This window comes from Pontibacter populi (assembly GCF_040278685.1).
GTDB lineage: Bacteria > Bacteroidota > Bacteroidia > Cytophagales > Hymenobacteraceae > Pontibacter > Pontibacter populi.
Map to the genome: position 1 here is coordinate 57672 of NZ_JBEOKT010000016.1, position 42658 is coordinate 100329.

A 42658-nucleotide genomic window follows, 5' to 3' on the forward strand; every position below is an offset into this window, starting at 1 on the left:
ATATAGATTTGTTAAGTATGAACTTAATAAGCCCAAAAAGGGACGTGGCAATTACTTTACCTATTTAAAGCGGGCAAGCGAATTAATGCAGGAGCCTTCTATAAAAAGACAAGCCCATAAGCATTATCGAGTTTTACATCAAGCCATTGATAAACATATTACCCAAAAGCTTTCTGATTGACTTTAACTACAAAACAATCTTATTTAGAACTTTACTACTTTTTATAAAATGACCCAAGAGCAAATCCGTCAATTAGAGAAAGAATTGTGGGATGCCGCCGATGCGCTCCGTGCAAATAGCAAACTAACAGCTTCAGAAACAGGATGCGGTTCATCCAGGTAATACACAGCTCCAGGGCTACGTTAAACAGTTGCTCTTCGCGGGTGTTGCCAAAACTATACGTGTTATCCAGCCCACCGATCAGGTCTTCGGATTTCAGGTTCTGGTAAGCGCTTTCAAGCAGCGAGCCGTGGTTAGGTTTTGCTTTACGTTGGATGAGCTTGCGGCCTCCCTCCTTCACTTCCTCCAGTCCTATCAGGTGCAGCAATTCCTGGTAAAACCCTTTGTCCAGTGAGTTGGCATCGTTGGCAAAAGGCTCTTTTAATAAATGCGCCGGCGAAAGCAGCTTATACAGCGCCACCAGTTTCACATCGTCTTTCAGGTCTGTGTTGCGCAGCGGCTTTTCGTAGTCTAAAAGGTTAAAGTAAGTAAAGGCTATAGTTTCGGGTAGTTGGGCAAGTAAAGGTGCGGCAATCTCTTTGTAAAAAAGTCGGTTCCGGTACTCGCCTTTCGGCCTTCGCTCCAGTCGGTAAAGTCTTTTTTAAGTTGCGTGTTACGGTAGAACAGGCGGTCAAACTCCAGGGCATCAAATACAAACCACTCGTGCACGCTTGTAATTACCAGGTGTTTTATGTCATGGTTTTTATGCTGCACCCGCTCGCGCAGGTAATACAGCAACAGCTCGTGCATGGCCTTATAGTTCAGGTTCTGCTCGGTGGGCATGTCAGCTTTGTTGGTTGGCCGCTTTACTTCCAGCAGTACGCCGGCGTTGCTTTTGGTGCTGTTGCCGGTATGTATCACCAGGTCGGTTTTGCCTTTGGTGTTCAGGCCATAGTTGCTATAGAATGCCTGCATCAGAAAATCGCGCAGGTGGTTCTTGGCGTGTTCTTCGGTTTCGGTCAGGTCTATACTTTGCAGCAGGTTCTTCAGCGCTGTTTTAAATCGCTCAATATCGGTTCGGATTGTTTTCAGACGCAGGTAGGCTTTGTTCAGGGCCGGTTTCGGCTTCAGAATGTGGTGCTGCATGTAGGTCGGTTTATTTATACAGCAAGACAGATATAGTAATTATAATATGCGAATTCGGTAAGATCAGGTTAGCTTTTACCATAAACTATAGCACATTCCTCTACTCAAAAACTCTTAAGCTAAGTACTAATAACCAAAAAATATTTACTTGCTCTGTTTGAATAAACTGTATATTTAAACTGGTAAAATGACCTATAGAAAGAAATGAACAGCGTATTTAACCCGGCAACGACTGATGAACTCATCACTCGTATTCACAAACGACAAAAATACTCCAGACCACTTTGGGGTAAAATGAACGTAGCCCAGATGCTGGCCCATTGCAACGTAACCTACGAACTGGTGTACGAAGACTTGCACCCGAAACCAAACCCAATTATGAAGTTTCTGGTAAAACTGTTTGTAAAAGATTTCGTGGTAAACGAGAAGCCTTTTAAGCAGAATGTACACACAGCCCCGCATTTTAAAATTGTGGATACAAAAGACTTTGAACTAGAAAAGAGCCGCCTGATCACTTATCTGCAAAAAACACAGCAATTAGGCCAATCTTATTTTGAGGGGAAAGAGTCGCACTCATTTGGTCCGCTGAACAGCAGCCAGTGGAATAATATGTTTTACAAACACCTAAATCACCACCTGAACCAGTTTGGCGTGTAACGTATGAAATCAAAAAGTCTATCTACATGAAAAAGGCTAAGTGTTTACAAGAATACGTGCACAATTACCTGCCACTTTTCAAGAATCACATTCAGTTTAAATGGCAATTGGGGCTCGTGCTTATTTTGCTCTTCGGAATACTGGTTGTTAGATGCTAGTTTTACAGACAAACAAAAAGGGTAAGTAAATTTTACATCCATCATTTTTCTGATCATACAGATAATGCCTGTCGTACTCCTAGGTAAAGTGGGCAGAACCTAAATAGGTCTAAACAGGCTAGCGGCAACAAGAGATTAATGCACATAGATCCAACTCGCTTTACGGAGTAATGCTTGCACATGTTGGATTCAACCTAATGATTTGGTAGTATAGCTGGTATTTTCAGGGTCGTTAGTATTAAATAAACTGATGATATTTATTATTAACATACAACGCATGACTATTATTCCATCCTAATTTTGATATTCTTAAAATTTAAACAACTTCAATTGTTCTATAGAATAATTTGATTTAAAGCTGTTATAAGATTAATAAAAGGACTGAAACTAATATCCCCTAACTCTGTAATTACACCGTTAAAGTTAGGGGATATTAGTTTCAGTCCTTTTATTAATGAAACGTACTTTCTAAAAGAATCTGTTTCATTTACTCATTTGAATCATGTTTCTGTTTCAGTATTTAGTAAAGCTTTGATACTGAAACTAAAATATGAGGATTTTTACAGTGTAACAGTTAAAGTTGCTTTTAATTCACTACCTGCCACTCCTTTACCATTAGCATCAGAATAAGGTGTTGCAATTAAATTGTAGGTTCCAGTAGGCACTTTCCAGTTATGATAATTACCGTTCGCTTCCCAGAATAAGGAGTACGGAGCTGTATTATCTGTAACTGTTCTTCCCCAATCACCCCACATTTTCAAATTAACACTTCCTGTCTTTGCAGTATTAGTATTTGCTCTAATGTTAATGTTCTTTAAACCAAGTTTAGACAAACTAATAGTTGTACTGTTTGAAAAAGTAAGTACATCACGATCTGTATCTGCATTTATTATAGTATAACTAACAACTGCTGGGTTTGTATCTACAATTGGAGTAGAAGGTTCTGTTGGCGTTGGCTCGGGTGTAGTTTCAGTAGAACCAGTATTACTCATCGGAGATAAGTATTTACCTGGAATTGGTCTCTCCTGTGCGCCATTTGGAAGGGTCCAACCTACAGCAAGGTTATCAAGACCTTTACTTTCTAGATGCAGTGCTTCAATATAATAGCGTTTACCAGCTTCTAAATAAATTGCTGCTGATTTTTGCGAACTGAATTTAGTCCATTCACGAACATTAGTCCAACTTGATACAGACGCAATTTTCACCTTTTTAGCAGGATCATCGGATGAGCTCAAATACAGGTCAGCCATATCATCAGATGCGATCCAGAATGTATAGTTACCGCTCACTGGCGCTGTAACATAACCACGAACACGCTGACCATAATTATTAGCCACATCAGAAGGTGTCTCGAAAAGGCTTAATTCTGTCTTTTCAGATGGTGCTGAATTAACTGGTATTACACTAACATTACTGCCATATATACCTGACCAAAATTCACGAGTAATCTTGCCAGTACCTGTGGCTGGTAGACCAGTTTCAGGCTGTGTTGAAGTTGGTTCTTCTACCACTGGAGTTGGTGCAGCAACTGAGTTACCACGCATTTCTTCCAAAGTAGCTTTTTCATTTCCAACTTTGATGTTGTCATAATAAAGTACTCTTTTGTTTGTGTCTGTTGTCTGCTCATCATTCCATGCCCATTTATAAATACCAATCTTCCAATACGGAAGTTGAGCATCGTTATAGCTGTTCCCCCCCCTATGTTCTAAAACTTTGGTACCGTTATGCCATACTTCAACTAATCCGTCTTCGCCATATGAATGGATGATATGGAATACAAATTCATGCCATTTATCCTTAGTTACTGTACCCAGGTCGTAGCTTTTCTTAGACTGTACACCTGTACTCACTTTATTAACATTATAACCAATATCTAAGACAAACTTATCATTGATGTTCTGAAATCCTAGAGCTGGACTACGCCAATTCTCACCTAAATCAAAATCAGGCCATGCATGCCATTGTGTTAAACTCTCCGCTTTAGTATCCCTAGCATAATCGCTTGAAGGAAAATAAGCAGCAAAAGAATACCATCTGTCATTCCCTGTAGCAGGATCAAAAACAATTTCTGATCTTGTACCACCCGCTACTTTATTATCAGTATCTCTTAATTCGAAGCGAAGTGACTTATCACCACTATAAGAATACAAATCTGAAACCTGCATAGAATAGCTCGCTGCAGTTTCTTTACTTAAAGAAGAAAGAGGATCTGCTCCATCAAAGAACTCTTCATATAATAAGTTTAAAGATGAAATATTATTTATAGAAGTAGCATTTAATGTATCGCTACCTGCTGATGGCGTTGGAAGTTCCTGTTCATTTGGATCGCAGGAAAAAGTAAGAAATGCTAACAGCAACGATGCTACCACTGAATTTGATTTGGTTTTCATTGAGTTTGGCTAAAAGTAAAAAAAATAATAAATTAACCTTATATATTATTTGAAATTAGTAGTAACAAGAAGGCTTATGAGTTTTTAAAAATCTTAAATAAAATCAAACCTTATCTTGTTAATAAGTTAATATATAAGATGTTACAAATTTATGAATGTTTTTTTTAAAAATCCTACTTCCATGAAAACGATATCTGATAAAAATTATAACTGATTAAAAAAGCAACATTTCTTACTGTGCAAAAAAACCTGTTATTTAGAGTTAATTAATGATTTTAAAATCGGACTTAGAGCAAAAAAAATAGGTTAACATGAAAAAATCATATCAACCTAATGAGACATATATATTTAAAATTATAATTTTACCAATCAATAAATCAGGTTTTTCTATATCGATTATTAAACATCAAAAAATAAAATCAATAATATAAATATTTAATTTTCAACAATTTACACATACTTTCTGACTCTAATTTTTGATAAAGATTATAATATATTACGTTACAGGAATAACCAATTTTATACCTTATTTATAGAAAAACTGAAATGTTTGTTATTTTTTAATTAAGATTCTATCATAAGCTAGAAGAATATAATGCTCAACATATAATTAAACTCAATTAGAGTTCTTTTAACATGTTTACAATTGAGCCACCTGATATTTTCCAGTTGAGCCTTTTCTGATACTCTAGATAAGATGAAAACGCTAGTTCTTCGTACTTGCTATAGTCTTTAAAATAAGATTCGATATAAGCAGCATATTCATCAGCCGGAGATTCTAAATCAAAAGTTTTCCCATTTACGTTGTTCTTTATTATAGTTGCTACTCCTCCAACATCTCTTGCTAAGGAGGGTAACCCATAGGCGCTTGCTTCACAAAATACTAACCCGTATGCTTCTGCAACTGATGGAACAATCAGAAAATTACAAATGGTTAGTAATTTTTCTATTTCATATCTCCCCTCTTCTGTAGATTTACTTATGAAACCATGGTTGATCACATAGTGTGGTATATACCTGATTGGAATCGTTTTCAATCCTACCACATGCAGTTCAGTTTTAATCCCTTTCTTATTTAGTTGATCAGCCACTTTTAATGCCATATCCCCACCCTTTCTTATCCAATTCACTCCCATAAAAAGCAGTCTGCAGGTTGTTTTAGATCTTGCTTTTATAATATCCCTTATATCGTCAGCATTCTTACTATGGCTTATATTAGCACCGAATGGTACTACTCTCACTTTCCCTGGATCTACTTTATAGTTACTGATTGCTGATTTCGCTGCCCAATCAGAAGCATAAAGTGCTAAAGTACATTTGTCCAATGCACTTTGCTCAAGGTAATGTCCTTCTTTTATAGTTGCTTTACATAAGTTTGAAAAGTCCGCATAAAAATCGAGCATCCCTGCGAAAGTAGCATCGGTGTAGAATATAATTGGCTTCTCAGAATTTATCAATGCAAGAGGGAGTGATCCGGGAGAAAAAATAAATTGGCTGTCGTCACTAATTTGCTTTACAGCTTGCATAGCATAACTTTTTGCAACAGTTGGGTTACGTTTTTTAATATATTTTTCACCCCTTATAATTCTGTAATAAAGAGATTTTAAAGCTGCCTCTGCAGTGTTTCTGGTTTTAAGATTATTAATGTATTCAATAGTTGCCCCCTGATCGCATAAAGCTTGAGAAATGAAATATGATAAACCAGACCAATTATGAATATCCTGTGCATCATGAGTAGTTATGTAAGATACTTTCATAGCTATTATATTTTTTCTAGAGGCGATGAAGTAGTTCAAGAGTGTATAGCTTCACGGATAGCAATAATGAGATTGTCAGAGGCATAATTTCCTAACTTATACAAAGGTTTTAGTTCATTATAAAAAGCTGACATGATCATTGACTTTAGTTCCTCCTCTTCAAATGCTACATGCACATAGTTTAATTCTTTCAACTTAATAGCTGTCGCCATCTGATGATCACTCCTATGTTCTTTATACTTGATCAGCCTTGGAAATATGATTATAGGTTTTTCTTTTTCAAGGGCAGATATTACAGTGCCCATACCAGCATGACTCACTATAAGGTCAGCTTCAGTAAAATAGAAATCGAATTCGGATGGATCTAAAAAATCAAAAACCTGAATGTTTTTAGGTTGATAATAACTTTTAGGAGTTTGCGCTATTATAGTAATATCCTCTAAGTACAAAGTGATAGAATCAATAGCTTTTATTAATCGGTCGAATGGTTCTTGTGTACCTGTAGTTAAAAAAACTTTCATAATACACTACCGCTAAACTTAATTTTTGACGTAGCTAGATGAGGCCATTGTGTATAAACATTATCCGCAAAAAAGATTGCTATCTTCCCACTCAAAGATACTCTCTCAACATTCGCAATACTATCTACCCATAAAGTTTTCAAACCTAAAATTTTCCCGATCATAATACCTAATAAGCCAGGTGCAGCTCCGGTTGTAATAACTATATCAGGCTTTAGTGATAAGATCAGTTTTGCTACGCAAAATGCCATATAGATTAGTCTTAATTTACTTTGTCTACTAGCATTAGGTATACTATAAAAATCATGCTCTTTAACTGTTTCTGAAAAGCTTTGCTTGGTAGATACAAATATGACTTCTTGCTCTGCAAAGGCAGGCTTTAGCCGCAACAACTGAATCCAATGCCCACCTGCTGATGCTATGGCTAAAATTCTCATCTTTTCAGAATCAATGTGTTGTAAATATCTTCAAGCTTTAAAATGACCGCTTCAGGAAAATAGGGCTTTATAATACTTCTTGATGCTTCTCCCATGTGAGTCGCAAGTTCAGGGTTATTTATAAAACGCTTAAGTCTATCGTAAATTGCTGCTTTATCTCCAGGCTCAACTATAAAACCGTTGAAGTTATCATAAACAACTTCAGTAATCCCTCCTACTGAAGTGGTAATTACGGGCAGTTGATAGCTTATGGCTTCGAGTATCGAAATTGGCAACCCTTCATTATAGGAAGGCAGAATATAAACATCGCTTTCAGCCAGAAGAGCTTGTTTTCTGCTACCATCAATCCATCCTTCAAACCTTACAATAGAATGTAGTCCATTAATATTAATATACTCCTGCAATCTTCTTACATCTCCATTTCCACCAATAATTAATTGTAATGTACCATCCAGTTCTTGTTTATGATCACGTAATACATCTAGTAAATCAAATATTCCTTTTCTATCACCAATCTTACCTAAGAACAGAAATTTAAGAACTCCTTTATTTGATTTCCTGGCTCCGGCATTGATAGGTTGTTCTACAATATTTTCTAAAATTCTTATGTTTTTATTATTGAAATTCTGACTAAAGAACAATTCCCATTGCCGGGATAAGCATATTATCAAATCCACATTGTTCATGAAGTGCTGTATAATTTTTTTACATAGCAGTCCACTATTATCATAAAACAACTTAAACTCAGAACCATGACAATGGTAGATTACTTTACGTCTATAAACGTAATGCGTTATAAGAAAAACCATATATTTTCTAAATATACTTCCCTTTGCAGCTCCATGTATATGTACTACCTGTATTCGTTTATCATGAGTCAGTTTTATAGTTATCAGGAAAAGTCCGAAGATAAAATAAGGTATACCGTAAAGTTTAAAAGTTACAGGTTTATAAGTTGGTATAAATTTGAAGTGCGGAAAATATTTTGAATATGTATTTATAACTGCAGCAATACCACCTTTGTGATTCTTGTACTTCTCCCCTATAGTTAAAATACATTGCGATATACTATCAGTAATCATCATACAAGTCATTTAAAGGGCAGACTTAAAATTCAATTTTGTGTATTCCTGCAAGTACTTTTCGGCTGTTTGCTTAACTGCAAAAGTCTCATTAACATATCTTAAGGCAGAATCCAAGTTTACTTGAAATTCTTTATGTGTACACCTGTGGATTATGCCCTCTATTGCATAAGCACATGCTACTACATCTCCTTTTTCAAAGTAATAACCATATTTACCTTCTGCTATAATTTCTAAGGGACCTTCTATATTCGACACTAAAACCGGAATTCTAGCTGCCATAGCTTCCACAACCGTAAGCCCAAAACCTTCATATAGAGAAGGTTGAAGAAGTAAACTATAGTTTTTCAAATTAGAATAGATATAGCTCCTATCCAGATTTCCTCGAAACCTGACATATCTGTCTACATTTAGTTCTGCTGCCAGGTCTTTAAGGAAATGTAATGACTGCCCGCTTCCTATAAAATCTACGGTTATATCTTTATGGCCATTTGTATGTACGAGTATGTTAAGCGCTTTTAGTACTATATGCTGTCCCTTTTTCTCATGATCAAGCCTACTGATTTGAACTAACCTGAAAGGACTTTTATTAATTCTTGCTTTCCGTGAAAGTATATCAGAAACATTAATACCATTGTAAACTAACTTAGGTACTATATTAGCTCTTACAATAAGGTCAGTTTGTACAGCATTAGATATCGCAAAAACGCGTTTATATTTACGCATGTTAGCAACTGGATAATTCACATCATGCACTGTCAAACAACTTATACTTTGCCAGAAAGGTAACATCTGAATTAAATTATGATTGTGACAATGAATAGCAATAATCTTGTTCAGAAACATGAGGTACCACAATTTCAACAGGAAAATTAAATTGATCCTTTCCCCAGGCTTTCTATTAAGGAAATAGGTTTTAACCTTTTTGCTGATTTTACCTTTTATAACAGGATCTACAACGTTATTGATTACTATTAATATTACCGGCCTTGATATTGCCTGGTGATTAATAATATCTATTAACATGTGCTCTGCGCCCCCAACTGTTAAAGAAAAGACAATATGGACTATTTTCATGTTGGTGAATTATTGATATTTATAGCACACCTGCCACTTGTAGTGTTCGCAATATTAAATTATCTGGCCTCAGGTATTTTTCGTAATAGGCTTTATTGGCAAACATCATTTCTTTCATTTTATCTGGCTGGTTCAGTAATTTTTCTGCAGCGTTAAGCATTTCATTGTTTGTACAGCTTATATAATTCTTACCCTCCAAGAATCCATCTCCGACTACAAACTCTAAGGGTTCTGAAAGTACAACTTTTGAGCAGGCTACGTATTCACCTAACTTCCATCCAATCGAGCCATGTAACCCAGTTGTAGCAATACAGATTGACGCACTTTTCATCAGATTCAGATAATTACTTTTCGAGGTAAACTTCTTAGGGATAACTAGATCCGGAAAGTGCATTCTGGAATATTGGTCATCAAAAAACCCTCCTATAAAACTTTTCCCAAATCGTTTCTTAAATTTCCTTATAACATCTGCTCTGCTTTCATTAAGCAATTTTCTCTCTTCTATTAAATCTCTTGGTAGTGATAATTCATATGGATCCCAGACTCTTGTCAGAAAAAGCATTGATCCTTCATAACTATAGTTTGATCTAATAAGTGGAAGCATACTTAAGTTCTCGTGACAGATATCTTTATAAAACTCAATATTAAAAACTTTAGCCAAGTGCCTGTTATAAGAAATCAAAGCTTTTATCGAGCTCTTAGACCCAAATCTGTATTCTAAAATATCTTTATACAGTGTGTTATACACTTTATAGTTGAGCCCAAGCGGGTATACATTCTTATTCTTAAGTTTTAAACTATATTCATGTGAGTAAGACCTTTTAAAATAAAAGTCACATTGATCAAGGACGCTATCTAATAATGCCAAATTATCATTTATGTCAAGATCATGGTCAAAACGGTATCCATCAAGAGTGTCATAAATTATTTTTTTTCCAGCAACATCAACAGCCAGAACTGGTAAGTCCTTTCTCTTATACACCGATTCTGAGGTTCTTTTTGTAGTAATTTTAACATGTTTAAGATCCTCCAACAGTTTAAAGCCAGTATGAATCTGAAAAACATGTGGCTCATAGTTTGAATGATTGATAGATACATTAATCATAATAGTGGATCAAATTCTTAAGCTTATACTTAAAAATATTGTAGTATAAATGAGCTACATTTCTCGAAATCGCTTTCCCGCCATACTGCTGAATTGTTTTCAGTATCTCAAAGTGAAATTTGTCTCTGCCAGTAGTAGTTTTAGATGACTCCCAGTTCCTGAATCCGGAAAGTGCTTTATCTGTTTTCACATGATAAATAGGTCCATGGTTTAAAAGTTTTAGCCACAGGTCCAGGTCCATACAGTAGTGTAAGCTTTCATCTACATAATTCACTTTTTTTAAAACGCTATGCTTATAAAATGAGGATGCCTGGATGATACTATAGTTGTTGTTTAGGAGGTAATTTTTACCCGGAATAATTCTTTTAGCTGTATTATGTACTTTACCTTCTGCATTTATTCCATCCTGAAAAGGCACGTAGTATATGGCACCATCTGGCTTATCATCATATAGTTTCACAATTTCTTCTATACAAGTGGGGTATAGAATATCATCAGAATTTAGCCACCCTACCAGATCACCTGTGGCAAGTTTAAATCCTTTGTTTATAGCATCTGATTGCCCCTTATCTTTTTCGTGTACTACAATATCAATGCTGTTCCTGTATTTCTTCACAACCTCCATGGTGTTATCAGTCGAACCACCGTCAATAATTATGTACTGTATGTTTTGATATGATTGGTTTAAAACACTAAGTATAGTTTCCTCTATAAATTGGCCTTGGTTGAAAGAAGGAGTAACAATAGTAACTAATGGCTTCATATAGAATATAATTATAAGTTCATGCCTCAAATTCAGATCTGTAGTCAAATAAAAGGAACAGTTTTGTTAACCAGTAGAAATTCCCTTAAGCTTCTTGAGATCATATTCCTCTAGTGGCTCAGGTGGGATAGTAATAAACTCTTTAGTTATTACCAGTGACCTATACTCCCTTTTTACTATAAAACCGATGAAAATAAAAGCATGGAAAAGCGGAAGACTAAAAAAGACCTCGCTAAAAGAAAGCATTAATATAATAGAGGTAAATACAATAGACATTACCCTATTAACTTGGAACAACTTAGTCAGTTGATAGAAAGAATAGAATAATAAGGATAAGTAGAGGATAAAGAAAGGTAGTCCCCATTCTGCCAGTAAACTCGTTATGCCACAGTTCCTTAGTACATTCTTATTCGTTGTACCAATTCTAGAGTACTTGCTGCTTCCTTTTCCGAGCAGTAAATAAATGTTTTTAGCAGTAACTTCTTTTAAATCAAGCGTTGCACTGGCTACTCTCGAGTTCCCTCCTTTTTCTTCAATCTCAGTATCTACACTTGCCAGTTCGTTGTTAATCTTTTCTTTAAGAAACGGGACATTATTGAAAAGATAGAACCCTGTGTACAGAAGTAAAACACCTGCTGCCAGCTTAAAGAAAATATTGATCTTATTTGTGAGTAAGAAGTAACTTAATACCAGTATAAAATAAACGAAATAACCAGTAGTAGAAAGTGTTGTAAGTATAGTAATACTATAAACTATACCTTTTTTGTTAAAAAGTTTTTTAGTTAACAGGAAGTTAAAGATTTGAGCTATTATTAGTAATGAGGCAAATACTGTTGGCTCCCAAAAAGGACCATTGTTTCGACCTTTAAAAAAGTTAAAATCAAAGTTGTAAAAAACCGGGTTTACTATCTTATAGTTGGTCTCATATATTTCTTTATACTTCGTAAAGAAGGAAGGTATAGCATTAACGAAAGAAATCACAATACCCGGATAAATTATGTATAGTGAATATACAATCAGGCTAATGATAGCTGCTACATATAGTATCCTATTATAGATCTCCAGAAATGAGAGCTTAACATAGTAGATAGTAAAAATGGCAACAAAAAAATAGAAGAGAACCTGACGAATAACCCAGGGTTCATAATTACTAAAATAGAAGTAATGATATTGTTCTAGCATGAAAACTAAAAGCAAAAAAACAATTGCTTCAAGTCTGATCACAGGCTTGAAAAAGATAATCACACTAATGAGCGCAAGATAAAAACCAATAGATTGTTTAAAGAACGGACTAGTAGATAAAGCCAGGAGTAGAAATACCAGAATGAAATTTATATAACCTTGCTTCATAACTATAGATCATCAAGTAAACCTTTATCCAATTAAATAGGCATTGTATTTAGCCATTGCTCTTCGTTGCAACATTTGAAGCATTTTATAGAAGTAAGAAGGCTTAAAATAGCTGCCATTAAATATTTCAATTCCTCTACTTTTCAGAATAGCATAGAGTGAAACAAAATTTAAAACTTCTATAAAAACCAAAGTATAAGCCGGCCCCATATACCCATAACTTCTTACGAGGTAATAATTCAAGGGTATTCCTACAACAGCACTCAGGCAGATTATTCGGAAGAACTGTTTATCCATTTTTAAATTCATCATAAGATGAATACCCAGAACAGTATTAAGCGCCACTAGCATTGGTATAAATGAAAGCACCCTGCATACTTCAATAGCTGGTGTGAAAGCTTCTCCGTATAAGAAACCTATAAACAGAGGACTACTAATTAAAATACCAAAACCTATAAATAAGGTCAGTGATAGAATTACTGGTATTAATTTTTGCGCTATAGTTATTCCTTTCTGAAAACTTTCTCCAAATGCCTTTCCCATGTAAGGGAAAACAGCTTGTGCTAAGGGTAAAAAAACAAGTGCTTTTACAATCAAAATCAATTTTAAGCCAGCTGTATAGTAACCTACTTCTTCTGGTTTCTGCACCATACCTAGTACAATAATATTTGTATTGGAATATAAACTTATGACACACAGAGAGAAAAAATAGATCTTCTCTTCCCACAACAACTCTAGGCAAAACCTTAATTTTGATACATAAAGTTTGAGCTTGTATTTATATATGGCCCATATAAAAGAAGCAGTTGCTATAGTAAGGTCAATAGAACTGATAATAAGTGGAATCCAGATATAGTCAGACTTTTCTCTTATAGTTAATACTATCACGGTTGTAAATAGTACTTTAGATATCATATTCAGTATGGCGATTTTAGGCAAATCCTGCATTGCCTGGAATAACCAGTTCTGAGTCATTAACGTAGCGAAACAGGTAATAAAAGTGAAGGCAGCAACAAGTCTCTCTTCTCTGAACTGGGGTACAAAAAGCATTACAATCACAAAGAATACTATTGAGACCAGCATTAAGAGGCACTGGGTCGAAAAAACCTCGCTAAACACTTTGCTTCTCTTATCAACATTATCCGGGTCAGCAGCTATTCGTCTTGTGGCTGTCAAGTCAAAACCATAGCCTATAAGCAATACAAAATAAGCTACAAAAGCCGTTGTGAAGTTTAACACACCAAACTTATCAGGACCAATGATCCGGGTAACTATAGGAATTGTGATTAAGGGAAACAGATAATTAACAACCTGTATAATTCCTACTGAAAAAATATTTTTTACAAGTACACTTTTGCTCATAAGGGTAACCAACAGTACTGCTTAACAATCAAGTTTAACTGTTATGCTTATAGGCATGGAGCAGCTGCAACTTTATACTAACTGTTACAGGTTTAAAAGCATTTGCCTTACTACCTGATTTCTGGCCTTTTTAACAGCATCATTAACTCAGATTAATTACTATAACCATAGCCGTAACCGTAGCCATATTTATTACCAACTTTAACATCATTCAGTACTATCTTCATGTTGTTAAACTTTTTGTTTTCGTAAACATCGTTAGCTAATTTCAATTGCTCTTTATAGGTATAGTTAACTCTAGCTAAATAAATTGCAAGATCAATATATGGCGCCAGGTTAAATGCATCAGCAACCTGGCCAACCGGTGCCGTATCAATAATTACATAGTCAAAAAAGCTTCTTAAATCGATTATCAAATCTCTTATTTTTTCACTCATCATCATTTTGGTCGGGTTAGATGGAATTGCCCCGGCCCCAATTACAAATAGATTTTCATCTATACCAGTCGGATGAATATATTCATGAATGGACACCTGATCAGATGTATTTATATAATCTGAGATTCCTTCCTGAAAAGAAAGACCGAGCGCCTGCAACAGCTTAGGGTTACGCAGATCAAACTCCATCAATAATACCTTCTTCCCAGTCATAACCAAGCTTGCTGCTAAATTCAAACTAAAGAAGGTTTTTCCTTCGCCGCTCATACTGGATGTTACTACAATCACCTCAGAACCAGTATTCTTTATAGCTTTTAGATTAGACAGGATATATCTGAAATGCTCTGAAATAGCTGTCCTGCTATGCTCTCTAACAACAAGTGAATCTTTTCCTGCATTATGAGCTATTTCGCCTAATATTGGTGTAGCTGTAATCTCTTCTATGTCTCCTACTTGCTGCACTTTATTATTAAGCAGACTGGATAAATAGATAAATGAAAAAGGCAATCCTAACCCAAGAAAGGCTGCCAATAAAAATATCATATTGCTTTTAGGCTCTACTGGCTCTAGTTCCACCAAGGCTGGGTCAATTATGCGGGCATTAGAAACATTAGCTGCTAATGTTAGAGCAGCCTCTTCACGCTGTTTTAATAAATAAAGGTAAAGTTCTTGCTTTGTCTCCTGCTGTCTGCTTATATCTACAAGTTCACGTTCAAGTAATGGAACCTGCTGTATCTTAGAATTGAAATTACCTGATCTGGAAGCTAAATTATCTCTGGTAATAACCAGGCTTCTCTTAATATTACTTAGGTTTTCTAAAATATCTGATCTTAGCCCGGATAGTCTTTCATCCAATGTAAGAACAATAAAATTTGACTGCGAAGCTGTTCTTAAAACCTGATTCCGTTCTAATTGGAGTTCATTGAATTTGGAGATAAGTTCAAGTAAGGTTGGATCTTCAATACTAAGCGTACTTGGTACTAACTTGTTCTGATTTCCAGGCTTAGCTAAATAACGTTCAATAGATTCCAACACATCTATCTGTACTCCCCATTCGGCTAATTTTTTATTGTTTTCGCTAGCACTTTCGAGGTATAACCGAGTCTGAGAATTAATATCTGATATTTTATTCTGTCGCTTATAGTTCTCTACATTCTTTTCAATATTCGACAGTTCAAGGGTAAGGTCTTTTAATCTTTCATCAACAAATTGCATGGAGTTAGCAGCAACAAGATTCTTATCCTCCAGTGCTTCTTTATTATACACCTCAATAAGCTTATTGATTATGTCTTTGCCCTTTTGGGGTACAGCTTCAATCAGCGTAATTCTTATTACATTGGCCTTATTATTTACTGGCTCAACTATAAGATCCTGATTATACTTATCTGCAGTTAACTCAATACTATTAAAGTTAAAGTATAATTTTCGTGGGAATGTGCCACCCGATATTTGAGGATTTCTTACAATTTTGAATTTACCGTAGCTAGTATTTAGTGTATCACCAAAGTTATATGTACTTACACCGTAACTATCTCCTAAGGTAAATTGCTTATTATTAAGTTTACTAAATGTCAGCTCTTCTTCATAAGCTGCGGAGTCGAGGCTAAAAATATAGACTTTTATATGTATGGCTTTCCCATAAATTTCTTCTTTTTTAAAGTAACCATCCTTAAAAAAACTTGTCTGTAGAGAAAGTTCTGTGAGTACTCTCTTCATTAAAGTTTTAGATTTTAAAACCTCAATTTCATCATCTATATTTTTGCCTGCACTTATTATATCCAGATCGATGTAATCACTCACATTTGAGCTAATTCCGTTGCCCTTTTCATCGCTTTTTAATAAAATGGTACTACCTATTCTATACTTAGGAGTAGCATACATAATATAGAAGTAAGCTAATCCAAAGCATAAAATAAGTCCTAACACAAACAAATACCATTTAGAAAGGCATTTAGAAAGTAAGGCCTTAAAATCATTGCTTTCAGGCTTCTCACTTGGTGAATGAATAATATACCTCGCTTCCATACCTAAACAATTAATAGAATCTGGATAAAATCAGTACAATCACTGAACTAACTGACACAATAAGAGGCAAATATGAATTTCTAGCGCTTGTTTGCAGTGCTTTGGCTTTGTCTGGCTCTACATAAATGATGTCGTTCTGCTGCAGGTAGAAGTTAGGATTGCGTAACACATCTTTCTTATTAAGATTAATCCTCGTTATTACACTCTCACCATCTTTTTCCCTGATGAGTAATACATTCTCCCGTTTACCGTATGGTGTCATATCACCTGCCAGGCCTAATGCTTCAAAAATATTTATCTTTTCGTTAGCTATAGTAAAAGATGATGGCCTGTTAACTTCACCAATTACCGTGATCTTAAAGTTGAGATACTTTATATCTACAATTGCGCTCTGTGTATGCTTCTTAATTTCAAGAGTCATCTTCTGAATCGCTTCATCCTTGGTCAGGCCACCTAACTTCACCTGGCCTAGAACCGGGAAAAGTATGTCACCACTCTTATTTACATAATACCCTTCAATAATCTTGTTAGAGTTAACATTAGGATTTGAGTAAGTATAATCACTTGTAGTCTGGACTACTCCTGTATTAAAAAGCACATTTGTTTGCTGATTTAAGCTATGGACGGTAATTCCCAATAAATCTCCCGGCTGAATTTCAGGCTCATTAATATTGCTATGAGACACCCTGTATTCAGCATCATTTTGCAGGTCGCTTAAATAGACCAAGTTTCTGTTTACGCATGAGCTAAAGAGGCATATGATGATAAAGAATATAATTGGCTGTTTCACTTGATTGATCATTTTGGTGAGGGATTTTATAGTCTGATCGTAGTCCAATTGCCTGATTGAAGAGGTTACTCTCTTTTAACTATTTTTATAGTTTTTCTGAATTTTAACTTCTGGTTTTCAACAACTAAGAAGTAAATAGCATTTGAGGAAGCTCTATTATTAGCAATGGTTATAGAACTTAGTCCTTCATACATTTTATCACCTTTTGATTTAGGATCAACAACAGAACTATGGATTAACTTACCCATGATGTCAAATACTTTCACTTCAAATTCAGCGGAGGTGTCAGATGTTAGCAAAAGATTGATAACATCTTTGAAAGGGTTTGGATAAACTATTACAGAAACAGGCTCATGCATCTTGACCCTAGCTATAGTTTGAATCGAACTAGTTGGATCTGTTGCAGCAGAAGAAGGAATAATTTCGATAGCAGAAATTTTAGGTCTGTTTACCCCGCCATCACTTTTCAAAGCGCTAAAGTTTATACCCAGTGTGGCATCAGTTACGTTTACAGTAAAAGTTTCTTTTATAGCAGTAGCACTCGCGCCAGCTTTCTGAATAATATCATAGTTATCCAGAACCTTTATACCTTCAATGGCTACATCAAATACCCGCTGCCCTATACTACTCCAATATAATTCAGCAAAGTGTAAGACTACAGTATACTGTCCGTTAGTGACAGGAAAAGTATAAGCAAATGTGCCGTTTTCAGTAGTAGAAGATCGTTCTGTTTGGTAGAGCGCATCATTGGTAGTTCCTGATATCTCAGTAACCTTAGAGTATTTATAGCCAGGAGTAGGTGAGAAGAAATTATCTGCAGAGAACGTTCCTAACGAAGTAACGACTTCTCCTCCCCCTGAATTAATCTGATATGCGGTACCAGCAGTGCCACCTTCAAGAACTGTAACCGTTGCTTCATCAAATGCTGTTGCTCCCGTATTATCAGTAACTGTTAACCGGAAAGTATATGTACCTTCGAGCAGGTTACTAGCAGTCAGGGTAGCACTGGCTACTCCGCTAAGAGTAGCAGTATTGGGACCAGCCTGCTGAGTCCAGGCATAAAAACTCACCGTACCATCTCCATCTGTTCCTGAACCATTAAGTGTAACTTCAGAAGTTGGAAGTGCCACGGTTTTATCTTGTCCAGCATTAGCAGTAGGTGCTTGATTCCCGGTTGGCTGATCTACTATTGAAAAACTTATAGTTAGCGCTTTGCCGGCAGTTCCGGTTTTATCAGCACCTGAATATGGTGTAGCTCTTACAGAATAGTTGCCAACAGCTGCGTTCCAAGCAGAGTAGTCTCCATTTACTTCCCAGAACAAGGCATAAGGAGCAATATTATCTATCCTCGATCTGGAGGCACTACCCCACAATTTAAATTCAACACTTCCAGTAGAAGCTGAACTAGTGTTTGCTCTAATATTGATATTCCTTGAAGGTAAGGTTGCAATGTTCAGAACTGCCCCATTAGTTAACTCCTGTATTTCACTATCGGCATCACTATTGATTAACGTAAAGCCAAGTACCTCAAGCTGTTGTGTTCCGGTATTAACTGTTACAGTAACTTTATCTGGAATGCTCGTACTACCTTTATCATCTGTAACTGTAAGCACGAAAATATAGCTTCCCGCAACTAAACCGCTTACTGTTGGTGTAGCAACCGCTTTACTATCAAAGCTGGCAACATTAGGTCCGCTTTCCTGAGCCCAGGTATAAGAAGCTATGGTACCATCAGAATCAGTACCTGAACCATTAAGAAGTACACTACTTGTTGGTAGTATAATCGATTTGTCCGGTCCTGCATTAGCCACTGGAACTTTATTATCAGAGGTACTACCATTGACTACAATATCAAAAGCATCAGATGCAGAACCACCTTTCCCGTCCGAGGCTGTGACCTGAACAGTTATAGTACCAACTTCTGTTGCTGATGGTGTGCCACTAAAGGTACGGCTAGTACTATTGAAGTTAAGCCATGAAGGCAGTGCACCTCCTCCTGCCAGACCAGCTGTATAGGTAAGCGCATCCCCATTAGGATCCATGAAGGTATTGGAAGGGAAACTATAACTATAGGCTACGCCTGTTGTTGCACTTTGATTTGGTATTGGAGCAGATACAACCGGAGGATTATTGCTTGAAGCCGTCGTTGTAATAATTTCGATTGCGCTTACCTTTGGCTGTTCTACAATCTTACTAAAATCAAGATTAAGAATACCATCGGTTACATCTATTGTAAATTCTTTTACCAGAGCTGTCATTGAGCCAGCTTCAGCAAAAATATCGAAGTTAGTTAATAATGGCTTTCCCTCCCCGGTAACGTTAAAGATACGTTTTCCAGTGGTTCCTTCCCCGCCATATGGCGCTCCATAATATATTTCTGCGAAGTGTAGCCGCACAAGGTATGTGCCTGATGATACATTGATATTATAACTGAAAGCACCAAAACGCTCGGACTTGTATATTGCGTCATCGGCTGTTCCTGCTATCTCCTTTACATTTTTGTTGGTGTAAGTACCTCCACCACTAGAATACTGGTCAGCTGTAAAAGTGCCTAAGGAAGTCGATACTTCATTGCCCCCGGAATTAACTCTAAGAGCCTGTACATTGTCATGCCCTTCTCCTGTTAGACCGACAACCAGCGGCGAGTTGGTACCTGAATGTGTTATATTTAATGAAGCAACTTTAGTTCCTAAAGAGGCAGGAGTAAAAGTTATGTTAAGGGATGCAGTAGCTTCCGGCGCAAGAACAATTTTATCAGTAAAATTATGGGCAAATTGCGAGCTATTTGTTCCACTGATATTAACAGATGTTATCTCTATAGTTTCAGTTCCTGAGTTTTTGAGTGATACAGTTTGAGCGGCTGAAGTTGTCCCGGCCTGTTGTGAAAAGAAGTGTAATGAACCCGGATTTGCTACCAGCTTTTCTTCATTTGTAACAGATTGTTCAATTATCTCTATTGCAGATACCTTAGGCCTATCCATACCTCCATCAGAAGATAGGGCACTGAAATTAATATTTAAAGTACCATCCTGCACATTGACTATAAAAGTTTCGGTTGTAGCAGCCAGTGATCCAGCTTTCGCAAAAATGTCATAATTATCCAACACCTTCACATTCTCGACGTTGACATCAAACAGCCTTTTAGTTGCAGATGTCCAGTATATCTCTGCAAAATGTAATACTACTTTATATAACCCATTGCCTACCGGGAAAGCATAGCTGAATGTGCCTTTGTTATCTACAGAAGTACGCTCCGTCTGATATAAGGCATCGTCTGTAGTATTGGCGATGGCTGATTTGTTGGAGTATACCCTGCCAGGTGACGGGGAGAAAAATTGATCCGCAGTAAAAGTACCTATAGTACTTGTTATACTTCCACCGCCTGCATTAACCTTATAGGAAGACTGATCCATAACCAAAACGTTAAAAACATCCTCTATATACTGGCCATCAGCATCAGTTGCTCTAACCGTAATTTCCGATGTTCCTGATATATTAGCCGTGTAAGTTAATTTAAGATTGGAAGCTTCAATGGTTGTAGCTACAAGTTCCGGTTTAGTATTATTTACAATTGTAAATGTAAGGTTGCTTATTCCTCCATCATCACTAAACACATTTGCAAGATCTAGTTGAGTGGGAGAACTATTCTTCTGTACAGTTATATCAGCTAGTGGGCTTGTAACTGTAGGCTCGGCAGGTGCTGCTTCCTCCAAACCGGAAACCCATAAAAGCATTCTTTGTGCGAAGACTTTATTATCTACTTTACTAAGATAAGTACCATCACCTGAATTCCAGAATGCATTCCTGTCAAAGAAACCTACCACTCTGCCACTTCCTATATTTGCTACAGCCATAGCAGCATCTGCAGGCGTTAAAGGACCATCCAAACTGTTCAGTTTAGCTTTATCTGCAGGCATATAAGCTAATATAGTTGCAGGAGAACTGGTTCTTACTGGGCTTGCCCCTTCCGCTTCTATAGTTACTCCTGCATTTTTATTAAACTTATTGATGTAATGATTTACATTCCACTGATTTAGTGCGAATGCACCCTCACCGTTATCACGTAGAAACTGCATTCCGAATTGCTGCATTAGGTCGTTGTCGCTGGTCGCTCCAACAGTGCTGTTTATACCACCATCTTCAAACCCAAAAGCGGCATCAGACCAAGCTATGATCCCACCACCTGCTTTAACCCAGGCATCAACAGCAGTTTTTTCTGTTGCGGAAAAACGCCTGTTGTTGGACCCTAAAATCAGCACTTTATAGTTGTTTAATTTAGTAGCATCAAGTACTATACTTGCATCTAGTGATTCTTCAAGTACAAAGCCTACTTCTTCAAGGGCAGATTTAAATTGTGACATTCCTAAATTTCCAGTGTCAGAAAGTTTCATATCATGGATAGCTGGCGGTATACTTCCATAGACATACAAAACTTTATTCCCTGAAGCTACTTTGAGGGAGATAGATAAAACCGCATCTGGATAACCACTCGATTTTGCAGTAATGCTTGCAGAGTAATCCCCTGGTTCCAGGTTTGCAGCATTTGCCGTGATTGTTATTTCTGTGCCGCCAAGCTGATCAATAGTACCTGAGCTTGTAGATAAAGTTAGCCAGGAAGGTAAGCCAGAAACATTTATAGTGAATGCGGGCTCTCCACTGTTAACCCAAAGTATTACATCTTTCGATACTGTTGTACCATTGGAAGCATTCAGAGTTAACTGAGATGGAGCAAAGCCACTTTTATAATCCGGAGTTCTTACAATGTTCCGCTTCCTTGCAGTATTAACAGCATTTGTCATACTAGCCTCTCCTCCATTAGAAACTATAAGCTCTGTTTCTATAGCTTCTGCTGCAGGCCCAAATAAGCCTACAGGCAGTGGGGTATCTTCTGTCCAACTATCTGTTTTAGGGTCATAGATAGTTACATTTGGAATGACTTTATTGGTGCCTGTTCTACCCCCAACTAATGTTATTTTGCCATCTATAACATAAGTACCAGATTCGCTATGAGATCGGGAATATGGTAAATCTTTTAACTTAGTCCATGAATCTGTAAATGGATCATATACATGTGCAACATTTACATCCGTGTAAGATCCATCATGCCCTACCTGCCCTCCTAAAGCATAGATCTTACCACCTACATGTCCTGTTGCAATATGACATCGTGGGTCAGGCATAGGTGCTGCTGATATCCAGCCTGCACTCATATTATCTAGATCCAATACAAAATGCGCTTGCGTACCGGTCTGGCGATCTTCTAAAAGTCCACCAAAGCAATATAACTTACGCCCTACGCGTACTAATGCATTACCTCCACTTTTTGCTGGTAATTTAGGGCCCGTACTCCATGTGTTGGTTTCAATGTTATAAATCTGAAGCTGATCAGCGAGTGGGTCACTTGGCCAGCCCCCTAAGAAACCTCCTGCCACATATACTTTTGACCCATCTATAGTTATGCCTGCATGCGTAACAGGGAAAGGCATATCAGCCCCTAGAGACCATGTATTATTGGAAGGATTATATATTTCTACTTTAGGAGATGTAACTGCTGTTGACTCATCGAATCCCGAAAACACGTACATCTTATTATTGTACATGACACTATACCCCACCCACTTAGAGATCTTTGATGGTTCTATAAAGGTCCAATCAGTATTAACAGGTTCTTTGTATGCTCTTATATAGTCCCAGGTTGCTGTAAAAGGAGAGGCATTACGTGAGGTAGCAATAATACCTACCGCTACGGCAGATGACGATTGAATAGCGTTGAGAAGTCCTCCGCTAACACTTACAGGACTACCTAATGCAATTTTATTTCCTCCATCCTGAGTATACTTAGCTTGTATAGTTCCAGCACCAGGATCAACAGTTAAAAACAATTCCAGAGATGAAGCAGGGAAACCACTGTTTAAAGGAAATTGCTGAACTGTTGGTAGTCCTGCATTCTCATATATAACTTCAATTCCACCCTGACCGCCATTAGCATTGATAGCTATTTTAAAATAGTTGTCTTGATCTCCTGTACCGATATAAAATCCCTGTGATTGATAGTTTTGTGCATTTTTATTATCGAAAAAAGGTCCAAGCATTGCTGTATGAACTGTAAACGGGCCTGTTGCTGAAGAAACATTAATACCGAACTGAAATGCGTTTTCCTGGTTATTTATAGTACCCAATGCATCGCCTGCTGACACGGCAACAACAGAAAACGCGCCAACAGCTCCACCTGCAATTAAATTGCTCTCATCATAAAGGTTGTTATAATCATTATCAGGCTGTCTGTTACTCATAAGTCCAGTAAAACCTAAACCAAAAAGCCCAGTTCCCGGATGGTTATTGAACAGTTCATATTCTAAAGGCAAGTTAGTACTCGATCCATTTTGTGAGTCTAGAGCAAATGAGTCTATGTTGTCACCCAACCCATCATTATCGTCGTCATTATCATTTAAGTCCGAAATAAAGTCAACGTCAAAATCAGTTGGCATACTTGAAGCTGAACATGGGTTCGTTCCATTGTCAATCTCATCTGCATTTGAATAACCATCACCGTCATCATCTATGTCTATACTATATGTACCCGAACATATAACAAAATCGGCAGGCTCAAATATCGTAATTACATCAGATCCGTAAGTGGCAGCCCAAACAGACCCGGGGAATACATCATTATCACCCTGCGCGATAATATCTAGCGGCTGTGATCCAAATCCCGAAGCAAAAGGTAGATCCTGATTAAGTTTGTTTGTGCTGGATCTTGGATTTGTAACGTTAGACCCATCTTCAGTTAGAGTTATCTTATGAATATAGCCTCCGAAGTCTGCAGCTAATAAGGTGCCCTTTAACACATTGTTAAAGTTTGAAGCGGTGTATTCAGTTATACCATTTGTAGAATTAGAGAATGTTAAAAGCGCCAAGTCATTTACGCCCGGATTTTGGTAATCACCTTCTCTAGGGTTAGCCAAAGTTTGAGGTACCGGTGGCCAGTCAGCTGGTAAGGGATTACTTCCAGTCTTGCTTGTTCGCCAAACTCCGGTTACTCCATCATGAGTATATAATCCTGCCCCAGCCGGATTTGCGCGGGTTGGAGTAGGATGACCTGCATAATGGCTACCAGCAATATATGAGTTTATATCACCTATATAATGTAAGTTATCAAGGTTGTTAATAACCGGATCATTAGGCCCTGGGCCAGTTGAACCAGGCTCACCTGATACATAATTATTAGTAACAGTTCCATCTGAACCTTCATTAGCTGGATGACCACCCCAGCCTTGATTTGCACCATTATCAATAGTGTACATACGCCCAGCTTTGCCAGGTGTCTTAGTTATTACAAGATCGTAAGAGTTGCGGTAACCCGGTGAATAGATCTGCACAGGTCCTCCAATTACAATCTTAGCTTGATTAAGACCATCATTTCCGCCAAAGGGATCATTCAAATCTGTACCATCAGCATTATTAGGCCGGGTAGGATCATCTAGAGTAGGTAGGTCGTATTTATATGCAGTTGCCCCTAATCCTATTGTAGGTAATGCGTCTATAAAATTAAGGTCAATAGAAAGTATTGCGGCTGAAAGGGCGTACTCACATATGAAAGCGAAGTTATTTGATGGAGCACCTGCATTTGTTAATCCTCCAACAGCTATATACAACGTATTAGTCTGTTCATTTAACTGCATCCCATTTACTGAGTGGTTTTCTTCCGAACGAGGTAATCCCCTAACCAAATCTATCTTTAACCATCCGCCGCTAACTTTTGTCAGACGTGAGATGATTCCAGAATTAGTATCCAGGTTCTTGTCTCCATCTGATGAACCACCACCAATGCGACTGTCACTGGAACTTACGTAAAGTATTGGCTGTGCCGCAGTACCTGTTACTAATATACCAGTAACTTGTCGCTTAGTAACATTTGATGCTAAAGATCCATCATCATTATGATTAGGTATTTGGTTTATTATTCCAATTGTTTCTGTAGAGGTTACAGTGTAGTCATTGCTCCCATTTCGCTTTATAGTCAATGCTTTAAGGACCCCATCCTGCTGAGATACATACAATCGCCCATCTGGTCCAAACTGTAAAGAGGTAGGATTATTTATTGAAGCTAGTTTTAATCCGCTCGTATTAAAGTTATACTGAGCATTTGCAAGATAAGCTCCTTGAAGATTCTCAGGTGGAAGTTTGTTCTTTTTTTTCTTCCCCTTGTCTTGCGCCATACTATCCTGAGTGCTACATAACTGCAAAACAGCATATAATATAACTAAAACTATTTTCAAGAATGGCCCAGAAGTAAAAGATATATTCATAAACCAAAGTTTGTTTGTAGAATAGGAGCATATATAAAAACAGCATAATCAATGTGTTCTAATTCTCTGAAGCTTTAGAGTTTCAGATGTAGTCAGAGTCATATGGGGATTAAGAAAATTCAAGGTTGCATCGACCAAGTTCTAAGGTAGTTTAAACACAAAATAATATGAATTTGTTACAATACTATGTAAACATACCCATTCACCATGTGAGCGGTAAACTCTAATTGGTAAAGTATTTTAAACAAAGCAATTACTAAGCTATACCCATCCATTTTATATAAATATTGTAATATTTTTTTAGCAAAATTCATCAAAAACCAATATTATATAATTTTTTATTAACATAGCACAAAATACCATCTACCTGTGATTTTGTATTACTGGCTAAAAATGAACTAATATATAAATCTTACATAAAGGAGAGTAGTATATTCAAACACTAAGAGTGATTCCGGAGCTTTACTAATTCACCCGTCGCTACATAGCTCTATCAAATCCAACCAATTTCTTATAAGAATTTAAAAAGCTGGTGCCTTAGATAATCCATTAATTTTTTTTCTATGACGCACAAATACTCTACTATTTTCAGATGGATTAATGCGATAGCCGACTATACTTTATTGAATGGAGTCTTCTATGCATCTTTTGTCGCGACTCATCAGATTCTGGATTGGGTAGACGTGTACGATTATAAATTAACGATCGTGCTACTTAATTTTTGCTGGTTCTACAGTTCCACAGTATTCAGTTTCTATACCAAGATCCTAAAACGAAGGGTAAAAGACATCTTGAAATCAGTTGTTTTTTCTCTGTGCTTATTTATCATTTTGGCTAGTATTATTAAATTTATATTACCTAATATCTATGTTCCTCCTAAGCCTTTAGTTTATTATTTTATTTACTTTCCAATTTGCCTTATTGCTTGTAAACTAATCCTTATACTTATTTGGAAGAATAAGTTGGGCTTTTGGTTTAAGTTGAATAGAATTGCTATAGTTGGTTCAGGGCCTAATGGAATCAACTTTTATAAGTATGTTACCTCAAATCCTCATTTAGACATAACCGTAGCTGGCATCTTCGATGATGATCCTAAGCGGGTCCCAGCAAACATAAATTACCTCGGCAACATCGACGCTTGCCTTAAGTATATTCGTGCATATAAAATAAACGAAATCTATTGCACTTTACCCAATAGCGAATGTGCAAGGATAGAGAACATGATGCGCGAATCGGATAAAAGCATGGTTCGTTTCAGGATTGTGCCTGACCTTAGAGGAGCTATCAATCAGAATTTACAGGTCGATTTTTTTGGCTATTTACCTGTGTTAAAGCCACGCAGAGAACCTTTAGAAAACAAAGCTAATGAATTGATTAAAAGGGGATTTGACATACTTTTCTCTTCATTGGTTATAGTTCTCATTTTGAGCTGGCTAATACCTATAATAGCTATTATAATAAGACTAGATTCTAAGGGCCCAGTATTTTTTAAGCAACTCCGGTCTGGTAAAAACAATAAGCCTTTTTACTGTCATAAATTCAGAAGTATGGTAGTGAACGATGACTCTGATAATTTGCAAGCAACAAAAGGAGATGCTAGGGTAACCCGGGTTGGCAGGTTTATAAGAAAAACAAGTATAGATGAATTACCCCAGTTTATAGATGTTTTACTTGGTAATATGTCAGTCGTTGGACCACGGCCACATATGCTTAAGCAAACGGTTGATTATTCTCAGGTGATAAACTCTTACATGGTCAGGCACTTTTTAACACCTGGAATTACAGGTTGGGCACAAGTAAATGGTTATAGAGGTGAAATAAAAGAACCTTCTTCTTTAATTAACAGATTAAGTGCCGATCTATGGTATCTGGAAAATTGGAGTATACTATTGGACATTAAGATAATCTTTCTTACAGTATGGAAGGTGTTAAAATATGACGAAAAAGCCTATTAAGCTAGAATCTCTAACCGACAAGTCACAACTTTTTTAGAACTATTTGTATTTGCGTGAACTATTACCTATTAAGTTTTATATTCTGATAAACTAACCTTATGGTAGTCAAATATTTTACGCCAAATAAATTTAAGATCTTCAGCTTCTACTTTTTATAATATCTACTTTACCATTTATTCTTATCAAGTACTAACAGAGAAGCTTAGAGAAGCTTATAGTCATCGTTTCTCCTCCGTCTTCTAAAATAGTCATTAGCTCTTCATTAATAAAAGAATAGGTGATAATATGTATCATTTCAAATATGGAATTGCAATAGTTTTCTGGAGGCTTTTTGTTAAGCCGCCACAGCTTGGTTGTACAGCAGGTTTTCATACTGGCAAGGCGTGAGGTACCCAAGTTTAGAATGCCTCCTTTTCCTGTTGTAGAAACCTTCGATGTATTCAAACACGACCAGCCGGGCCTCTTACCTGGTGGCAAATTGATGGTACACCATTTCTGTTTTCATCGTTTTAAAGAAGCTCTCTGCTACCGCGTTGTCCCAACAATTCCTTTTACGGCTCATGCTCTGCACTACCGGCATTCCTTCCAAATCCACTCTGAAGGCGCTACAGGCATACTGCGCACCCCGCGAAAGGGAGTGGAACAGGGGCCTGTTTTCGATGGCCATCTTAAAGGCAGCCACCGTAGTTACCTGCGCCTCCATGGTCTCACTCAGCGACCAACCTACTACTTTCCTGTCTGCCAGGTCCAGTACGATCGTCAGATACAGCCAGCCTTCCCGAGGCCTGATGTAGGTGAGATCAGATACCCACTTCTCTGCCGGCCTTGTCGCCTGAGAATCTCTTGCCAGGTGATTCTCAGCTACCGTATACATATGACTGGAGTCAGTGGTCTGTACTCTATATTTCTTCCTTATGATGCTCTTTATCTGGTGTCTTTGCATGAGACGGACTACTCTTGGACGAGAAGCCCGGATGCCCTGCTCCCGGAGTTCAAAACTGATCCTGGGGCTGCCGTAGCGGCACTTACTCTGCTGGTATACCTCCTTAATCTGCACCACTAGTTCCAGCTCTTCCTGCTCCCGCAGACTTACCGGGTGATGAAGCCAGTAGTAGTAGCCGCTGGCACTGACCTGGAGCACTTTGCACATCCTCTCAACGGAAAACTGGTTTCAGTGCTCCTTTATGAATCCGAACACCGCCCGTCTCCCCTGGAGAAGATGCTCACTGCCTTTTTTAGTATATCGCGCTCCAGCTGCGCCTCCTTGAGCTCCTTTTGTAACCGCTTGATCTCTTTCTGCTCCTCACTGAGCCCTTTAGTAGATCTTACTGGTAAACTATCCTTCTGCCGCCATTGGCTCAGCCGGCCGGGATCTATACCCAACTCATCGGCTACCTCTTTTACCGAACCTCTCACATAGGAGAGATCAATAGCCATCCGTTTAAAGGAGGCATTAAATACACGTCTTTCCATCTTAGTCAAATTTCATCAGTTACTTAAATCTGCCTAGAAAAGGTCTCCAGTCAAAGGTAGCAACTCCAGTAAGGAGCTGCATATTAAAATAAGACAGGGTGCCTAGAGGGATTCCGGGTACCCTGCCTTATTTTAGTAACTTTAAAACAGAGTGTGTTTACACATATTTGTGACACGTTTTATAACTTTTGAAGAAGGTAATGATTAAACTTTATAAAATGCCGTATACACTAGTATACTTTCATAAAGTAAATACTTAAAAGGGAGCTCATTTATGAGGCTCCCTTTTTTATTTCAACGTTCCAGTAGTTATTACTTGTTGAATACTACCTGGGTAGATCTATCAGTTGCGCATTTCCTTTCAGGTCTTTGCTTACAGCAGGAATGCCGCGGTAATACATCCCCGACTCACCTTCTCCTTTTACATTCAGCTGGTGCAGGGGCCAAACTTTGGCTTCAGACTCCCCTTCATTCCGGCTTGTTTTCAGGCGCAGGTAGGCTTTGTTCAGGGCCGGTTTCGGCTTCAGAATGTGGTGCTGCATGTAGGTCGGTTTATTTATACAGCAAGACAGATATAGTAATTATAATATGCGAATTCGGTAAGATCAGGTTAGCTTTTACCATAAACTATAGCACATTCCTCTACTCAAAAACTCTTAAGCTAAGTACTAATAACCAAAAAATATTTACTTGCTCTGTTTGAATAAACTGTATATTTAAACTGGTAAAATGACCTATAGAAAGAAATGAACAGCGTATTTAACCCGGCAACGACTGATGAACTCATCACTCGTATTCACAAACGACAAAAATACTCCAGACCACTTTGGGGTAAAATGAACGTAGCCCAGATGCTGGCCCATTGCAACGTAACCTACGAACTGGTGTACGAAGACTTGCACCCGAAACCAAACCCAATTATGAAGTTTCTGGTAAAACTGTTTGTAAAAGATTTCGTGGTAAACGAGAAGCCTTTTAAGCAGAATGTACACACAGCCCCGCATTTTAAAATTGTGGATACAAAAGACTTTGAACTAGAAAAGAGCCGCCTGATCACTTATCTGCAAAAAACACAGCAATTAGGCCAATCTTATTTTGAGGGGAAAGAGTCGCACTCATTTGGTCCGCTGAACAGCAGCCAGTGGAATAATATGTTTTACAAACACCTAAATCACCACCTGAACCAGTTTGGCGTGTAATCAGGTAAGTTTTCCAAAACTATAAGATAGAAATTAATCCAATTAGTTTTTCTTAGTGCTAAGCATTCTCCAACAGCATCCGAATCCCTGTGGAAATGGTTCGATAATTCGGACCTTTGGTCTACACGATAACCCATTAAAACCCGCTTATTCCATCAAATAAGCGGTTTTTTTGTTTCCAGAGTAACAGAAAAGTAACAGGAAAGATTTTAAAGGTTGTTACACGTGCTTCAGTCTCTGCAATGAATGCTATTTTTAGCTGGTAAATGAATTGAACATTTAAAGCTAGATGAGTCACTTCAGAGTAGCCCATCTGGCTGTTAAAATTCTTCCTTCACCGCTTCAAAACCATCTTCAGGCTTTGCGCTTTCGAAGCAGTCACCAGCCGGGCAATGTATACACCTTCTGCCAGTGTGCGTGCATCCAGTTCATATTCATACAGCTTACCAGCTTCAGCCACGCCCATGTCTACTTTCTGGATCAACGCCCCGCGCATGTCGTAAATTTCCAGCAGGTAACTTTCTTCATTCTCTAGGCTAAAGGCTATGGTCGTTTTGTTTGAGAACTGGTTCGGGTAATTATAGAACTGCGCGTTAGTTGCTCCTAGTGCATCAAGTTTTTTACCTTTGGATGTAGTATTCAGGTTACCTGTTGCTCCGCCCCGCACTACTACATTACCACCTGCCAGCACCTTCTCCACAGTCTGAGTACCATCCCAGTCACTAGCAAACCACAAACCACCGTCCTTCTTCCAGACGGTAATAGCAATCTGGTCATTTTTACCAGGCTCTCCCATATCCGTCATGGTTACCTGTAGCATAGCTCCCCCTTCAACCGATACCGGCAGGTCTGGATTGGTGATGTCCTGGATGCTGGCCTGCCCGTTAAAGATTGCTTTACCAGTGGAAGGACTCAGTAGCTGCACTGAAAGCGAACTCATCACATTGCCTTTGATCTGGTAGACATGCACCACACCGTCTGCTTCTTTTCTTCGGACAATGCTGTTGATCTTGCCTTGCAGGTTAGTGCCCTTCTTGTTGTATTTGATGTTGAAACCAAAATTGTTTTTGCGTCCAGCATCCCCTGCCTTCTCTCCTGCCGAGCGGCTGAGCACCAGGTAACCACCGCCCGTCACAAAGTCATTGAGCGGTTTGGATACTGTCACTACCGTATTGTCATCACTGCTGTTGCGGATATAGTAGCCGTTGATGATGATACCGATGGTAAAAGATTCAGAGTCAGCACCACCCAAGCTTAAGCTTACACTGGCTGTGGCCGTGCCTACTTTTTGGTCTCCACTCGTCACCAATCCTACTGGCACGTTGGATGCCAGTATAGTTCCGTTATCCCGGTTGACGAATGTGACTTTGGCATTGGGGATGTCCCCTGCAAAAGCATCATAATTTGGATCGGTGTTATCTGCTGTAATATCCAGAATGGTCGTGGCCATTGTCACCGTGGCTGTGCTGGATTTAGTACTGGCAGTAGACGCAAAGGTAGCTCCGGTGTAGACCGCCAAGGCGTTTTCCCTGTTCACCGTCAATGTCCCATTCTGCTTCACAACGGTATAGTTGGCCAGGGTTGTTCCACTCACGGCTGGTGTGATGGTGTAGGTGCTTGGAGCAGAACTTGTCGTGGCGGTGGTAGTGCCCGTTACAGTAAAGCTCTCTCCGTTCTGGGCACCGCTAACCACAAAGCCGGTAAAGGCCGGATTCGGATCGCTGTACTGGCGCGAAGTATCATGGGCTTTGATCGTCAGTGTGGCGTTGGTGATGGTGAGTGTGCCGTTTTGTTTTACCACCGTATAGTTCGCCAGTGTGCTGCCACTTACCGAAGGAATGATGGCATGCATGCTGCCTGAAGGGCTGGTGGAAAGCGCTGTAGGTGCTGAGCCAGCAATGGTAAAGCTCTCCCCGTTTTGCACGCCACTGACGACGGTGCCTGTAAAGTCAGGGTTAGGATCTCCATATGCCCGGCTCTTATCATCTGCTTTAATGGTTAAAGTAGCTGCCTGCGCTATTAGGTTGCCATAGCTGTCCTGGCGGGTATAATTGGAAAGGCGATTATTTGGATCAGCCAGCGTGGCTGTAATCTGATATGGTCCACCAGCTATAGTGGCTGTACCCACTGCCCCTGCGCTGCTGAAGCTGGCGATGCTGATGTTATCGCTGGCCAGGTTACCAATCAGGCTGCCACTAAAATCAGCGGAAGTCAGCACCTGTCCATAGCTTTTGCTACGACTGTTGGTAGTGACGGTGAGCAACGCCGGGTTAATGGTGATGGTGGCCGTATGGCTGGCTGAAGCATAGTTGGTATTGCCGCTGAAGGTCGCCGTTACTTTGTAGGTACCCGCATCTACCGGAGCCCCGGTCATGGCACTATAGGTAGCGCCAGTGAGCTTTTCATAGCTCAGCGTAACCGGTGTAAGTGCATCTACCGGGGATAGCACGCCACTTGCCACGCCACTGCCAGCATGGGCCTGGCCATTGTAGGTAAAGGTCCCCCCTGTGGCCACTACCGTAGGCGTTGCCTGCGTCACGGTTAAGGTGCCTGGTGTGTTGCTCACGTCATAGTTGCTCAGCTTGTTGCTTGGATCATGCAGCACAGCGACAATCGGATAGGTAGTAACCCAAGCCGTAGCTACAGCGCCTGTACTGTTGCGAGAGACAGTAATGCCATCTCCACTTACCATACCCGTGAAGCTGTCGCTAAAGTCTACTGCCGTAAGCGTAGTGCCATAGGTTTTGGTTCGGTCTGCAGAGGTAACAGTCAATACAGCTTTTGCAATAGTATAAGTCTTCTCTTCTGATAGAGTCTCGTAGTTGGTACTACCCACATAAGCTAAAGTTGCCTTGTAAGTACCTGCTGCTGTTGGTGCCGTGCTGCTTGATGCATATACCGTTGGGCTCACCCCTTCGTAACGAAGCGTACCCGTAAGTTCTACTCCACCTACTCCTGTAATAGTAGCCGTAGTAGCGGGATGCGGCTGTCCATTGTAGGTTGCGTTGCTGAATGCAAGTGTTAGCGTTGGTTTTACTTGATTGATAACCAGCGTGGCCGTTGTAGGGTCTTTATCAGTAGCTAGTTTATAGTTGCTGTTGTTAAGAGTAGCTTCTACGGTGTAACTCCCCGCATCTTGTGGTGCAGCCACTAAGCTGCTTCCTTGTTTATAAACAACTGATACGCCACTTACCCCAGTTGGAGAGGTAGCAACCGTTGCAGCTTTAGTTGTCCCATCAAAGTCATGGTTCAAATCAGATAAGGTAATGCTAGCAACCGCTTTGTCTATCACCAAGGTGCCTGTCACCGGATCATTCCCAGCAGCCAGTTTATAGTTACTGTTTTCCAAAGTAGCTGTAACCGTATAATTGCCTGCATCTGTTGGAGATGCAACATTCACATTGTTCTGGGTATAAGCCAAGGTAACATCTGACAGTCCGGCAGGGGAAGTCTCATAGCTTGCTGCTTTTCCGCTGCCGGTGTAAGTATGGTTCAGGTTTCCTAATGTGATAGTGGCAATAGCCTTATTAATGACAAGAGTCGCCGTAGCCGGACTTGTTGCCAGTTGATAGTTGTCGTTAGCCAGTGTCGCTTCTATGGCATAACTACCAGCATCCGTTGGCGAAGCTACGGGAGTTGTACCTTGCTTATAGGTAACAGTCACGCCACTTAAACCAGCTGGCGATGTGGTGGCTGTAGCTGCCTTAGCACTGCCATCATAAGTGTGGCTAAGATCACTGAGCATGATGGTCGCGATAGCTCTGTCTATCACCAGTGTTCCAATCACCGGGTCGTTAGCGGCCGCCAATTCGTAGTTGTCGTTGACAAGCGTGGCGGTCACGCTATAGCTACCCGCATCTGTTGGATTTGCTACCGGTGTACCTCCTTGCGCATAGGCAATGGTTACCCCACTCAGTCCAGCCGGTGTTGTCACATACGAGGCTACCTTGGCACTTCCATCGTAGGTGTGGCTCAAGTCGCTCAGGGTGATGGTGGCCGTGGCCTTGTCGATGACCAGCGTTGCCGTGGCCGGGTCACTGCTTGATGCCAGCTGATAGTTGTCGTTGGTCAGGGTGGTCAGTACAGTGTAACTGCCGGCATTGGTCGGCGTGGCCACGGGCGTGGTTCCCTGCTGGTAAGAAACGCTAACGCCGCTCAGGCCCGCCGGGTTAGTGGTGACGGCTGCCGCCTTGGCTGTGCCGTCATAGGTGTGGGCCAGGTCGCTGAAACTGACCGTGGCGATGGCTTTGCCCACCACCAGCGTGCCGGTGGCGTCGGTGGCCTGATAGTTGTCGTTCACCAGCGAGGCGACCACCGCGTAGGTGCCGGCATTGGTGGGTGGAATGGAAGAAGCCGCATAGGTCGTGCCGTTGATGCCGGTATAGGTGACGGTGACGCCGCTAAGTCCGGTTGGGGAGACAGTGTAGTTCACTAAGCGCTCAGTTCCGGTGTAGGTCTGGTCTAGATCCGCCTCCACCAGAGCTAGGGTGGCCGTGGCCTTGCCGACGGTGACGTTAACCGTTCCTGCCGGACCCGGACAACCGTTTACCGTTGCGGTCACGGAGTAGGTGCCTGCCGCTACCAAGGTTACGTTTGTCAGTTCAGGGTTCTGCTCTGAGGATGTAAATCCATCAGGTCCTGTCCAGTTGTAGCTCGCGCAGGCGATGGTCGATGCCTGCAGCTGCAGCGTGCCGCCGTAGACTACATTCTCGTTGCTGCTGGCAGTAGGGGCAGTCGGAGTGGCTTTTACCTCTAACTGCTGCAGGGTACTATACGTGCAGCAGTCCTGCGTGATTGTGAGCTTGGCTGTGTATATGCCGGCAGCGGCGTAAGTGTGGCTGGTGTTTTTGGTGCTGTAGTCAATGGTGCCGTTGTTGTCCACGTCCTAGGCATAGGTGGCGTCTGTTGCCACATCTGTTGACATGTCTGTAAACACAGTGGCTGCGCCTTCGCACGCGGGAGGAGCCGTAAAGGCCACCACAGGGGCTATATCGTTCACTACAGTAACAGTAGCCTGGGCGGTGTGGATCAGTCCTGCCGCATCTTCCAAGGTCAAGACCACTGTGTTATCCCCTGTATCAGAGCAGGTGAAGGTGGTTTTATCCAGCGACAGCACCAATGCTTCAGGAGCGGTGCAATTGTCAGAGGAGCCATTGTTGACGGCGGCGGTCGTCAGGTTGCCCCCTTCGCTCAGGTGAAGCGTCACATTCTGCCCCACGGCCACCGGCGGGGTGGTATCTTCTACCGTAACAGTTGCCCCGCCGCTCACGGTGCCGGAGCAGTTCGCGTCCGACACGCTCTCTAAACTATAGGTAGTCGTGCTGCCAGGAGTGACTTGCAGGGTATGAGGAGAGGCGGTAATGTCATTTATAGTAACCGGCGTGGTGCCGTCTGTGTAGGTAATGGACCAGGGGCCGGTGCCGGTTAAGGCGATGCTGAATTCTGCGCTGCCGCCGGGGCAAACGGTTTGCCCGCCGCTGAGCGTAGCCGTAGGCGCCGCATGCACTGTTACCTGCTGGGTATAGGTGTCGCTGCAGGCGCCTTGCGTAATGGTAAGGCTGGCTGTATAGGTGTCAGCTTCGGAGTAGGTGTGCGTAATGCTTCCTGCCGTTGTATACTCCACAGTTCCGTCATTGTCAATATCCCAGGCATAGCTTGCATCGGCAGCTACCTCCGTAGAAGCATCTAAAAAGGCTATGGCAGTTCCGACACAAACGGGTGAAGATGTAAATGAGGCTGCAGGAGTATTACATACATTACCTGACAACTTCACCACCCAATAATCATAGCTGCTGCTCTTGGAATTCTCGCTCTTGTCCCCGCTTATGTTAGAAACGGAATACCCCCTAGGATGTAGCCCCCGTCGTCCGTCTGCTGCAGGGAGAATAAGTAATCACTACTGCTACCACCGATGGTTTTGTCCCACTCCTTGGTTGGTTGTGCTATTAAGTTTGCTTGTGGCAGGATGGCTAACACTATGATAACCATACAGACGTAAGCTACTTTTTTTAAGCAGGTTAAACTACTGCTGTCAACTGCTTTGTAATTTGTAGAATGTTGTTTCATCATCGTTCTTATAGAGGTTAAGAGACTTGAGTGCACTCTGTAAAACTTGGGAATGTTGGAGTGGAAAGACACCGGTTTAACTGAAGTGGCATTGAACGCTCTTGGGCAAGAAATAAATTGGTAAAATCTTTTATCACCCTTAGTTGCTGTCTGATGGATGTTGGTAGAAGTAGAATTCATGCCATGCAGATTAGTTAAGTGTTAAAAAAATAGCTTCTGCACTACCCTAGCAAAAGTACCAGCGTAGCGTGATCAGCTGAATGCGCTAACAAAGATTCGACAGCTCCTTCAAGTCAGGAGTCTACCTACAAAGCCATCTATGTCGGTTGGGTGAAGTTGATAGAAAACTCAGCTTGCAAAGCTGGCTGAATATGAAGAAAAGCCTAACCTATAGTTCGGTATTGCATGAAGGCTGACACAGAGGCTTCTGATGATTATAAATTTGATGTTATTCCTATTGTTTTGAACCACTATACTTGTACTAAGTTGCGTTTTAACATAAAAATAACAAGCCTAATTAGTTAACTAACTTATATTTTTAGTTATATTGTTTATTTATTTAGTTACATATTCTAAAATTATAGCTATAGGAAGAGCTATGAAGTTTATTGGTTTAGAAAGGTAAGGGCAGTGCTTGTTAATTATGAACAAATAAGACAGTTATACTTATGCTGTTTTTATGAAGACTGCTAATACAGTAAAATCCCTGTGGAAAAGGTTCGATAATTCTATCCTTTGGTCTACTAAAAAGCCGCTACACGTTAATTGGAGCGGCTTTTTTGGTTCGATAAATTTCCCCTTCAGTTATAGTACAAGTTAAATTAGTCCTTACCTCTAATCATAAAAGAAAGTGCTCGCTGTTTTTAAGTTATGAGCAACCGGAATCTCCACATACTGTCCACATTCTCCAAAAAGTATAGGAACAACCTCTTCTTGATGCTACGCAGATAAACATACCCTCTTCACCCCATTTTCTAAAGCAGTTTCCCTGGTGATAACTTCATGCCTTTCAACATATACTAAATTAATTAGAAGGAGATCCTTACCATCTGATATCATAAGATTCAAAATATCAGGTAGAGTAAACAATATACCAGCAATAATTACGAATGCTTGTGCGGGTATAAACTTGTATTATAAATAGAGGAATTCATCCCTAATTTTCAGGTATTCATCACTTTAATTTCCAAAAAAGTATCGAAACCATTACCTTAAATGCTTACTTAAAGCAGATACTATGAAAAATACACTACTATTGTTTTCAATTCTATTATTTCAGGCTTTTGGTTTAAAGGCCCAAGTACTAAATAAACCAAAGCTTGATAGTCTTTTTTCCATTTTAGAAGAGCACAATAAGATCATGGGACATCTATCCATCTTCCAAAATGGAAAAGAAGTTTACAGTTACTCCACGGGCTTTGCTAATGTTGATAAAAAAATTCCAATAATTGGAAACACCAAGTATAGAATCGGTTCTGTTTCTAAAATGATAACAGCAACTGTTATTATGCAGCTAATTGAGGAAGGCCAGCTTTCTTATAACACTAAATTGTCTCAGTTTTACCCCGATATTCCGAATGCGAGTGAAATAAATATACTTTACCTGCTTCAACATAAAAGCGGGTTACAAAATATAATTCAAGATCAGACTTATAAGGACTGGAGAAAAAATGCTTTGACGCGGCAGGAAATGCTCAGCAAAATAAAAGAGCTGGGTTCAAACTTCAATGCCGGCGAAAAGCAAGAGTATTCCAATACTAATTATGTCCTGTTAACTTTTATTGCTGAAGACATTGATAAAAAGCCTTTCTCAAAAATCATCGCAAGAAGAATTAGTAAACCCCTCCGGTTAAAAAACACTTTTTATGGTTCCCCTATTAAAGAAGAAAATAAAGAAGCTATTCCCTATCATAAGAAAGAAAAGTGGATCCCGGCCGAGGAAACCAGTCATAGTGTAGCTCTAGGGGCTGGAGCAATCGTATCGACCCCTGGAGATCTTAATGTGTTTACAACTGCCTTGTTCAACGGAAAATTTCTGAACGACAGCTCACTAAAGCTAATGCAGGAAATACAGAAAGAGTATGGTATCGGATTAAAGCGCATGGATGTTCAAGGAATGGAACTGCTTGGCCATTCCGGCGGTATAGATGGATTTAAATCCATCTCTTTCTATGCGCCTTCAAACAACATGTCTTTCTCTTATTCATCTAATGGAAGCGAAATTTCATTGAGTGAGTTGCTATGGGCTGTCAGTAGTATAGCCACTTCTAAAGCTTATGATTTGCCAAATTTTAACAGCAGAAAAATACATACTCCCCGAGATCTAGAAAATATAGTTGGTACCTATAAGGATAGAACTTCGAAGCAAAAATTAACAGTACTGTCACAAGATGACACTATTCTTATACAGGAAGGGCCCCAATCGAAAGGTATTGAACTGGATGCAATAAAGATGAACAGATTTAGGATGGGCCTTGCAGGAGCAACATTTGACTTTCATCCAGAAGCTAAAACATTAACAGTTAATTTCGATGGAGAAAAGATGAACTTTATCAAAATTTAATACCATTTTAAGCTGTAAGTGGCTGAGGTTTTATTAGATGAAGTATGTTCATTGAATTACTGATCTTCCAAAGGTCTGTTTCGAGTAATATGCATTTAAATGAAGTAAACAATTCAGTTAAGCCTACTTTAATTTTCCAAAAGAACTATTAGGTCAGTAATATCCCAATAAATAAAGTAAGATAATTACATCCTTTGGTCTACTACTGTGAAAAAGCCGCTTCCCATCAAATGGAGCGGCTTTTTTGGTTCGATAAATTTCCCCTTCGGTTGGACAATATGAAATTATATCAAAACACCATACATTTTCAATTACATCGAATTTGTTTGACTCCTTAACATCCTTCTGTTCTGAGTAGATCTCTTCCTTACTCAACTACAACAAAGGAGTGTTGTTAATGGCCATCTTTTGAAAGTGATCGCTCCCATTTATCCTCTCCCCTACCCAGTACTTCTCAAGTGCTTTATCCTTGCCTAATTTTGTCGCCAAGAAAGCCAGAAAGCCAAAGACCCTCTTCTGTAAAAACAGCGGAATACCCGGCAGATAAGACTCCCCGTAATGGAAGAGCAGCGCCATGTGCCATATACTTTTAGGAATTCCTTTCCTGTTCACTTTCCCATCATTAACCAGTCCGTAGGCGATGCGTAGTGTCTTTTCAAAGTTTCGTGCAGGCCTGATGTAGACTTTAAATAAGATTGTTTCTGTTTGGCTTGGGTTGTAAAACCGATGCAGGGAGTTGACAGGTGCTACAGCTATCTGGCCCGGGAACACCTGCAGGCGCTTACTATCCAGTTCTATGCCCAAGGGTCCCGTTATTGGTTCAAACTCTTCCACCAGGCTGGTGTGGTAATGCAGGCTTACGCCGCCGCCAGGTGCCAGCTCTACTTCAACCAGTTCGTAAGCGCCACCTGTGTCTTCTTCGGTTTCCAAAAAAGTTACTTTATCTTTTGCAAGCGGATTATAAATCGTCCTGTTCAGCATTACTTTAGTGATCTTAAGTACAGATAAATAGACTCCACTTCCTCAGTTGTATAATGCCTCGTCATTTTCCAGGGCATGTCTTCGTTTCGCATAATCCGGCCGTCAGGGAGCTGGCCTGTCTTCAGCACTGCTGCAAACTGCGCTTTGCTCCAATTGCCCACTCTTCCGGTTGAAGAAATATTTGGTATAGGCGGGAAGCCCAGAACAGGCGAAGGTCCACCTTTGTAGTCTGCCTTGTGGCAACCAGAGCAGGACACGGCCAGGTACTTTCCATACTTCACTGATACCTCCTGCAGCATTTCTTTTGGTTGTATGTAGGTATGGTCTACTCCTTCTGCTGCAAAGGCAGGTATCAGTCCGAAAGTGGTGAGAGCCTTGCCCATCATGTTAAAATCACTCTCGGGCAGTGTTCTGTTTACCGGAGGTAATTGCATGCAGTAAGCTACCAGGGCCGCCACGTCTTTATCCGATAGTTTGGACGTCTCATGGGCAGGCATGATTAGCAGACTTTTGTTATCTTTTCCCAGCCCATGCCGCAGAGCCCGGACGTAGTCTGCCTCTGAATAGTCAGCTGGTAAGCCACCGGCACCTTTCGTGATATTAGGAGCGGACACAAAGCCAATAGCAGGATCATCGAGCATTGCTTTACCCCCCATGTCTTGGCCGTGGCAGTCGTTACAGCCCTTTACTACCGCCAGGTGCCTGCCCTGCTGAATTGCCTCTGTAGTATAGGTAATCTCCACAGGCCTTACCTTAACCACATAGTCCTTTTGTGCCCTCCAGTAAAAGTTAACCTGAAATACCATTGCCGCCAACAGTAGCAACAACAACATCACGCCGCTGCCATACAGGAGAACTTTCTTTAATTTTTTCATAGTTTGTGTAGCTTGCTTAAACACCACAAAAATATGGTAACCGGGACAGCTTACACCTACTCAAAAAGGAATGACTTCTACGCAAAAAGTATTTTTTAAAAAGTTATTTTTCTTAGATTTGTTTATCTTATTACAAAAACATGAAAGGCTTAAGCTTTGTAAATCTGCAGGAACAGCTCCTGCAGGGGCCTACCGGTCACTATACCTGGCAGGATGAATTCGGTGTGCAAAGCTCCCTGTTCGAATCCGCGAATGGCGACCTTAGCCTGTGGCATAAAACCATTCAGTTCCCGGGGGTGCTTATAGATCACCTGAAAATAAAAGCCCCCTCCTCAGTTGTCATCCAGACATCGGAAAAAATTCCTTCTACCATCAATCTTGGCTTTACCCTGCAAGGTACCACCAAGTCATTTTTCGACGATCTGCCACATCCCGTACAAAATGCTCCGCTAAAACATAACCTGTTATATCTTGCAAATCCAGCCGGCAAGCATGTTCTCAATCCGATCAAACAGCTTGAGAACATTCATCTCGCTTTCCAGCCGGAATACTTTCAGGACATTATTTCGGATGATGAGCCTCCTTTTGAGAAAATAAAGGACAACATGGAAAGGAAGCGCTCTATGCTCTTTGCTCTGGACCATGGCCTGATAGACCTGAAAATACAGCAGGTACTGCTAGACATCTGTAATTGTGTGATGAAGGGCAGTGTAAAAAGGCTGTACATGGAAGCAAAGGTGTTGGAATTGCTGGCGCTGCAGGTCGACTCTCTTTACAAGCCGACTACTAGCGGTAAGAATGCAGCCGATACGGACCTATTTCAGCAGATCAGGGCCTATCTAACAGTTCATTACTTGGAAGAGATCACGCTCCACAGCGTGTGCAGGCACTTTGGCATTAATGAGTTTAAACTTAAGAAAGGTTTTCAGCTACACTTCCAGACCAGCGTGATTCGCTATTTAACTAGCCTGCGCATGCAGCAGGCCAAGCAGCTTCTAGAACTTGGCGAGTGTACTATATTTCAAGTGTCAGAGCTGCTCAACTACAGCCATCCCAATCATTTTTCCATTGCCTTTAAAAAGTACTTCGGTATTTCCCCTTCTGAAGTTAGACGTGCAAAGAAAGTATTCTAGCATAGAAACTATATCAGTAGTTTAATTTTGATAAAGTTTTATTGGATCGCTATGTATCGCTAAAAAATTAAGCTAAAGCCCATAAATCCCTGCTGAAATGGTTCGATAATTCCATCCGTTGGTTTACTACTACAAAAAAGCCGCTCTACATTAAATGGATCGGCTTTTTTGGTTCGATAAATATCCCCTTTGGTTTAAAATTCGAATATTTGGAAAATTATGATGGACAAAACCCTTCAAAACATTTTTGTACTCCTATATCAACCCCTTTCTCTATTTCACCTTTCCAAAACAAAAAAGGCCCTGCTGGTTAGCAGGGCCTTTTCAGTTATATTACAGCTGATTACTGCATCAGATACAATTCGGCTTTTCGGTTCGCTTTGCCTTTTTCATCCCGCACCTCGTTTTCTACCTCGAAGGTAAACTTCTTGGGTGCATAGTACTTTTCGATATACTGTTTGATGAGTTGGGCGCGACGATGGCTCACATTCTCTTTCACCTCGGCTGTGCCATAGCCATCAGAGTATCCTTTGATCACGAAGGCACTTCCTTCAGGCTGCTGGTTTAAAAACCTGGCCAGCGCCGAAACACCTTCCAGGTTCATATAGATACTGTTAAAAGCGTAGGATAAGGTAAATGCTGGAGTTGCAGCTTTTGTTTTTACGACCGGTGTCGTTACTTCCTCTACAACAGACACTACTTCCTCTTCTACTTTCACTTCTTCCACAACCGGGGCAGGCTTCTCAAGCAAGTAAGCTGTATGAAATGGCTTGTTTTCAGTTGAGGCTGTGATCCACATCTGGCGATCGGCTACTTTTTTATAGTAGGCATTGTAGGTACCTGCCACGTTCATCACAGGGTCTGCTTTCACCGGCGTACCTGCTTCA

The 42658-nt window shown here is 39.9% G+C and carries 29 protein-coding genes and 2 pseudogenes (1 of these 31 running past the window's edge); 6 read left to right on the top strand and 25 right to left on the bottom strand.

Going from position 1 to position 42658, the window contains the following annotated elements; genetic code table 11:
* A protein-coding gene (locus ABS362_RS15485) for a reverse transcriptase/maturase family protein (protein WP_350413480.1) crosses the window boundary here: on the top strand, window positions 1-181 show its 3' end. The gene continues 1409 nt to the left of window position 1, outside the view; 181 of the gene's 1590 nt are visible here — the last part of the coding sequence; its start codon lies beyond the left edge, outside the window; it ends in the stop codon at window positions 179-181.
* 34 nt (window positions 182-215) lie between these two features.
* On the opposite strand, the gene ABS362_RS15490 is transcribed toward ABS362_RS15485, so the two are convergent.
* Window positions 216-641, bottom strand: coding sequence for a type IIG restriction enzyme/methyltransferase (locus tag ABS362_RS15490; RefSeq protein WP_350413481.1), 426 nt, complete (start codon window positions 639-641; stop codon window positions 216-218).
* Window positions 642-1306: pseudogene (locus ABS362_RS15495) on the bottom strand (DUF7149 domain-containing protein); the annotation flags it as partial.
* Between the two features lie 204 nt (window positions 1307-1510).
* Between ABS362_RS15495 and ABS362_RS15500 the strand changes: the two are divergent.
* Window positions 1511-1963: a DUF1569 domain-containing protein gene (locus tag ABS362_RS15500; RefSeq protein ID WP_350413485.1), complete on the top strand. Its 453-nt coding sequence runs from the start codon at window positions 1511-1513 to the stop codon at window positions 1961-1963.
* 44 nt (window positions 1964-2007) lie between these two features.
* Here the strand turns inward: ABS362_RS15500 and ABS362_RS15505 are convergent, their stop codons facing one another.
* The 14 genes from ABS362_RS15505 to ABS362_RS15570 all read right to left on the bottom strand — a co-directional run bounded on the left by ABS362_RS15505 (window position 2008) and on the right by ABS362_RS15570 (window position 25526).
* Window positions 2008-2133, bottom strand: a complete 126-nt coding sequence (locus ABS362_RS15505) for a hypothetical protein (protein ID WP_350413486.1) — start codon at window positions 2131-2133, stop codon at window positions 2008-2010.
* A 548-nt stretch (window positions 2134-2681) separates the two neighbouring features.
* On the bottom strand, window positions 2682-4511 hold the full coding sequence (locus ABS362_RS15510; RefSeq protein ID WP_350413488.1) for a heparin lyase I family protein: 1830 nt from the start codon (window positions 4509-4511) through the stop codon (window positions 2682-2684).
* Window positions 4512-5131: 620 nt separating this feature from the next.
* Window positions 5132-6268, bottom strand: a complete 1137-nt coding sequence (locus ABS362_RS15515) for a glycosyltransferase family 4 protein (RefSeq protein ID WP_350413490.1) — start codon at window positions 6266-6268, stop codon at window positions 5132-5134.
* A 35-nt stretch (window positions 6269-6303) separates the two neighbouring features.
* Window positions 6304-6789 (bottom strand): glycosyltransferase, encoded by a 486-nt coding sequence (locus ABS362_RS15520; RefSeq protein WP_350413491.1) that lies wholly within the window; start codon window positions 6787-6789, stop codon window positions 6304-6306.
* Entirely contained in the window at window positions 6786-7226 is a 441-nt protein-coding gene (locus ABS362_RS15525) for an oligosaccharide biosynthesis protein Alg14 (RefSeq protein ID WP_350413493.1), read from the bottom strand. Before ABS362_RS15525 ends, ABS362_RS15520 begins: the two co-directional genes overlap by 4 nt.
* On the bottom strand, window positions 7223-8311 hold the full coding sequence (locus tag ABS362_RS15530; RefSeq protein ID WP_350413494.1) for a glycosyltransferase family 4 protein: 1089 nt from the start codon (window positions 8309-8311) through the stop codon (window positions 7223-7225). The genes ABS362_RS15525 and ABS362_RS15530 overlap by 4 nt, the downstream gene beginning before the upstream one ends.
* 9 nt (window positions 8312-8320) lie before the next feature.
* A complete protein-coding gene (locus ABS362_RS15535; RefSeq protein ID WP_350413495.1) occupies window positions 8321-9385 on the bottom strand; it encodes a glycosyltransferase in 1065 nt (354 codons plus the stop codon).
* A 19-nt stretch (window positions 9386-9404) separates the two neighbouring features.
* On the bottom strand, window positions 9405-10418 hold the full coding sequence (locus ABS362_RS15540) for a glycosyltransferase (RefSeq protein WP_350413497.1): 1014 nt from the start codon (window positions 10416-10418) through the stop codon (window positions 9405-9407).
* 64 nt (window positions 10419-10482) lie between these two features.
* Complete coding sequence (locus ABS362_RS15545) at window positions 10483-11253, bottom strand: glycosyltransferase family 2 protein (protein WP_350413499.1); 771 nt, start codon at window positions 11251-11253, stop codon at window positions 10483-10485.
* A 66-nt stretch (window positions 11254-11319) separates the two neighbouring features.
* A complete protein-coding gene (locus ABS362_RS15550) occupies window positions 11320-12603 on the bottom strand; it encodes a hypothetical protein (RefSeq protein ID WP_350413501.1) in 1284 nt (427 codons plus the stop codon).
* Between the two features lie 24 nt (window positions 12604-12627).
* On the bottom strand, window positions 12628-13965 hold the full coding sequence (locus tag ABS362_RS15555) for an oligosaccharide flippase family protein (RefSeq protein ID WP_350413502.1): 1338 nt from the start codon (window positions 13963-13965) through the stop codon (window positions 12628-12630).
* A gap of 152 nt (window positions 13966-14117) precedes the next feature.
* A complete protein-coding gene (locus ABS362_RS15560; protein WP_350413504.1) occupies window positions 14118-16427 on the bottom strand; it encodes a GumC family protein in 2310 nt (769 codons plus the stop codon).
* Window positions 16428-16437: 10 nt separating this feature from the next.
* On the bottom strand, window positions 16438-17229 hold the full coding sequence (locus ABS362_RS15565; protein WP_350413506.1) for a polysaccharide biosynthesis/export family protein: 792 nt from the start codon (window positions 17227-17229) through the stop codon (window positions 16438-16440).
* 53 nt (window positions 17230-17282) lie between these two features.
* Window positions 17283-25526, bottom strand: a complete 8244-nt coding sequence (locus ABS362_RS15570) for a malectin domain-containing carbohydrate-binding protein (RefSeq protein WP_350413508.1) — start codon at window positions 25524-25526, stop codon at window positions 17283-17285.
* 563 nt (window positions 25527-26089) lie between these two features.
* Here ABS362_RS15570 and ABS362_RS15575 point away from each other — a divergent pair.
* A complete protein-coding gene (locus tag ABS362_RS15575; protein ID WP_350413509.1) occupies window positions 26090-27481 on the top strand; it encodes an undecaprenyl-phosphate glucose phosphotransferase in 1392 nt (463 codons plus the stop codon).
* 334 nt (window positions 27482-27815) lie between these two features.
* Here the strand turns inward: ABS362_RS15575 and ABS362_RS15580 are convergent, their stop codons facing one another.
* The 4 genes and pseudogenes from ABS362_RS15580 to ABS362_RS15595 form a co-directional block, all read right to left on the bottom strand.
* Window positions 27816-27929 carry an IS3 family transposase gene (locus tag ABS362_RS15580; RefSeq protein ID WP_350413511.1) on the bottom strand — a complete coding sequence of 38 codons (114 nt, stop codon included), beginning with the start codon at window positions 27927-27929 and terminating at the stop codon, window positions 27816-27818.
* A gap of 15 nt (window positions 27930-27944) precedes the next feature.
* A pseudogene (locus tag ABS362_RS15585) lies at window positions 27945-28637 on the bottom strand (IS3 family transposase); the annotation flags it as partial.
* A 26-nt stretch (window positions 28638-28663) separates the two neighbouring features.
* A complete protein-coding gene (locus tag ABS362_RS15590) occupies window positions 28664-28954 on the bottom strand; it encodes a transposase (RefSeq protein WP_350413512.1) in 291 nt (96 codons plus the stop codon).
* A 326-nt stretch (window positions 28955-29280) separates the two neighbouring features.
* A complete protein-coding gene (locus ABS362_RS15595; RefSeq protein WP_350413513.1) occupies window positions 29281-29496 on the bottom strand; it encodes a hypothetical protein in 216 nt (71 codons plus the stop codon).
* A 204-nt stretch (window positions 29497-29700) separates the two neighbouring features.
* Between ABS362_RS15595 and ABS362_RS15600 the strand changes: the two genes are divergently transcribed.
* The gene (locus tag ABS362_RS15600; protein ID WP_350413485.1) at window positions 29701-30153 is read left to right on the top strand and encodes a DUF1569 domain-containing protein; all 453 of its coding nucleotides are present in this window, start codon (window positions 29701-29703) and stop codon (window positions 30151-30153) included.
* 334 nt (window positions 30154-30487) lie between these two features.
* On the opposite strand, the gene ABS362_RS15605 is transcribed toward ABS362_RS15600, so the two are convergent.
* Both ABS362_RS15605 and ABS362_RS15610 read right to left on the bottom strand, forming a co-directional pair.
* Complete coding sequence (locus ABS362_RS15605) at window positions 30488-35035, bottom strand: MBG domain-containing protein (protein WP_350413515.1); 4548 nt, start codon at window positions 35033-35035, stop codon at window positions 30488-30490.
* Window positions 35036-35038: 3 nt separating this feature from the next.
* Entirely contained in the window at window positions 35039-35929 is an 891-nt protein-coding gene (locus ABS362_RS15610; protein ID WP_350413517.1) for a PKD domain-containing protein, read from the bottom strand.
* Window positions 35930-37456: 1527 nt separating this feature from the next.
* On the opposite strand from ABS362_RS15610, the gene ABS362_RS15615 reads away from it, so the two are divergent.
* Entirely contained in the window at window positions 37457-38782 is a 1326-nt protein-coding gene (locus ABS362_RS15615) for a serine hydrolase domain-containing protein (RefSeq protein WP_350413518.1), read from the top strand.
* A 375-nt stretch (window positions 38783-39157) separates the two neighbouring features.
* Here ABS362_RS15615 and ABS362_RS15620 read toward each other — a convergent pair whose 3' ends face one another.
* Both ABS362_RS15620 and ABS362_RS15625 read right to left on the bottom strand, forming a co-directional pair.
* On the bottom strand, window positions 39158-39763 hold the full coding sequence (locus tag ABS362_RS15620; RefSeq protein WP_350413519.1) for a cupin domain-containing protein: 606 nt from the start codon (window positions 39761-39763) through the stop codon (window positions 39158-39160).
* A complete protein-coding gene (locus ABS362_RS15625) occupies window positions 39763-40638 on the bottom strand; it encodes a c-type cytochrome (protein ID WP_350413520.1) in 876 nt (291 codons plus the stop codon). Before ABS362_RS15625 ends, ABS362_RS15620 begins: the two co-directional genes overlap by 1 nt.
* A 140-nt stretch (window positions 40639-40778) precedes the next feature.
* Between ABS362_RS15625 and ABS362_RS15630 the strand changes: the two genes are divergently transcribed.
* Entirely contained in the window at window positions 40779-41771 is a 993-nt protein-coding gene (locus ABS362_RS15630; RefSeq protein ID WP_350413521.1) for a helix-turn-helix transcriptional regulator, read from the top strand.
* Window positions 41772-42114: 343 nt separating this feature from the next.
* Here ABS362_RS15630 and ABS362_RS15635 read toward each other — a convergent pair.
* Window positions 42115-42658: OmpA family protein (locus tag ABS362_RS15635; RefSeq protein ID WP_350413523.1), on the bottom strand; the 544-nt coding region annotated here is incomplete at its 5' end.

Excerpts from the sequence above, each read along its gene's own strand:
- ABS362_RS15565 (WP_350413506.1), bottom strand. The coding sequence starts at position 17,229 with ATGATCAATCAAGTGAAACAGCCAATTATATTCTTTATCATCATATGC.
- ABS362_RS15535 (WP_350413495.1), bottom strand. The coding sequence starts at position 9,385 with ATGAAAATAGTCCATATTGTCTTTTCTTTAACAGTTGGGGGCGCAGAG.
- ABS362_RS15510 (WP_350413488.1), bottom strand. The coding sequence starts at position 4,511 with ATGAAAACCAAATCAAATTCAGTGGTAGCATCGTTGCTGTTAGCATTT.
- ABS362_RS15625 (WP_350413520.1), bottom strand. The coding sequence starts at position 40,638 with ATGAAAAAATTAAAGAAAGTTCTCCTGTATGGCAGCGGCGTGATGTTG.
- ABS362_RS15530 (WP_350413494.1), bottom strand. The coding sequence starts at position 8,311 with ATGATGATTACTGATAGTATATCGCAATGTATTTTAACTATAGGGGAG.
- ABS362_RS15620 (WP_350413519.1), bottom strand. The coding sequence starts at position 39,763 with ATGCTGAACAGGACGATTTATAATCCGCTTGCAAAAGATAAAGTAACT.
- ABS362_RS15560 (WP_350413504.1), bottom strand. The coding sequence starts at position 16,427 with ATGGAAGCGAGGTATATTATTCATTCACCAAGTGAGAAGCCTGAAAGC.
- ABS362_RS15550 (WP_350413501.1), bottom strand. The coding sequence starts at position 12,603 with ATGAAGCAAGGTTATATAAATTTCATTCTGGTATTTCTACTCCTGGCT.
- ABS362_RS15590 (WP_350413512.1), bottom strand. The coding sequence starts at position 28,954 with ATGGAAAGACGTGTATTTAATGCCTCCTTTAAACGGATGGCTATTGAT.
- ABS362_RS15595 (WP_350413513.1), bottom strand. The coding sequence starts at position 29,496 with ATGCAGCACCACATTCTGAAGCCGAAACCGGCCCTGAACAAAGCCTAC.
- ABS362_RS15600 (WP_350413485.1), top strand. The coding sequence starts at position 29,701 with ATGAACAGCGTATTTAACCCGGCAACGACTGATGAACTCATCACTCGT.
- ABS362_RS15520 (WP_350413491.1), bottom strand. The coding sequence starts at position 6,789 with ATGAAAGTTTTTTTAACTACAGGTACACAAGAACCATTCGACCGATTA.
- ABS362_RS15615 (WP_350413518.1), top strand. The coding sequence starts at position 37,457 with ATGAAAAATACACTACTATTGTTTTCAATTCTATTATTTCAGGCTTTT.
- ABS362_RS15545 (WP_350413499.1), bottom strand. The coding sequence starts at position 11,253 with ATGAAGCCATTAGTTACTATTGTTACTCCTTCTTTCAACCAAGGCCAA.
- ABS362_RS15525 (WP_350413493.1), bottom strand. The coding sequence starts at position 7,226 with ATGAGAATTTTAGCCATAGCATCAGCAGGTGGGCATTGGATTCAGTTG.
- ABS362_RS15570 (WP_350413508.1), bottom strand. The coding sequence starts at position 25,526 with ATGAATATATCTTTTACTTCTGGGCCATTCTTGAAAATAGTTTTAGTT.
- ABS362_RS15575 (WP_350413509.1), top strand. The coding sequence starts at position 26,090 with ATGACGCACAAATACTCTACTATTTTCAGATGGATTAATGCGATAGCC.
- ABS362_RS15515 (WP_350413490.1), bottom strand. The coding sequence starts at position 6,268 with ATGAAAGTATCTTACATAACTACTCATGATGCACAGGATATTCATAAT.
- ABS362_RS15500 (WP_350413485.1), top strand. The coding sequence starts at position 1,511 with ATGAACAGCGTATTTAACCCGGCAACGACTGATGAACTCATCACTCGT.
- ABS362_RS15555 (WP_350413502.1), bottom strand. The coding sequence starts at position 13,965 with ATGAGCAAAAGTGTACTTGTAAAAAATATTTTTTCAGTAGGAATTATA.
- ABS362_RS15630 (WP_350413521.1), top strand. The coding sequence starts at position 40,779 with ATGAAAGGCTTAAGCTTTGTAAATCTGCAGGAACAGCTCCTGCAGGGG.